Source organism: Streptomyces sp. NPDC091272 (assembly GCF_044757485.1).
Lineage (GTDB): Bacteria > Actinomycetota > Actinomycetes > Streptomycetales > Streptomycetaceae > Streptomyces.
The window spans coordinates 397,512-455,182 of record NZ_JBIVVC010000005.1; the positions used below are offsets into that span (position 1 = coordinate 397,512).

A 57,671-nucleotide genomic window follows, 5' to 3' on the forward strand; every position below is an offset into this window, starting at 1 on the left:
CGCCCCGGGCGCGGCCCCCGCCACCCCCGGGCTCGGCGGGGCGGGACGCACGATGCAGACTTTGTGCTCACTTGTCCACCAGCAAAGGGATCGCACATGATCACGCTCAGCAAGGAAGACGGACCGGCGGACCTGGCCGGCGTGACCCACCTGTCCATCGGGGTGTCCTGGGACCCGACATCGGGCGCCAGCGGCGGTGTCCTGGGCAAGCTGCGCCGGACGGTCGGCACCGACCTCGACCTGATCGCCATCGCCATGGCCGGCCCCGACCCGGTGCGCCTCGCCGGGCTGGACTCGCTGGACCCGCTGGGCAACGGCGCGCTGGTGCACAGCGGCGACAACCAGACCGGCAAGGGCGAGGGTGACGACGAGACGGTGACCGTGGAGTTCGGCCGGGTGCCGGGCAACGTCACGTCCATCGTGTTCGTGTCCGCCGCGTACAAGAAGGGCAGCGCCTTCTCGAAGGCGCGCAACATCAGCTTCAAGGTGTACGACGCCTCCGGCGGCAGCGCCCAGCAGGTCGCTGACATCTGGCCCTCGCTGCTCACCAGCGACAACGCGTGCGCCGTCGCCAAGGCGGTCCGCGACGGCGCCAACTGGAAGCTTGAGGTCATCAACACGACCGGCAAGGTCAAGCAGGGCGACGAGCAGGCCCTGATGCGCTTCGCCGCGAACAAGTAACCGGCCCGCCGGGCCGGTTGCCGCCCCTTCCCGGGACCCACGGATGTCGTGCCGGGGAGGGGCGGCGCACCCCGGAGACTGCCGCCGCCGACCGCCGTCCCGCGTCCGCCGACCGCCCTGTACGGGTCCGGAGCCCTCGGGTAGGGTCGGCTCCTGCAGCCCGCCGCACGTGCGGGCCACGACCAGGGAGGTGAGACCCATTACCGCTGTCGCAGGTGGGGTGTTCTCGCCTCCTGGCCGCCGCACGGCACTGTCGTAGCCGTCCCGGAACCGGCCGGAGAACGCCCTCGGTAATCATTCCGGAAGGCTCTCCCATGACGATCTCGGTTTCTTCCCCCGGGTCCGTGTCCGCCACCTCCACCGGCTCCGTGCCGGCCTCCTCGCCCGGGTCCGTGTCCGCCACTCCTCCCGGGTCCGGGTCCGCCTCCACGGCGCTCGCCGCCCTCTTCTCCTCCGTCGTGGCCCGGCTGCGGGCCGCGGGCTGTGTGTTCGCCGAGGACGAGGCCCGGTTGCTGCTCGCCACCGGGCGCACCGGTGACGCCCTCGCCGCCCTCGTCGAGCGGCGGGCGAACGGCCTGCCGCTGGAGCACGTGCTCGGGTGGGCCGAGTTCTGCGGCCACCGGATCTCCGTCGACCTCGGCGTGTTCGTCCCCCGTCCCCGCACCGAACTCCTGGTGCGCCACGCCCGCTTGCTGGCCTCCCGCAGGGCCGGGGCCGTCGTCCTGGACCTGTGCTGCGGGTCGGGCGCCGCGGCGGCCGTGCTGGGGGCGGAACTGCCCGGGATCGAGCTGTACGCGGCCGATGTCGAGCCCGCCGCCGTGCGGTGCGCGCGGCGGAACGTGGCGCCGGTGGGCGGGCGGGTGTACGGGGGCGACCTGTACGCCGCGCTGCCGGACCGGCTCCGGGGCCGGGTGGACGTACTGGTGGCCAACGCCCCGTACGTACCGACCGACGACATCGGTCTGCTGCCGTCCGAGGCGCGGGACCACGAGCCGCTGGTGGCGCTGGACGGCGGCGCGGACGGCCTCGACGTGCAGCGGCGGGTGACGGCGGGGGCGGCGCGCTGGCTGGCGCCCGGCGGGAGCCTGCTGATCGAGACGAGCGAGCGGCAGGCGGACCGTACGGTCGACGCGATGGTACGGGGCGGGCTCAGGGCCCGCGCCGAGGAGGACGAGGAGCTGGGGGCGACGGTCGTCATCGGGACCCTGCCGCGCGAATGACGTACCGCGCCCGGACTCGGCCGGACGGCGCACCGACCGGGTGACGTGCGGCGGGCGTGGCGTTTGCGGGGTGGCCCGCCGCTGGTACCGGTGTGCGGTGACAAAACGCCGTCGTTGCCTGATCTGCGCCCTGGCACTGGTCGCCGCCGCCCTGCTGGCGGGTTTCGCCGGCGGCCGGGCCGACGCCCCCGTCGACTGCCGCACCGCCAGGTGTGTGGCGCTCACGTTCGACGGCGGGCCGGGACGGTACACCGGTGAACTGCTCGACGTTCTGGCGCGCAAGGACGTGCCGGCGGCGTTCTTCCTGCTCGGCAAGGGCCCGGTCTTCAAGTACCCGGCGCTGGTACGGCGGATGGCGGACGAGGGCCACGAGGTGGGCAACCACTCGTGGACCCACCCCAGGCTCACCGAGGTGCCGCCCCAGGAGGCCCGGCGGCAACTGGTGCTCACGCAGCGGGCCCTCACCCAGGTGACGGGGCGTGCGCCGACGCTGATGCGACCGCCGCAGGGGCGTACGAACCAGCAGGTGGCGGCTGTCTGCAAGGAGCTGGGGCTCGCCCAGGTGCTGTGGAACTCACGGGCGCTGGACTGGCGGGACCACGACCCGAAGGTGATCGAGGAGCGGATCCTGAGGTCGGCGGGGCGCGGCTCGATCGTGCTGCTGCACGACATCTATCCGGGCACGGTGCCGGCGGTCCCCGCGATCGTGGACGGGCTACGGGAGCGGGGGTTCACGCTGGTGTCGCTGGAGCGGCTGTTCGCGCCGCGGAAGCTGGAGCCGGGGAAGGTGTACCGGCACGCCTGAACGGCGCCACCGGGTGCACGGGCAGGTGCGGGGCCGGCGCGGCCCCGCCGGAGGTGAGGTTCCGGGGGGCCGCGCCGTGGGAGGCGGGTCCGGCCGGGGGCAGGCCCGGGTCCCGCGGGCGCGGTGGCTCAGTGGTTGCGGGGGAAGCCGAGGTCGACGCCGGAGGGGGCGTCGGCCGGGTCCGGCCAGCGGGTCGTGGTGACCTTGCCGCGGGTGTAGAAGTGGATGCCGTCGGTGCCGTAGATGTGGTGGTCGCCGAAGAGGCTGTCCTTCCAGCCGCCGAAGGAGTGGTAGCCGACGGGGACCGGGATCGGCACGTTGACGCCGACCATGCCCGCCTCGATCTCCAGCTGGAAGCGCCTGGCGGCCCCTCCGTCACGGGTGAAGATCGCCGTGCCGTTGCCGAACGGCGAGGCGTTCATGAGGGCGACGCCCTCTTCGTAGGTGTCGACGCGCAGGACGCACAGCACCGGGCCGAAGATCTCGTCGCGGTAGGCGTCCGAGTCGGTGGGGACGTGGTCCAGGAGGGAGAGGCCGATCCAGTGGCCGTTCTCGAAGCCCTCGACCGTGTGCCCGGTGCCGTCCAGGACGACCTTCGAGCCCTGGGCGGCGGCCCCCGTGACGTAGGAGGCGACCTTGTCGCGGTGGGCGGCGGTGATCAGCGGGCCCATCTCGGACGCCGGGTCGTTGCCGGGGCCGATCTTGATCTTCTCGGCGCGCTCGACGATCTTCGCGACCAGCTCGTCGCCGACGGCGCCGACGGCCACGACGGCCGAGATGGCCATGCAGCGCTCACCGGCCGAGCCGTAGGCCGCGGAGACGGCCGCGTCGGCGGCGGCGTCGAGGTCCGCGTCGGGGAGGACCAGCATGTGGTTCTTGGCGCCGCCGAGTGCCTGTACGCGCTTGCCGTTGGCGGAGGCGGTGGCGTGGATGTGACGGGCGATCGGGGTCGAGCCGACGAAGGAGACCGCGGCGACGTCCGGGTGCTCCAGGAGCCGGTCGACGGCGACCTTGTCACCGTGCAGGACGTTCAGGACGCCGTCCGGGAGGCCGGCCTCGGTGGCGAGCTGGGCCAGGCGCAGGGAGGCGGAGGGGTCCTTCTCGGAGGGCTTCAGCACGAAGGTGTTGCCGCAGGCGATCGCGAGCGGGAACATCCACATCGGCACCATGGCCGGGAAGTTGAACGGCGTGATGCCCGCCACCACGCCGAGCGACTGGCGGATCGAGGAGACGTCGACGCGGGTGGCGACCTCGGTGGAGAGCTCGCCCTTGAGCTGGGTGGTGATGCCGCAGGCCAGTTCGACGATCTCCAGGCCGCGGGCGACCTCGCCCAGCGCGTCCGAGTGCACCTTGCCGTGCTCGGCGGTGATCAGGGCGGCGATCTCGTCCCGGTGCGCGTCGAGCAGGGCGCGGTAGCGGAAGAGGATCCCGGTGCGGGCGGAGAGCGAGGAGGTCCCCCACTTCGCGTAGGCGGCCTTCGCGGACGCGACGGCCGCGTCCACCTCCGCCACGGAGGCGAGGGCGACACGGGTGCCTGCGTCGCCGGTGGCCGGGTCGGTGACCGGGCCCCAGTTGCCCGACGCGCCCTCGACGGTCCTGCCACCGATCCAGTGGTTGACGGTCTTCATGAACTGCACTCCTTCAGAGGTGGTGGCGTCGGGCTGCGACCTGCCGGTCGTACTCCTCGCGGGCCCGAGCCGCCGACGGGCGGGTCGCGGTCTGAGCCACAGGAACATCCCACCACGCGCCGGCCGACGGCGGGCCCGACACTGTGTCGCCCGTTTCGGTCTCGACGTAGACACATGTGGGAACGGTGCTCGCCCGTGCTTCCGCGAGGGCTTCGCGCAGGTCACCGACGGTGCGGGCGCGCAGGGTGCGCATCCCGAGCGAGGCGGCGTTGGCGGCCAGGTCCAGGGGCAGGGGCTCTCCCGAGTACGTACCGTCGGCGGCGCGGAAACGGTATTCGGTGGCGAACCGCTCGGCGCCGACGGCGTGCGAGAGACCGCCGATGGAGGCGTACCCGTGATTGTCCAGGATCACCACCTTGATCGGCAGGCGCTCCTGCACGGCGGTGACGAGCTCGGTCGGGTTCATCAGGTACGTCCCGTCGCCGACGAGGGCCCAGACCGGCCGGTGCGGGGCGGCGAGCTGGACCCCGATGGCCGCGGGAATCTCGTAACCCATGCAGGAGTAGCCGTACTCGACGTGGTACTGGTCGCCCGAGCGCGTCCGCCAGAGCCTGTGGAGGTCGCCGGGGAGCGAGCCCGCGGCGTTGATCAGGATGTCCTCGTGGCCGACCAGCGCGTCGAGCACACCGAGGACCTGGGCCTGGGTGGGGACGGCCTTGTCGTCGGGTGCGGCGTAGCGGGCGCTGACGTGCGCCTCCCAACGGGCCTTGCAGGTGCGGTACTCGTCCTCGTAGGCCGCGTCGACGCGGTGGCCGGGGGCGCTCCCGCCGGCTCCCTCCCGGCCCGCGGCCAGGTGGCCGAGCTCCCGGGTCAGGTGTGCCAGCCCGGCGGCTGCGTCGCCGGTCAGGGCGACGCCGCCCATCTTGTGGGCGTCGAAGCCGGTGAGGTTGAGGTTGACGAAGCGGACCGCCGGGTTCTCGAAGAGGGTGTGGGAGGCGGTGGTGAAGTCCGTCCAGCGGGTGCCGACGCCGATCACCAGGTCGGCGGTGCGGGCGAGGTGGTTGGCGGCGGCGGTGCCGGTGTGACCGATGCCCCCCATGTCGGCGGGGTGGTCGTACGGAAGTGAGCCCTTGCCCGCCTGGGTGGAGGCGACGGGGATGCCGGTGCGTTCGGCCAGTACCGACAGCTCGGTCCCGGCCAGGGAGTGGCGGACGCCGCCGCCCGCGACGAGCAGCGGGCGCCGGGAGCGCCGTACCGCGCGCACCGCGTCGGCCAGGTCGTGCGGGTCGGGCTGCTGTGCCGGTACGCGCCAGACGCGGTCCGCGAAGAACTCCTCCGGCCAGTCGTACGCCTCCACCTGCACGTCCTGCGGCAGGCAGAGCGTGACCGCGCCCGTCTCCGCCGGGTCGGCCAGCACGCGCATCGCGGCGAGGGCGGCGGGGATCAGCGCCTCGGGGCGGCTCACACGGTCGAAGTACCTGGACACCGGCCGCAGACAGTCGTTGACCGAGATGTCCCCCGCGTACGGGAGTTCGAGCTGTTGCAGCACCGGGTCCGCGGGGCGGGCGGCGAAGGTGTCGCCGGGGAGGAGGAGCACGGGCAGGTGGTTGACGGTGGCGAGGGCGGCGCCGGTGACGAGGTTGGTGGCACCCGGGCCGATGGACGTGGTGACGGCGTGGGCGGAAAGGCGGCCCCGCTGGCGGGCGTAGGCGGTGGCGGCGTGCACCATGGCCTGCTCGTTGCGGCCCTGGAGGAAGGGCATGGCGTCCGGCCCCTCGCCGTGCCGCGTCTCGACGAGGGCCTGACCGAGCCCGGCGACGTTGCCGTGGCCGAAGATCCCCCAGGTGGCGGCGATCAGGCGGTGGCGGACACCGGCGCGCTCGGTGTACTGGCGGGCGAGGAAGGCGAGGAGGGCCTGGGCGGTGGTGAGGTGGCGGGTGGGCACGGTATCCCTTCCGGCGGGGCGCGGGGTCGCGCCCGGGGCAGCGGGTCAGGCGGGGCGGTGGCGGAAGGTGATCTGCCATTCGCGTACGGCGCCCGGCCCCGCCATGACGTTCAGGTAGTACATGGCGTGTTCCGGCGGGGCGATCGACGGTCCGTGCCAGCCGTCCGGGACCAGGACGGTGTCGCCGGTGCGGACCTCGGTCAGCAGGTCCGCACCGCCCGGCCGGGACGGCGTGATCCGCTGGTGGCCGACGGCGGAGGGGCCCTCGCCCTCGAACTCGAAGTGGTAGATCTCCTCCAGCACCGACTCCCGGCCCGCCACCTCCTCGTCGTGCTTGTGCGGCGGGTACGACGACCAGTGCCCGCCCGGGGTGAGCACCTCGACGGCGATCAGCCGGTCGCACTCGAAGACGTCCGCCGCCGCGAAGTTCCGCACCTCGCGCGCCGTGATCCCGCTCCCCCGCCGCTCCACCGGCACCTCGGCCGCCGGACCGTGCCGCGCGGGCAGCCGTCGCTCGCACCTCGCCCCCGCCAGCGCGAAGCGGCCCCCCGCGCCGGAGGCGATCTGGGCGTGCGCGTCCCGCGGCAGGTACGCGAAGTCGGACACGCCGCCGAACACCCCCTCCCGTCCCCGGAGTTCGATGACCTGCCCGTCGACGAGGACGCTGCAGGACCCGGCCAGCGGCAGCACGATCCACTCGCTGTCGCCGGTGGGCAGGTGGTGCGAGCCGCCGGGCCGCAGCGCGAGCACGCGGAGCGCCGCGTACCGCCACCCGGCCCGCTCCGGACCGATGTCGAGCGCGTACGGTCCGTGGGACTCGCTGCCCGCCGCGGCGAAGAGCCGCCTGTCGGGGCCGTCGTGGTCCTTCATCGCGTACCTCCCGTCGCCTGCAGGAGAAGCCTGTCGATCTCCGCCGCGTAGGGCATCGCGGACGAACACTCCAGGCGGGAGGCGACCAGCGCGCCCGCCGCGTTCGCCCAGCGGATCGTCGCTTCGAGGGGCCAGCCGCAGAGCAGGCCGTGGCAGAGCGCCCCGCCGAACGCGTCGCCCGCGCCCAGCCCGTTGAGCACGTCCACCTCAAGTGGGGCCGCGGTCACGGTCGTTCCGTCGCGGTGGACGGCGAGGACACCCTCGGGGCCCTGTTTGACGACGGCGAGCTGCACACCGGACGCGAGCAACTCGGCCGCCGCCGCGCGCGGTTCACGCGTACCGGTCGCGATCTCGCACTCCTCGATGTTCCCGACGGCCACCGTCGCGTGCCGCAACGCCCGCGCGTAGTACGGGCGCGGGTCCTGGCCCGCCCAGAACACCGGCCGCCAGTCCAGGTCGAGAACGGTGTGCGTGGCGCGCCCGCGGGCCTCCAGCGCCTCCAGCGTCGCGTCCCTGCTCGGCTGCGCGCACAGTCCCGTACCGGTGGCCCAGAAGACCCGTGCGGCGCGCACCGCGCCGAGGTCCAGCTCGCCGGGGTGGATCTCCAGGTCGGGGGCCTTGGGCCGGCGGTAGAAGTACAGCGGGAAGTCGTCCGGCGGGAAGACCTCGCAGAAGGTGACGGGCGTGGGGTAGGCGGCGACCTCGGCCACCCAGCGCACGTCCACGCCGAAGCCGTCCAGTTCCCGCCGCAGGTACGTCCCGAAGGGGTCGGCCCCGGTCCGTGACACCAGGGCGGTCCGCCGCCCCAGCCGGGCGGCGGCGACCGCCACGTTCGCCGCCGAACCGCCCAGGAACCTGCCGAAGGTCTCGACCCGGTCCAGCGGCACCCCTGCCCGCAGCGGGTAGAGGTCCACCCCCAGCCGGCCCATCGCGATCAGGTCGTACGGGGCGTCGTCGTGCGGGTCGCTCATGAATCCCCCTCGTCGGCGGACTGCGGTTTTCAGGTCTATCCGCGTGTTCGGAAAACTGTCAAGGTTCCCCCATGACCGCCGAAGGAGAGCTGACACGCATCAGGATCGGTTCCGCCCCGGACTCGTGGGGGGTGTGGTTCGCGGACGATCCCGCCCAGGTGCCCTGGCGGCGGTTCCTGGACGAGGTGGCAGCGGCCGGTTACGAGTGGATCGAGCTGGGACCGTACGGCTACCTGCCCGTCGAACCCGGTCTGCTGCGCGCCGAGTTGCAGGCACGCGGGCTGCGGGTGTCCGCCGGCACGGTCTTCACCGCGCTGCACCGCGACGGCGCACAGGAGTGGTCCCGCACCTGGGCGCACGTCGGTGACGTGGCCCGGCAGGCGCGGGCGGCGGGCGCGGGCCACCTGGTGATGATCCCGGCGTTCTGGCGGGACGACAGGACGGGGAGGGTGCTGGAGGACTCCGTGCTCTCCGCCGCGCAGTGGCGCACGCTCGCCGCGCGGACGGAGCGGCTGTCGCGGCAGGTGCACGAGGAGTTCGGCCTGCGGGTGGTCGTCCATCCGCACGCGGACACCCACATCGACGGCGAGGAGAACGTGGTCCGCCTCCTCGACGCGACCGACCCCGGCCTCGTCTCGCTGTGCCTGGACACCGGGCACTACGCGTACTGCGGCGGCGACAGCGTCGCGCTCCTGGAGAAGTACGGGGAGCGGATCGGCTATCTGCACCTGAAGCAGGTGGCCCCGGCGGTACTTGACCGGGTCCGCGACCGGCGGCTGCCGTTCGGCGCCGCCGTGGGGCAGGGCGTGATGTGCGAGCCGCCGGGCGGGGTGCCGGCGCTGGAGCCCGTGCTCCAGGCGGCCCAGGCGCTCGGTGCGCGGCGCGGGACGGAGCTGTTCGCGATCGTGGAGCAGGACATGTACCCCTGCCCGCCGGATAAGCCGCTGCCGATCGCACGGCGGACCCGGGCCTTCCTGCGCTCCTGCGGGGCGTAGCGACCGCACCCGGCGCCGTCGCTCCTGCGGGGCTTAGCGACCGCACCCGGCGCCGTCGCTCCTGCGGGGCGTAGCGACCACACCTGGCGCCGTCGCTCCTCCTGGACGTAGCAACCGCGCCCGATGCCGCTCCCGCGCCCTCAACCCCTTTGCGCGGCACCGCATTACACCCGTGAGCGGGCCGGACCGAGCACATCGGTCCGGCCCGCCCCGTGTGTCCTGCCGTTTCCCTGCACCACTTACGTCACAGAGATGCCCTTTCAGTCACACATATCACCATTACGCGGGCCTTCCGTCACAGGGGCACCACAGCCGTAGGCAACCGGTCACGGAGTGTCGTTCACGGGGCAGAGGCTGAGTGATCACCAACGAAACGCCGCAGTGCCCCCGACGGCTCCTCCGCCGTGGCTGCGGCCTTCGCAGGGAGGTGCACAGATGACGGACCGCAAGCTCTGGTCGTACAAAGAGATCGCCGCACACATCCAGGTCCAGACGGACACCGTGCGCTCGTACCGCAAGCACGGTCTGCTGCCCCCGCCCGACCACGTGGAGGGCAACAAGCCCTACTGGTACGCGGACACCATCCGCACCTGGGTGGCCCGCCGCCCCGGCAGCAGAGGCCGCCGGAACTGACCTTTCCGCCCCTCGCGGGCCCCGCACCGGCGCGTTTTCGGCCCCGGTGCGGGGCCCGCGCCGTGTCCGCTGGATTTGATACCCCCTAGGGGTATAGTGTGGAGTATCGGGGAGTCACGGCAGCCCCGCGGACTCCCCCGCGCCCCACATGTGCGCACCCACCGTCGCGCATGTGTCACCAGTCTTCGAAGAGGAGCACCGACATGACCGCCGAGACCCAGCCCTCCACCGCCGGGACCGCCCAGGACTCCGGCTCCTGCTGCTCGCCCTCCGGCTCCTGCGGTCCGGCCGGGGCGGCCGACGACCAGGCCGGCGCCGTGACCACCGTCTACCGGGTGACCGGCATGACCTGCGGCCACTGCGAGGGCGCGGTCTCCGCCGAGATCTCCGAGATCGAGGGCGTCGGTTCCGTGACGGCTGTCGCCTCGACCGGGCAGGTCACGGTCGTGTCGGCCGGGCCGCTCGACGAGGCGGCGGTACGCGCCGCCGTCGACGAGGCCGGTTACGAGCTGGCCGGCACGGTCTGAGAAGCCTTCCGGCCCCTCGTCCGAGGGGCACACCTGGCCGGACAGCTGACCGGCACAGTTGGTCGGCACACTTGGTCGGCACACTTGGCTGGCACACCTGACCGGCACAGTTGGCCGGCACATTTCCTGGAGCTCCCCGAATGAACACCGCCGCCCCCGCCTCCTCGCCCCCGGAGCCTGCTCCGGCCCTCGGCGGACACGTCGAGCTGACCATCGGCGGGATGACCTGCGCCTCGTGCGCGGCCCGCATCGAGAAGAAGCTCAACCGGATGGACGGCGTGGCCGCCACCGTCAACTACGCGACGGAGAAGGCACGGATCGCGTACGCCGAGGGGGCGGTGGCCGTCCCGGACCTGATCACGACCGTGGAGCGGACCGGATACACGGCCCAGGAGCCCGTGGCGGCCCCCAGGGCGGCCGACGGGGACCAGGGACCGGGCGGGGAGCCCGTCGACCTCGAACTGGCCGCCCTGCGGCAGCGGTTGCTCGTCTCCGCCGTGCTCGCCTTCCCGGTGATCCTGCTGTCGATGATCCCCGCCCTCCAGTTCGACAACTGGCAGTGGCTGTCGCTGACGCTGGCCGCGCCGGTCGTCGTCTGGGGCGCGCTGCCCTTCCACCGGGCCGCCTGGACCAATCTGCGGCACGGCGCCGCGACCATGGACACCCTGGTCTCGGTCGGCACGCTGGCCGCCTTCGGATGGTCGCTGTGGGCGCTGTTCCTCGGCGACGCGGGCATGCCGGGGATGCGGCACGGCTTCGACCTGACGGCGGGCCGGGCCGACGGCGCCTCCACCGTCTACCTCGAAGTCGCCGCGGGCGTCACCGTCTTCATCCTGCTCGGCCGCTGGCTGGAGGCCCGCTCCAAGCGGAAGGCGGGCGCCGCGCTGCGGGCGCTGATGGAGCTGGGCGCCACCGAGGTCGCCGTGCTGCGCGGCGGGCGGGAGGTGTTGCTCCCGGTACGGCAGCTGGCCGCGGGGGACCGTTTCGTCGTGCGTCCCGGGGAGAAGGTCGCCACCGACGGCACGGTCGTCGAGGGCAGTTCGGCGCTCGACGCGTCGATGCTGACCGGCGAGTCGGTGCCGGTGGACGTCGGCCCCGGCGACCGGGTCACCGGGGCGACCGTGAACGCGGGCGGGCGGATCGTGGTCGAGGCCACCCGGGTCGGCGCCGACACCCAACTGGCCCGGATGGCACGGCTGGTGGAGGACGCCCAGAACGGCAAGGCCCAGGTGCAGCGACTGGCCGACCGGATCTCCGCCGTCTTCGTTCCCGTGGTCCTGCTGATCGCGCTGGGCACCCTGGTCGGCTGGCTGCTGGCGACGGACGACCCGACCGCCGCGTTCACCGCCGCCGTCGCGGTCCTGATCATCGCCTGCCCGTGCGCGCTGGGCCTGGCCACGCCGACCGCCCTGATGGTCGGCACCGGCCGGGGCGCACAGCTGGGCATCCTGATCAAGGGCCCCGAGGTGCTGGAGTCCACGCGCCGGGTGGACACCGTCGTGCTCGACAAGACCGGGACGGTGACCACGGGCCGGATGGAGCTGAAGGACGTGATCCCGGCCGCCGGGGTGGACGGGGACGAACTGCTGCGGCTCGCCGGAGCCCTGGAGCACGCCTCGGAGCATCCGATCGCGCGGGCGGTCGCGGCCGGGGCCGGCAGCGACCTGCCACCCGTCACCGGCTTCGCCGCCCTGCCCGGCCTGGGCGTCGAGGGCGTCACCGAGGGCCATGAGGTGCTGGTGGGCCGGGAGAAGCTGTTCAGCAGCAGGGGTTACGAGCTGCCGCCCGCGCTCGCCGACGCGCGGGCCGCCGCCGAGGCGTCGGGCCGTACCGCCGTCACGGTCGGCTGGGACGGCGCGGCACGGGGCGTGCTGACGGTCGCGGACACGGTCAAGGACACCAGCGCGGAGGCGGTCGCACGGTTGCGCGCACTGGGACTCGTTCCGGTACTCCTGACCGGTGACAACCGCCCCGTCGCGGACGCGGTGGCCGCCGAGGTGGGCATCGACGCGAGCGAGGTCCACGCGGAGGTGCTTCCCGAGGAGAAGGCCGACGTGGTCCGCCGGCTCCAGGCGCAGGGCCGTACCGTCGCGATGGTCGGCGACGGCGTGAACGACGCGGCGGCGCTCGCCACCGCGGATCTGGGCCTTGCGATGGGCACCGGCACGGACGCGGCGATCGAGGCGGGTGACCTGACGCTGGTCCGCGGGGATCTCCGGGTGGCGGCGGACGCGATCCGACTGTCCCGCCGGACCCTCGCGACCATCAAGGGAAACCTCTTCTGGGCCTTCGGTTACAACGTCGCGGCGCTGCCACTGGCCGCCGCCGGGCTGCTCAACCCGATGATCGCCGGATTTGCAATGGCTTTCTCATCCGTCTTCGTAGTGACAAACAGCCTCCGGCTACGTACCTTCACATGACGTACACGAACGCATGACATACGCGAAGTGGCGTAGATCACTGTGTTCGAGGGGTAACCATTGGCCGGGGTCGCGAGTCTAGGAAGCGATGCCAAGAACGTCTTGGGGGACGTTCGACGCGGGATGTCCTGGGGGACGTCCTCGGCAAGCGTTGGCCGGGACACGTATACCGGGGAGCTTTGAGCGGCCCTCCCGTCGTTACGTGTCCTGGCGGACACGCGGGACCCGGGTTTTCAGGCCCCGGAAGCAGTACCGCAGGACCGGGGTTTCAGGCCCCCGGGCAGTACGTACGACCAGCACCACCGCAGGACCGGCACGACCGCACGACCGCACGACCGCACGACCGCACGACCGCACGACCAGCAGTACCGCCGCACGGACACACAGTTCGTGCGGCACACAGACCTCTGGCGGCGCGAGCCGACAGACGCCCGGTTGGGATCCCGTGGGGGGAATCCGATCCGGGGAACAGGAAAGCGCCCCGTATCGTCGACCCGTGGGGGGATCGGCGGCGGGGCGCTTTTCTGTGCTCGGCGCGTGTGCGGAGCGCGTGGTGCGGTGGTGCGGTGGTGCGACCTTACGGTCAGCGCTCCTCGACCGGTACGAAGTCGCGGAGGACCTCGCCCGTGTAGATCTGGCGCGGACGGCCGATGCGCGACCCCGGCTCCTTGATCATCTCGTGCCACTGGGCGATCCAGCCGGGCAGCCGGCCGATCGCGAAGAGCACGGTGAACATGTCGGTGGGGAAGCCCATCGCGCGGTAGATCAGACCCGTGTAGAAGTCCACGTTCGGGTAGAGGTTGCGCGAGACGAAGTAGTCGTCGGAGAGCGCGTGCTCCTCCAGCTTGAGCGCGATGTCCAGCAGCTCGTCGGACTTGCCGAGGGCCGAGAGGACGTCGTGCGCGGCAGCCTTGATGATCTTGGCGCGCGGGTCGAAGGACTTGTACACCCGGTGGCCGAAGCCCATCAGGCGGACGCCGTCCTCCTTGTTCTTCACCTTCTGGATGAAGGCGTCGACGTCGCCGCCGTCGGCCTGGATCGACTCCAGCATCTCCAGGACGGACGCGTTGGCGCCGCCGTGCAGCGGGCCCCACAGGGCGCTGATGCCGGCCGAGATCGAGGCGAACATGTTCGCCTGCGAGGAGCCGACCAGACGCACGGTGGAGGTCGAGCAGTTCTGCTCGTGGTCCGCGTGCAGGATCAGCAGCTTCTCCAGCGCGGAGACGACGACCGGGTCCGGCACGTACTCCTGGGCGGGGACCGAGAAGGTCATGCGCAGGAAGTTCTCGACGTAACCCAGGTCGTTGCGCGGGTAGACGAAGGGGTGGCCGATCGACTTCTTGTACGCGTACGCGGCGATCGTCGGCAGCTTGGCGAGCAGCCGGATCGTCGAGAGGTGGCGCTGCTGCTCGTCGAACGGGTTGTGGCTGTCCTGGTAGAACGTGGACAGCGCCGAGACGACCGAGGACAGCATGGCCATCGGGTGGGCGTCGCGCGGGAAGCCGTCGAAGAACCGCTTGACGTCCTCGTGCAGCAGCGTGTGCTGGGTGATCTCGTTCTTGAAGGTCGACAGTTCGTCGTCCTTCGGCAGTTCGCCGTTGATCAGCAGGTAGGCCGTCTCCAGGAAACTGCTCTGCTCGGCCAGCTGCTCGATGGGGTACCCGCGGTAGCGCAGGATGCCCTGCTCGCCGTCGAGGTAGGTAATGGCGGATTTGTAGGCGGCGGTGTTGCCGTATCCGCTATCGAGGGTGACCAGACCGGTCTGGGACCGGAGCTTCCCGATGTCGAAGCCCGTGTCGCCGACGGTGCTGTCGATCACCGGGTAGGTGTACTCGCCATCGCCGTACCGCAGTACTACAGAGTTGTCGCTCTCGCTCACGTCATCCCTCACCGACGTAGTGCCTCTTCTTCGAGGTGCCCTGACTGTCTCTACCATCCCCCACTTGGCTCAGCAGAGTGCACTCGGGGTCGGCCAACAGGCCAGTTCGCGGCACTGAGTGCCGCCAACCTGCTCATCCTGCCCCCTTCGCCCCGGTTCCGGAAGCCCCGGGTGATGTTTCCCACCGATGGCCCCCGCCGGATCCCCTGGGGGACGGTACGAAGCCGGGGCCGGCGAGCCGGTGGTCGAGCGCGGTGCACCGCCGGCCTGCCGAAACGGTGCGCACCGCCTGTCCGATCGCCTTGCGGGAGCCGACCAGGACGACGAGCTTCTTGGCGCGTGTGACGGCGGTGTAGAGCAGGTTCCGCTGGAGCATCATCCAGGCGCCGGTGGTGACCGGGATCACCACCGCCGGGTACTCGCTCCCCTGCGAGCGGTGGATGGTGACGGCGTAGGCGTGGGCCAGCTCGTCGAGCTCGTCGAAGTCGTAACCGATGTCCTCGTCCTCGTCGGTGCGCACGGTCAGCGTCTGCTCGTCGGCGTCCAGGGCGGTGACGACCCCCACGGTCCCGTTGAACACGCCGTTCTCACCCTTGTCGTAGTTGTTACGGATCTGGGTGACCTTGTCGCCGACCCGGAAGGTACGGCCGCCGAACCGTTTCTCGGGGAGGTCGGGGCGAGCCGGTGTGATGGCCGCCTGGAGCAGCCCGTTCAGGTTTCCCGCGCCGGCCGGGCCCCGGTGCATGGGCGCGAGCACCTGCACGTCCCGCCGGGGGTCGAGACCGAACTTCCGCGGGATCCGGCGGGCGGCCACGTCCACCGTGAGCCGGCCAGCCTCCTCGGTGTCGTCCTCGACGAAGAGGAAGAAGTCGCTGAGCCCCTGCGTGAGCGGGTGGGAGCCCGCGTTGATGCGGTGGGCGTTGGTCACCACCCCGGACTGCTGGGCCTGCCGGAAGATCTGCGTGAGCCGTACGTGCGGCACGGGCCCGCCGTCGGCGAGCAGGTCCCGCAGCACCTCCCCGGCGCCGACGGACGGCAGCTGGTCCACGTCCCCGACCAGGAGCAGGTGGGCACCTGGTGCCACCGCCTTCACCAGCTTGTTGGCGAGCAGCAGGTCCAGCATCGAGGCCTCGTCGACCACGACGAGGTCGGCGTCGAGCGGCCGGTCCCTGTCGTACGCCGCGTCCCCGCCGGGCTTCAGCTCCAGCAGGCGGTGCACGGTGGAGGCGTCGGCGCCGGTCAGCTCGGACAGCCGCTTGGCGGCCCGCCCGGTCGGCGCCGCGAGCACCACCTTGGCCTTCTTCGCCCGCGCGAGCTCGACGACCGAGCGGACGGTGAACGACTTGCCGCACCCCGGCCCTCCCGTCAGCACCGCCACCTTCTGCGTCAGGGCGAGCTTGACGGCTGCCTCCTGCCCGGGGGCGAGCGAGGCCCCGGTGCGCCCCGCCAGCCACGCCAGCGCCTTCTCCCACTCGATGCCCCGGAAGGCGGGCATCCGGTCCTCGTCCGTGCGCAGCAGCCGCAACACCTGTGCGGCGAGGGAGAGTTCGGCCCGGTGGAAGGGCACCAGATAGACGGCGGTGACCGGCTCACCACCCGGCCCCTCGGGCCCCGGCACCCTCTCCCGTACGACACCCTCCGGATCCTCCGCCAGCTCGGCGAGGCACTCGATGACGAGCCCGGTGTCCACCTGGAGCAGCTTCACCGCGTCACTGATCAGCTGCTCCTCGGGGAGGAAGCAGTGGCCCTGGTCGGTGGACTGCGACAGCGCGTACTGCAGCCCCGCCTTGACCCGCTCGGGGCTGTCGTGCGGAATGCCCACCGCCTGGGCGATGCGGTCGGCGGTGAGGAAGCCGATGCCCCAGACGTCGGCGGCGAGGCGGTACGGCTCGTTCTTCACCACGGAGATCGAGGCGTCCCCGTACTTCTTGTAGATCCGCACGGCGATGGACGTGGACACCCCGACGCCCTGCAGGAACACCATCACTTCCTTGATGGCCTTCTGTTCCTCCCAGGCGGCGGCGATCATCTTGGTCCGCTTGGGCCCGAGCCCCGGCACCTCGACGAGCCGCTTGGGCTCCTGCTCGATGATGTCGAGGGTGTCGACGCCGAAGTGCGTGGTGATCCGGTCGGCCATCACCGGCCCGATCCCCTTGATCAGCCCCGACCCCAGGTAGCGGCGGATGCCCTGGATGGTGGCGGGCAGCACCGTCGTGTAGTTGTCCACGGTGAACTGCTTGCCGTACTGCGGGTGGGACCCCCAGCGGCCCTCCATCCGCAGCGACTCCCCCGGCTGCGCGCCGAGCAGCGCGCCGACGACGGTGAGCAGGTCACCGATCCCGGACCCGCGCCCGGTGTCGACCCGCCCGACCGTGTACCCGGTGTCCTCGTTGGCGTACGTGATCCGCTCCAGGACCCCTTCGACCACGGCCTGACCCCCGCCGGGCCCCGCACCCGGCCCCGCACCCGGCCCCACCCCTGAGCTGCTCATGATCCGACGGTACCGGTGGGGTCGGACAGCGCGGGCGGGCTGTGGACAACCCGGGAGACCGGACGGTGCGGGCGGGCTGTGGACAACACCGGCGCGGGAAAAACAAGGGGGACCCGGTCCGTCGACCGGGTCCCCTTGTATCCCCCTCCGTGTCAGGCCTCCCCGAATCCCCCCAGATCCCTCCCCGGAAGCCCTGATGCCATGTATGACCCACGAAGGTGGCGAAGGGTTGCACGGGGATTCCAGGTTTCTTCGAGGTTTTTCGACGGCTCCCGCGGTCCCCCTCGGAACGGTCACAAGGTGCCGACATATCACCACAGAAGTAGCGTTTCCCTCATGACAGACGACTCCTTTCAGCAGGATGTGCTCAACGAGCTGGGCGACGACAAGCTCGCCGAGATCGCCGGTCTGCTCGGCACGGACGCGGCGGGCGCGCAAGACGTCGTCGCCTCGACGGCCGACGCCTTCGCGGGCGGCCTCACCGAGAAGGCTCAGGCCGCCACCCCGGAAGAGGCGGACGAGGTACGCGCCGCCTTCGCCGAGGCCTCCGAACCACCCCTGCAGGGCGTGGCCACGCTCGGCGGTATGGGCGGCATGCTCGGCGGCGGCATGATGGCCGGCGTGCTCGGCAAACTGGCCAAGCCGGTCGCCAACGCGGTGGCGAGGAAGACGGGCCTCCCGGCGGCGAGCGTGAGCAGGGCGATCGAGATCGCCCTGCCGGTGGTCGTGGCGGTGGTGACCAAGCGCGCCACGGAACGCAGGAATCCGGGCGGCCCGACGGCGAGCGCGGCCCCCGGCACGGCAGGCGGTACGGGTGGCGCGGCCGGCGCCGGTGGGGCCGGTGGGGCCGGTGGTGGTCTGGGTGACTTGCTCGGCCAGGTGCTGGGCGGGGGCAAGAGGTAGCGCCCCGTAGCGCTCCACCTCGCTCCCGGTCCGAGCACTTCCCCGCGCCCGTGGGGGCGCCCCCGCACCTCCGCGCGCCCCCGCGGGCGGTCCGTTGCTCTCGCCCCCGCGGGCGGTCCGGTGCGCGCGGCCCCACTTCCCCCTCCCCCCTCAGAGCACGTGCCCGCGGAGTCTCTGCCTCAGAGCACATGCTCCCGGAATCTCTGCACCACCTCCGCCAGCGCCTCCGCCCCGTCCCGTGCCCACAGTCCCTCGTTGAAGATCTCGACCTCGATCGGGCCGGTGAACCCGGTCGCGTCGACCTGCTCGCGGAAGCCGCGCAGGTCGACGCTTCCGTCGCCCAGCTGGCCGCGCCCCAGCAGCACTCCGGCGGGCAGCGGGGTGATCCAGTCCGCCACCTGGAAGGAGTGGACGCGGCCAGCGGCGCCCGCCCGTGCGATCTGTGCGGGCGCGAGGTCGTCCCACCAGACGTGGTACGTGTCGACTACGACGCCGACCTGCGCGGCGGGAAAGCGCTCGGCGATGTCCAGCGCCTGGCCCAGGGTCGACACCACGCACCGGTCGGACGCGAACATCGGGTGCAGCGGCTCGATGGCGAGCCGGACGCCCCGCTCCTGCGCGTAGGGGCCCAGGACCGCCAGCGCGTCGGCGACGCGTTCACGGGCGCCCGGCAGGTCGCGGCTGCCGGGCGGCAGTCCGCCCGACACCAGGACCAGGGTGTCGGTGCCGAGGACGGCCGCCTCGTCGATCGCCAGCCGGTTGTCGTCGAGCGCCCGGGAGCGCTCCGCCGCGTCGAGCGGGGTGAGGAAGCCGCCCCGGCACAGGCTCGTCACGGCCAGTCCGCTCTCGCGCATCAGTTTCGCCGCGCGCCGGACCCCGTACTCCTGGACGGGTGCGCGCCACAGTCCGACCGAGCCGATACCGGCGGTGGCGCAGCCGTCGGCCAGCTGCTCCAAGGACCACTGCTTGAGGGTTTCCTGATTGATGCTCAGCCGGTGCAGGTCGACGCTCACCGGGCGACTCCGTACACATCCAGCAGGGTCCGCATCCGGGAGGCGGCGCGTGCCGGGTCGGGGAACAGGCCGACCTGGTCCGCCAGTTGGTAGGCCCTCGCCAGGTGCGGCAGCGAACGGGCCGACTGGAGACCGCCGACCATGGTGAAGTGCGACTGGTGCCCGGCGAGCCAGGCGAGCAGCACAACTCCCGTCTTGTAGAAGCGGGTCGGCGGTTCGAAGAGGTGCCTGGACAGCTCGACCGTCGGGTCGAGGAGCCCCCGGAAGCCGGCCGTGTCCCCCTTGTCGAGCACCCGGACCGCTTCGGCCGCCAGCGGACCCAGCGGGTCGAAGATCCCCAACAGGGCGTGCGAGAAGCCGTGTTCGTCGCCCGCGATCAGCTCCGGGTAGTGGAAGTCGTCCCCGGTGTAGCAGCGGACACCGTCGGGCAGTCTGCGCCGCAGGGCCTTCTCGCGCCCCGCGTCGAGCAGTGACACCTTGATGCCGTCGACCTTGTCCGGACGGGCGGCGATGACCTCCAGGAAGGTCTCGGTTGCTGTGTCCAGGTCGTCGGAGCCCCAGTAGCCCTCCAGCGCCGGGTCGAACATCGGGCCGAGCCAGTGCAGGATCACGGGCTCGCTCGCCTGCCGGAGCAGGTGGTCGTACGTGGCGAGGTAGTCCTCGGGGCCCTCGGCCGCGGCGGCGAGCGCACGCGAGGCCATCAGGACGGCCTGCGCCCCGGACGCCTCGACGAGTGCGAGCTGTTCCTCGTAGGCGGCCGTGACGGCGGCCAGGTCGTGCTCGCCCGGGGGAAGTTGGTCCGTACCCACCCCGCAGGCGATCGCACCGCCCTGCGACCTGGCCTCGGCCGCCGAGCGGCGGATCAGTTCGGCCGCACCCGCCCAGTCCAGGCCCATGCCGCGCTGGGCCGTGTCCATGGCCTCGGCCACCCCGAGGCCGTGTGACCACAGGTGGCGGCGGAAGGCGAGGGTGGCGTCCCAGTCGACGGCGGCGGCCGAGTCGGGGGAAATGTCGGCGTACGGGTCGGCAACGACGTGGGCTGCCGAGAAGACCGTACGGGAGACGAGCGGCGAGCCGGCCCCGGTCGCGGGTACGGAGGGCTCCGCGCGCGGGGTGTACTCGAAGGTGCCGCCGCCGGGGGCGGGGAGGATCAGCGCGCTCACAGGGACAGCTCCGGCACGTCGTAACGGCGGCCCTCGGCGGACGACTTGAGACCCAGCTCGGCGAGCTGCACCCCGCGTGCGCCCGCCAGCAGGTCCCAGGTGTACGGCTCGTCGAGGACGACATGGCGCAGGAAGAGTTCCCACTGGGCCTTGAAGCCGTTGTCGAAGACGGCGTTGTCGGGGACCTCCTGCCACTGCTCGCGGAACGACTCGGTGGCCGGCAGGTCCGGGTTCCAGACCGGCTTGGGGGTGGCCGAGCGGTGCTGGACACGGCAGTTGCGCAGTCCTGCGACGGCGGAGCCGTGCGTGCCGTCGACCTGGAACTCGACCAGTTCGTCGCGGTGGACGCGGACCGCCCAGGAGGAGTTGATCTGGGCGACGGCGCCGCCCTCCAGCTGGAAGACGCCGTACGCGGAGTCGTCGGCGGTGGCCGGGTAGGGCTTGCCGTGCTCGTCCCAGCGGCGCGGGACGTGCGTGGCGACGTGCGCGCTCACCGTGGTGACGCGGCCGAACAGCTCGTGCAGGACGTACTCCCAGTGCGGGAACATGTCGACGACGATGCCGCCGCCGTCCTCGGCCCGGTAGTTCCAGGACGGGCGCTGTGCCTCCTGCCAGTCGCCCTCGAAGACCCAGTAGCCGAACTCACCTCGCACGGACAGGATTTCGCCGAAGAAGCCGCCGTCGACGAGGCGCTTCAGCTTGCGCAGACCGGGGAGGAAGATCTTGTCCTGGACGACGCCGTGCCGGACGCCTGCGGCGCGGGCGAGCCGGGCCAGCTCCAGGGCGCCCTCGACCCCGGTCGCGGTCGGCTTCTCGGTGTAGAGGTGCTTGCCTGCCGCGATGGCCCGCTTGAGGGCGTCCTCACGGGCGGAGGTGACCTGGGCGTCGAAGTAGATGTCGACGCTCTCGTCGGCCAGGACCGCCGCCAGGTCGGTGGACCACTCCTCGATGCCGTGCCGGCCCGCGATCTCGCGCAGCGCGTGCTCGCGCCGGCCGACGAGGACCGGTTCGGGCCACAGCACGTCGCCGTTGCCGAGGTCGAGGCCGCCCTGTTCGCGGATCGCGAGTATCGACCGTACGAGGTGCTGGCGGTACCCCATCCGTCCGGTGACGCCGTTCATGGCGATCCGGACCGTCTTGCGTGTCACGTCGGTTCCTCCGTACGGCCCTGCCGGGCTGCCCTGCGCGCGGTCTGCGCGCGGTATCCATGCGGCTTCCGTGCGCCGCGCCTGCCGAGACGGCCGGCCACACATCCAGAAAGCGCTTTCTATACGCTACGAGCCAAGAAGCTAACCTGTGCACGGCGGTGCGACAAGCCCCCGAGGTTCAGCAAGTGAGGGCAGACGAATGACAGTTACGTTGGCGGACGTGGCGCACCGCGCCCAGGTCTCCCCGGCCACGGTCTCCCGTGTCCTGAACGGCAACTACCCGGTGGCGACGGCCACCCGCGAACGGGTGCTGCGGGCAGTGACCGAGCTGGACTACGTGGTCAACGGCCCGGCGAGCTCCTTGGCCGCCGCCACGTCCGACCTGGTCGGCATCCTGGTCAACGACATCGCGGACCCCTTCTTCGGGATCCTGGCCGGGGCCGCCCAGTCACGGATCGGCGCTCCCGCCGGCGCGGGCCGTGCCGGCGGCGAGAAACTGGCGGTCGTCTGCAACACGGGCGGCTCCCCCGAGCGTGAACTCACCTACCTCACCCTCCTGCAACGCCAGCGCGCCGCGGCGGTGATCCTGACCGGCGGCGCGATCGAGGACGCGGGCCACTCGGCGGCGGTCGCCTCGAAGCTCGCCAAGCTGGCGGCGGCGGGCACCCGGATCGTGCTGTGCGGCAGACCGGCACTGCCCGAGGACGGCACCGTGCCCCCCTCCGAGGGCGGCACGGTCACCGCCACCCTCACCTTCGACAACCGCGGCGGCGCCCGCCGCCTCACCGAGCACCTGCTGAACCTCGGCCACACCCGCATCGGTTACGTGGCGGGCCCGGCCGAACGCACCACCACCCGCCACCGGCTGGAGGGCCACCGCGACGCCCTGCGCGAGGCGGGCCTCCCCTACGACCCGTCCCTCACCCTGCACGGCCCGTACGACCGCGCGTCGGGACAGGACGCGCTGCCCCGGCTCCTGTCCACCGCCCCGGACCTGACCGCCGTGGTCGCCGCCAACGACACCATCGCCCTGGGCGTCTGCGCGAGCGCGCGCACCCGTGGCCTGCGCATACCCGACGACCTCTCGGTCGCGGGCTTCGACGACCTCCCGTCGGCGACGGACACGGTCCCCGCACTCACGACCGTACGACTCCCCCTGCACGAAGCAGGCGCCCGAGCCGGCCTGCTCGCCACGACGGCAACCCCACCGACCGGCCCCGGCGGCGTGGAACCGGTCCCGGCGGAGCTGGTGGTACGGGAGTCGACGGGGGTGGTGCGAGGGGGCTGATCGGAAGGGCGGTCGATCGACGCCGCTCACGCGGTGGCGCGAGGGTCGACCGCCGGGCCCGCCAGGCCCGCCGGGGCGGGTGGGGCGCCCCGAAGTCCGCTCAGGAGAGGCACATTTGGGGAATCCTGCTGTTCGGCTTGAGAGTGACCTCCCTTCCGCCTCATTCTTCTCCTCATGGTCTTCACCTCTTCCTCACCTCTTGATGCGCGCCGCTTGCCGGATCTGCCCGATTACGCCCATGACTGGGCCCTGGTGGACGTCGAGACGTCGGGACTGACAGCCCGCCGCGACCGGGTGCTGTCGGTCGCGGTGATCACGCTCGGCCCGAACGGGGAGCAGACCGACGAGTTCTCCACCCTGCTCGACCCCGGCTGCGACCCGGGGCGGGTGGACATTCACGGGCTGACGCGTGAACGGCTGCGCGGGGCACCGACGTTCGACCTGGTGGCGGGGCGGATCGGCGCGATGCTGCAGGGCCGGGTGATGGTCGCGCACAACGCACAGTTCGACTACGGCTTCCTGGCCCACGAGTTCGCCAGGGCCCGGTTGGCACTGCCCGTGGACCGACGGCTGTGCACCCTCTCACTCAACCGGCAGCTCGACCCGCCCACTGCCGACCTCAAGCTGGCCACCTTGGCCGCCCACTACGGCGTACCGCAGCTGCACGCGCACGACGCCTTGGACGACACCCGCACCCTGGCCGGCATCCTGCGCGCGTCCCTCGCGGGGGCCGCACGGCTGGACGTACCTCTGCCGATGGTGTTGTGTCCGCTCCGGCAGGACGCCCGGTTCACCCCGCAGCCGCCCAAGGCGTCATGCGCCTATCGCAATCCGGGCCGAGCCACGCCGGACGGCCCGCTGGTGCAGGGCATGAAGGTGGCGATCACCGGCGAGACCGGCACCGGGCGTACGGAGCTGGTGGTACGGGCGGTGGCCGCCGGGCTGAACGTGGTGGGCTCGGTCAGCAGACACACCAGTGCCCTCGTCACCAACGACAGCACCACCGGATCGGCGAAGGCGCGCCGGGCGTTGGCCGAAGGCGTCCCGGTGATCGACGAACGCACCTTCCTGCGGCTGTTGGAAGAAGTGCGGCCCGGCACACGGCACGACGCTCCCACGCGGCCGTCGGGGGCGCCGGGGTGCACGTCCCCCACCGCTCCTGCACCGGGCCCGGCGCCCGTGCCGACCCCGGCACCCGCGCCCACACCCGTACCGGAATCGGCACCCGCACCCGCACCCGAACCGGAATCGGCGCCCGCGTCCGTGCCGCATACCGGGGCGACGCCCGTACCTGTCCCGGCATCCGCCCCGGAGCGCGGCCCCAGGCAGCCCGGCGTGGTCCCGGCCCCCGTCGCACGGCCCGCGGTGCCCGCCCCCCGCTCCCCCCGGCCGACCGGCCCCCTCTCCGGCCGCCGGGTCCTCGTCCTCGGCGGTACGCACCCGGAGGCCGCGGCGTACCGGACCCGAGTGGTGGAGCTGGGCGGTTCGGCGGCGGTGAATCTCTCCGCGAGCGTCACCGACGCCCTGGTGCTCGACGGCGGTGAGCAGGATCGGCGGATGCGGCGGCTCACCCAACTCGCCGTCCCCGCCCACAGGCCGGACTGGCTGGACGGGCCGATCGCCGCGTACGACCCGTCCGGCGCCTTCCGCCCGCACACCCCGCAGATCGTGCCGCGTGGCGGTGTGGTGGACCTGCCCGCACTCCGGCCGGGCAACCCGCTTTCGGTCACCGCCACGTGGGGGTCCCGTACGGTCTGCGCGATCGATGTCGTCGGCTTCGTCCTGGACGACGACGAACAGGTCGCCTTCGACGAGGACTTCGTCTTCTTCGGCGCTCCGGAGAACCCTTCCGGGTCGGTCCGGCTGCTCACCGACGGCCCTGCCGAGCAGACCGTCACCGTCGACCTGGCAGCCCTGCCGCCGGCCGCCCGCCGGGTGGTCGTGGCGGCGGCCGTCGACGGCGCGGCGACCTTCGGCGACGTGGGTCCGCTGCAAATCGCGGCGTCCCTGGGCGACGGGGAGGCGACGCTCGCGCGGGCCACGCTGGATGCCGCGACCACCGAACGGACCATGCTGCTCGCCGAGTTCTACCGCCGCGCGGGGCAGTGGCGTTTCCGGGCCGTCGGCCAGGGCTACGACCACGGCCTCGAAACGCTGGCCCGCGACTACGGCGTCGACGTCGCCCACTGATCAGAACCCACGCCCACCCTCAGCGCCCGCCGGCCACCCGCAGCACGGTCCCGGTGGTGTACGAGGCGTCGGGGGAGAGCAGCCAGGCGACGGCGGCCGCGATCTCGGAGGGGGCGCAGGCGCGGCGCAGCGGGATCTCGGGGGCCATGCGTGCCGGGCGGTCGGGGTCGCCCATGGTGGCGTGCATGTCGGTGTCGGTGAGGCCGGGGGCGACGCCGTTGACGCGGATGCCGTCGGGGCCGAGCTCCTTGGAGAGGCCGAGGGTGAGGGTGTCGACGGCGGCCTTGGACGCGGCGTAGTGAACGTACTCGCCTGGGCTGCCGAGGGTGGCGGCGCCGGAGGAGATGTTGACGACGGCGCCGCCGCCGTTCGCCGTCATGTCGCGGGCGGCGCGGCGGCAGCAGAGCAGGGTGCCGAAGAGGTTGACGTCGACGACCCGGCGCAGGTCCTCGGTGGTGGCGTCCGCGAGGCGGGAGAGCTTGCCGGTGACGCCGGCGTTGTTGACGAGGCCGGTGAGCGGGCCGAGTTCGGCACTCACGGTGTCGAAGAGGCGCTCCACGTCGGCCTCCACCGAGGTGTCGGCCCGCACGACGAGACACCGCGCCCCGACCGCACGGACAGCCGCCGCGGCCCTCTCGGCCGCGGCCTTGTCCTGCACGTACGCGAGCGCGATGTCATGCCCGTCCCCCGCCAGCCGCAGGCACGTCGCCGCACCGATTCCCCGGCTGCCGCCGGTGACGAGAGTGATCGGACGTGACATGGGTGCCTCCTGCGGTGCGTGCGTCATGCGGTGTGCTTGGTGCGTCGCACGCCTTGTGGGGTGCGACGCACTCTCCGCATGATCCACCAGGGCGCGGGGGCGTGCGTGGGAGGGTCAGCCGGTGGACGGGGGGCCGGGTGGGAGCCTGGGAGCACTGCCGCAGTGAACGACTCTCGGGGTCACGTTGCGCGCGATGTCCGCCGTCAGCGCCCCGGCCTTCGTCAGCCGGGGTCGGTCCTCGGTCAGGGGGTTGCCCGACACGCCCACCTGTACGGCGAGGAGGATCTCCTTGGCCCTGGGTGCGGTGCACCTGACGTAGAGCGTCACGCTGTGCCCCTCGGCAAAACCCCGGGCAGGCCCCAGCGACACCGGGACATTCCCGGGCTTCCTCACATCGCGCAGAACGTCGTCCCAGCCTCGGACTTCGGGACGCAGAAGCAGGGAGTAGCGCAGCCGCAGCGACTCGCCTGCGGCCGTGAGTTCACACAGGCCCGGCGCACGGGTGGCTCCCGCCGTCGAGAATCCGTACCCGTACTCCTCCCTGAATTCCTCGCCACGTCGCGGAAACAGCGGCTCCACCGAGTCACCGGGCAGGGAGGCCCTGCACACCCGGTCCGGGACGTGCACGAGCGGATCCTGGGTGAACTTCCAGACAGCCACCCCGGCCACGCAGGCCACTGCCAGCGATAGCGGTACGGCAATAGCCTTGCGCATAAAACCTGTCTTGTTCGTCACTGCTGCATTCCCTGACCGAAGCTGTCCTTCGACTGACGGGCCGTGGCTCCCGCCATCGCCTTGGCCTGTGTCTCGCTGATTGCTGCTCCTTCGGCCGCCGTGTACGTCGCGGCATAGACGGCCTGAGTGCGCAAGTCGAGCGCGATGTCATGCCCGTCCACCGCCAGCCGCAGGCACGTCGCAGCAGCGATTCGCCGGCTGCCGCCGGTGACGAGAGTGATCGAACGTGACATGGGTGCCTCCTGCGGTGCGTGCGGCGTCGCGCGGGCCTGCCTCGCGCTCTCCCCGTGATCCATCAGTGGCCGGGGCGCCGCGCGGCAGGGTCAGCCGGTGGACGGGGGGCCGGAGGGTAGGGCGTTCTTGACCTTGCAGTCCTTGGCCCGGGGCGCGAGGTTCCGGGCCAGGTCGGCGGTGAGGGCCGCAGTACGCGGGACCAGGCCGCGCTGTCGCAAGGTGCCGTCGCCGGAGACACCGACCGTGAAGGCGAGCAGGTTCTCCTTGCCGTCGCCGGTCAGGCAGGGCACGTAGAGCGACACGCTGTTGGCGTGGGAGTCCCCGAGGGCGTCGCCCAGCCGAACGGGTGCGTGTCCGGGCAACTCGGCCTTGCGCGCTGCGGCGGCCCGGTCGAAGTCGTCGGTGAACAGAATCGTCTGCACGCCGAGGCGGACCTGTTCCCCCGCCGCCGACAGCACACAACTCTGCGGCACGGAGCCGAGCCGGTCCGGGTGAAAGGTGAAGTCCGACTGCTCGAAGGCGTCCCCCCGCTCGGGCAGCAGCGGTTCCACCGCACTGCCCGGCAGGTCCAGCCCACACACGGAATCCGGCACGTCGACAGGCGGGTCCACACTTCCCCGCCACACGCCGATCCCGACCAGCACAGCCCCCACCAGGCCGACGGAGAGGAGCGCCCCCTTGTACCGGCGACCCGTGCCGGAACTCGCTTCGCTCGGTGCCATGTCCCGCCCGCCGGGATTCACTGCTTCCTCAGTCCTTGGTCGTAGCTGGTCTTGGACTGTTCGGACGCATTGACCGCTGTCGCTTCCGCCTGAACATGACTGAGTCCGGCCTCCCTGGCGGCGGTGTAGGTCGCGTCGTGCACCGCACTTGCCGAGCCCGCGCCTTGCACCGACAGGAACCGTCCTCGTTCCGTCTGCGCCTCTGCGCTTGAATCCCGCGTGTAGTTCTCCAGGACCGCGGCCCTGATGTCCTCGATCACCCAGCCCGCCGCATCCCCGGCGACAGGGAAGCGTGACAGGCCGGTCTCGATCGCACGCCCCACCCACGCGTCCGCCGTCTCGATCCCCTTGTTGAATTCGGCGTCCGAAGCGATCTTTTCGTCGTAGACAGCCTGGGTCCGGGAATCAGCCATGATGCCGGTGATCAGCGATCCCGGCGCCACGCTGTTGTTCACCTCTGCCTGGAGAGATGCACCGAGTTGCGCGCGCTGGTGCGTCGCGTCGTTGACGAGTTCCGTCGTGACGGCCTGCTGGGAGGTGACGATCGCACCGTACGCATCCGGGTCCTTGCCAACCGCGCCCAGGAAGTTCCGCAGGGAGTTGTCTTCGGCCAGGGACTCCAGGTCGGCGTTGCTGCCGTACGTACGTATGGACTTCTCGGAGAGCCCGTCCTGAACATCCCGCATGTATTCCGCCGTGATGTTCCCCAAGCTCGCGTTCAGCGGTGAGCCGTCCAGCCGGTCCGGGTTCTTGCCGTATTCGCCGACCAGTCGGTTGACCAGGTCCGCGCTCTGGACCGAGTGCTTGGGAGGGGTTGTGTCCGAGTCGTACGGGACGCCGATGGCGGCCGATTCGAGGGCGTGGCCCATGGCCGCGTGGCCGAGGGGTTTGCCGTCATCGCCCTCGGGCCACTTACGGGCTTCGTCGCCCTTGGCCACCAGGTAGTCCCAGTTGTCGATCTCCTTGCCGTCAACCTTCGTGGAGTCGTTGAAGAACTCCACGGAGGCTTCGGGGTTGTGGCCCAGAGCCTCCAGGTAGCCGGCGACCGGGTCGTTGGGCTGGTCCTTGGGCGGATAGGAGAGGCTGGTGGAATCGCGCCAGGCGGACTTCGGCTCGCCGGGGAAGTCGCGTTCGTACTCCAGCACGGCCTTGCCGTAGTCGTGCAGGAAGCCCTCGTCGAACTTGCCCTTGCCCAGCAGGCTGCCCATCACCTGGAAGCCGTTGGGGCCCATGGGCAGGCCGTGGATCGGGAAGGGCTTGTCGCCGGCCGCGATCATTTCGCGCTTCCAGGTGTCCATCGCCGGGCTGTCACTCTGGGTGGCGTTGGCGAGGGACATGCTCAGGTTGCCCTGGACGCCTTCGAGCAGCTTGGCCCGGTCGCCCTCGACCGCCCCGCCCGGCGGGGCGGCCAGGTCGCGCCAGAACTGGAGGGTGCCTTCCGCACCGAGCGTGGTCGTGAAGCGTTCGGTGAATCCCGGGTTGTCACGCTGCTGCTTGAGGGTCTCGTTGTAGGCGGCGAGCTCGTCAAGGCTCCAGTCCTTGACGTTGCCCTCTTTGATCTTCTGGGCCCAGCGGTCCGCGTCTGCCTTGCCCTGCCGGTCGTCGGCCTCCTTCAGGCCGCCAGGGCCGTCGCCGGTGAAGTCGTACTTGTCCTTCGCGAGCGCGCGCAGCGCCCGTGCGGCGATCCGGTCCGTCTCCGCGGCCTCGGCGACGATCTTGCCGATCCGGCGGGCCGCCTCGTCGAGTTCCGCCTGGGTGACGCCGGGAAGCTCGTTCGGCTTTCCGTCCTTGCCGACCCCCGCTGCCCCTGGGGACGGGGTCGGGGCGAGAGCGTCGCCCTTGCCGTTGATGTAGATGCCCTGCTTCCCCAGCTCGGCGATGGCCGTGGCCAAATCGGCCTTGTGCCGGGTGAACGACGTGTGCGCGTCCTTCATGATGCCCAGGACGCTCTTCGCCTCGCCCGCGACGTCGCGGAACTCCGCTGCCGTCTTCGTGACGAAATCACGCGAGACGGTGGCGTTGAGCCCCTTCCAGTCGGCCGCGTTCGCCTTCGTGCGCAGTGCCTCGGCGCTCGTTCCAGCCGGGTCTCCTGCCCCGCCGCCGGTGCCCCCTGTGGCGAGGGTTTCGAGCTTCCTGTGCATGGTGGTCCAGTCCGACACCGCCGCCTGGAGTGTGCCCAGTCGCAGATCGGTCAGCACCTGCACCGTCATCGTCCTGCCCGTCATGCCGGAACCGGCCCCCGTGTGTCGTCGTCGTTCTGTCGGTTCAGGTACGGGCTCACTTCAGGTACGAATCGATCCTGGGGACCGTCATCGGCTCGCCCGCCGCGTTCGTCATACCGGTGACCACCTTCGCCTCGTCCTGGGAGTGCAGGGCGCGTGTGAAGTCGAGGTGGTTGGAGATGTGCGCGCATGCTTCCTTCAGCGTCGAGGTCTGGTCGTTCCACGCCTCGACCAGCTCGGTGAGCGCCGATCCCATGTCGAGGCCGTCGTTGAAGAGGTCGACCGAAGCCGTGAACGTGCTCGGGCGGGCGAAGTCGGCCTCCACCCGCAGGCGTTCACGCAGCGCGTGCGCCATGTTGCCGAGCTCGCCCAGCTCGTCGTCGCGTACGACGAGGTCCGCGGCGCCGCCGCCCCCGCCACTCTCCGCCGGAACCTGGTTCAGCTGCGTCCGCTGTTCTGCGGCTTCCGTCTTCAGCTGTTCCCACTCGTCCCACGCCACGGTTCCCGCCCCACCCCTGTCGCCTCGGACCCCTCACGCAATTGCGCCAAGTTCGCACCCTTCCACGGAAACCACACATCGTCGGTGGATGTCCTCCGACTACTTGCGGCAGATTCCGCCCTCGATGTGTGCGCCGGGTGAAGAGGTGGGCGGGCACATCTTCGCTGGTCAGCCCTGTAGTGCTGCCGCGATGTCGTCGAAGAGGCCGGTGTGGGCGGTGCTGCTCGCGGGGAGTTCCGGGTTCCACGGGAGTACGCGGACACCGGTACCGGGAGCGGCCGGGTCCACCCCCGCGGGGTTGAGGCGGGCCGGGTCCAGGGGGGCCGCGTTGGCCCGTACGTCGGTGAGGACGATACGTGGGGCCAGCGCGGCGGCCGCCTCCCACCCCACCGTCGCCCAGTTCACGCCGCCCTCCGGGGGCGGTGAGAGGAGGGGGACGCCCAGCGCGGTCAGGGCCCGCAGGTCGGGCCAGGCCTGGGGGCGGGCCAGGTGGACCTCGGAGGCGCTCGCGGGCGACAGCGCGAGGATCGCGGGCGTCTCCGGACTGATCAGGGATTTCAGCTTGGCCTGCGCGTCGGCGAGCCGCTGGTCCACGTCGGGCGTCTCGGCGCCGCCCAGGCTCGCGGCCAGCTCCGTGAAGTTCTCCCGTACCTCGGAGAGCGAACGGCCCTGACCCACGTCGATCACGACCACCGGAATCTGCTGCTCCAGGTGCTTGGCCGCGTCAGGTTCCAGCCCGTAGACCGCCCCGCCGCCGTAGCTGACGGCGACCAGCAGGTCCGCGCCCGAAGCGAGGATCTCGTCCGGGTCGATGCTCGCGCCCGCGCCGTAGTAGGCCAGGTCGGCGAGGGGCAACCGGCCGGACTTCGCGGGGTCCGGGGTCGGCCCGTCGTGGTGCGAGCCGAAGATTCCGAGGGGCCGCAGGCCATGGTCCCAGAGGGTCGCGCCTGCCTGGATGTACGCGGCGATACGGGTCGGGGGCGCGTCGGCGGACACCAACTGGCCCCTGGAGTCGGTGAATTGCCAGCCCGATACGGAGGTCTGAGTCATGGCCGACTCCTGCCCCGTACGACTGTTCCCTACGCCGCCCGTCCCCCCGGCGCGCCCCCGTGGTGGATTTCGCGCGGTGCGGGGTAGCGGGAAGGGATGCTGTGGACCCGATGGACCCACGTGCGGACGGGTGGGCGGTAGACCGCGGGCCCGTTTCCGCGCGTGCCGCACAAGAGCACGAGAGCACGAGAGCAAGACAGCACGCGCACCGCACCGCACCGCACCGCACGAACAGCAACCGCAGGAACAGAAGGAGTTGTCGCACCGTGAAGCTGGCCTTTTCCACCCTCGGCGTGCCCGGAATGCCGATGTCCGACGTCGCCGCACTCGCCGTCGCCACCGGATTTCAGGGCGTCGAGCTGCGTGCCCACCCCGAGGAGCCGGTGCACCCGGGGATCGGGGCGAAGGAGCGGGCCGAGGTGGTGGCGACGTTCGCCGCCGCGGGCGTCGAGATCCTGACGGTGGCCGGATACACGAAGGTCGCGGCGCCCGGCGACGACGCACCCGTGCTGGAAGAGATCCGCGGCCTGCTGGAACTCGCGCGCGACCTCGGCGCCCCGTTCGTACGGGTCTTCCCCGGCGCGGACGCCCCGGCTGCAGAGGCGACGGCCGCGGAGGCGACGGCCGCTGAGACGACGGCCTCGGAGGGAACGAGCTCGGAGGCGGCGACGACGGAGGGCATGAGGGGCGAGGGCGAGCGGCCCGGGGGCGCGGCGGGCGCATCGACCACCGCTGCCGCGACCACCGCTGCCGCGACCACCGCTGCTGCGACGACCGCCGGTGGGCCGACCGCGCACACACCGTTCGCGGGCGGTCTCGCTGCCACTCACCCCGCCCCGGGAGCACCCGCCGACGGCCAGGACGCCGGGAGCGCCCCCTCGGCGGACCTCCCCGCCGCCGACCCCCAGGACGGCGACGCTCGGGCCGCCCGGCGGCTGGGCGCGGTCGCGGAGATCGCCGCCGACCACGGCGTGCGCATCCTGCTGGAGACCCACGACTCGCACCGCACCGGGCTCGACGCCGCCCGGGTGGTCGGCGCCGTCGGCCACCGAAGCGTCGGCGCCCTGTGGGACGTCATGCACACCTGGCTGGGCGGCGAGTCCCCCATCACCTCCTACGGTCTCCTCGCCCCGTACCTCGGCTACGTTCAGTTCAAGGACATCGCCTCCGCCAACGACACCACCCCGCTCGCGCTCGGCGCGGGAGCGCTGCCGCTCGGCGAGTGCCTCTCGCTGCTCGGCCCGAACGACTGGGTGTGCTGGGAGTACGAGAAGCGCTGGTACCCGCAGGCCGCGGAGCTGCCGGGGCTCCTCGCGGCAGGACGGGAGCACCTGGACCGGCTCGCGTCCGCCTGAGCCCGGGGGCCGGCGGGGCTGGCCTGCCGAGGCCCGAGGGCCCCGGGGGGGCGGCCTGCCGCACCGGTCCCCCGGTCCCCCGGGCCCCCGACGTCCGCCCGCAGACCCCCCACCCCCCTCTAGTACCGCAACCCGTACCCCACCGGATACAGCTCCTTCGCCGGGTCGTCGGCCCTCTGCACCGGCACCGGCAGCCGGCCCTGCGGGCGGATCTTGCCGGCCACTGCCCGTGCCGCGGCCTGCATCTCCACGTCCGTCCACGAGTACGCCGCCAGGTGCGCCCCGGCGCCCAGGCCGGTCAGCTGGGCCACGTCGTACGGGTTGTGGATCGCGAGCGTCACGACCGGGACCCCGGTCCTCGCCAGTTCCGCCACCAGCGTCCGCTGCGGGCTCGACGCCGTGACGTTGCGTGTGGCCACGAGCACCGCGTCCGCGCCGGCGCGCGCCGCGGCCACCGCCTCCGCGATCTTCGCCGCCGTGGGGGCCGAGCCGGTGGGCAGGGCCGTGGCGGTGAGGCCGAGGCTCGTCAGGGCCGTGGCCAGGACCGTGGTCGGCGGGCCCGTCGTGCCTGACGGGGAGGCCGGGTCGACGCCGACCACCAGGACCCGCTTGTGCCGCCGCCGCGACAACGGCAGCAGCCCGCCCTCGTTGCCCAGCAGGGTCGTCGTCCCGTCGGCGATCCGGTCTGCCGCCGCCAGGTGGGCACGGGTGCCCACCGTCCGGTCCACCTCGCGGTGCGTCACGTACGGGCGGTCGAACAGCCCGCGCCGCGCCTTGAGCTGGAGGATGCGCAGGATCGACTCGTCGAGCCGCGCCTCGGTCAGCTCGCCGCCCCTCACCGCCGCCAGCACCGCCCGCCACGCCAGGTCCAGGTTCGGCGGGTTGAGGAGCTGGTCGCAGCCGGCCTTGAGGGCGAGCACCGGCACCCGGTCGTCGCCGTACTTCGTGCGTACGCCCTCCATGCCGAGCGAGTCCGTGACGACGACGCCCCGGTAGCCCAGCTCCTCGCGCAGGATGCCGGTGAGGATGGGGCGGGAGAGGGTGGCCGGGTCCTCCGCGGGATCGAGCGCCGGGACCACGATGTGCGCGGTCATGATCGAGTCGATTCCGGCGGCGATCGCGGCCCGGAACGGCGGGGCGTCCAGGGCCTGCCACTCCTCACGGGTGTGGTCGATGTACGGCAGCTGGTTGTGGCTGTCGTCCTTGGTGTCGCCGTGGCCGGGGAAGTGCTTGGCCGCCGTGGCGATACCGGCGCCCTGGTAGCCGCCCACCTGCGCCGCGACCAGAGCGGCCACCGACTTCGGCACGGAGCCGAAGGAGCGCACGCCGATGACCGGGTTGGCCGGGTCGACGTTGACGTCCGCGTCGGGGGCGTAGTTCTGCCGGATGCCCATGGCGAGGAGTTCGGCCCCCGCGATCCGGGCGGCCTCGCGGGCGTCCGCGGTCCCGCGCCGGAAGGCGCCCGCGCCCAGCGCCATCGCCCCGGGCAGCAGGGTGGCCGGCTTGCCGACCCGGGCCACGATGCCGTGCTCCTGGTCGACGGAGATCAGCAGGGGTATCCGGGGGCCCCGGCGCAGGCCCTCGCGCTGGATGCCGTTGGAGAGGTCGGCGATCTGGTGCGGGTCACGGGTGTTGTGCGCCCAGGCGAAGTAGATGATGCCGCCGACGTGGTACTTCTCGATCAGCTCCGCCGCGTCCCTGACCCCGATCTCCTTCATGTTCGCGTCGACGTCCGCCTGGTCGGGGTCGGTCGCGGTGTGCCCGTACACCCGCATCACGAACAGCTGCCCGACCTTCTCCTCCAGGGTCATGGCGGCGATCAACCGTCTCAGCCGGTCGGTGGAAGGCCGGTCGGCCACCTCGGCCGCCATGGCCGGTGCGGCCCCGGTGACCGCCACCGCCACCGCGGCGGCGCTCGCGGCGAGCAGGGAGCGACGGGAGGGACTGGTGAGGTGTTCCGGCACGGTGACCCCATTCTTGAAGCCCTTGAAGGAAACTTCCAGCGGGGCCACACTTGTCCGAAAGTAAGTGCCCGTCAAGATTCGCGCAGGGGTACGGAGTTGTGGCGTACGGAGCCGACGGGGAGGGTGCCCGCCACCGGCGCATTCGGAGGGGGCGCGCCGGTGGCGGGGCTCACTGCTGGCCGCAGGCGGCTGGAGAGGGGAGTCAGCGAACGCAGCCAGCAGCGAGGGCCGACACCGCTCTGCGGAAACTCACCAGCAGTACGGCTGTTGGACGGAGCGCGGTACGACCGGGTTCCCCGGATTCCACGGTTCCGGCGAACTTTTCCCGACATTGGTACGGGAGTGGCCGGGAGGGAGCAGAGGGGGTGGAGTGGCGGGTGAGGCGCGGCTGTCCCGATGCGTTTCCCGTACACCTTCGTACGGCCCTCGTACGCCCTGGTACGGCCCCCGTACGCCCTCGTACGGCCCTGGTACGGCCCCCGTACGCCCCGCGCACGGTCCCGCGCGGCCCCCGTTCGACGTAAACCTCCCCGTGAGCCTGGCGCGCGCCCGCCTCACCGGGCCACCCTTGGCAGCACCGCACACCCGCCGGGGCCGCCCCCGGCGGACACAGCTGGAGAAGTGCAGAGGTATCGGGGGATGCTGCATGCGCAGGACACGGACACTGCGGGCCGTTGCCACGTCGGCGGGGGCCGCACTGATCATCACCGGGCTGTTGGGCTGCCAGAGTTTCGGCGGCGAGGACGGCGACAACGGCGAGAACGGCGAGAAGCTGGGGACGGGGCAGGCGCAGGGGCAAGAGGACGGGCAGGGGCAGTCCGCCGGCCGCCCACTGCCTGCCACCCCCTCCGGCTACGGCACGGTCTTCCTCGACGTCCGTGAGTGCAGTTCGTACGGGAAGACCCCGCGCGAGGTCTCCTGCGCCAGCGAACGCGCCGCCGCCCGCGTCAGCGCCCGCCACAACGGGCGGGCCGGGAGCGGTCCCTCCTGCCCCGCCACCACCGACTTCGTGCTGCACATCTCGCAGTCCCGGCCCGGGTCCGACGAGAACGGCGACGGCGTCGTCCCGCTCGGCTACGCCTGCATGCGCAACCTCACCGCCCCGCACCCCGGCGACCCGGGCGGTGGCGGCGGCCCGCACACGGTCGTCGGGGACTGTGTGTACGAGTCGGGCGGCGGCCAGGTGCGGGAGACCGCATGTGACGGGACGGGCGCGAGGGACCCGGAGTTCCAGGTGGTGCGGGCGGTCACCGACCGGCTGCGGTGCCCGCTCGCCACCCGGCTGTACGTACACCTGGAGGGCGGCCGGCCGGTGGGGTGCGCCCGCCCGGTGTAGGACGCAAGCGCCACGGGGGCACGGACGCCCCCGCCCACACACCCCGGCCAACACGCCCCGCCCCCCCCCCGGTGCGCAATTCGCAATTACGGCCGCAGCCCCTGCTCCCTGTTCACCGCGGTCGCGTCCAGCCTGGCGTCGTACGCCGTCAGTCGCTTCGCCTTCGCCGGGTCCGACTGGACCGTCGGGGAAGCCACTCCGGCCCACTTCAGGACCTGCGCCACGGCCGCCGCCTGCCGGTCGGCGGGCAGGCCCGAGATCTTCGCGCCGTGGTTGGCGCCCGGCACCGTGTACACGTGGTTGTCGTTGCGGGCACCGCGCGCGGGGGCGAAGCGCTCGGAGCCCCACGGGTCGTTCTGCCCGTACACGAACATCATCTGGTGTGCGTCGCGCCGCACCCAGCGGTCGACGTCGCGCATCGCGCTGCCGCCGTCCCACTTCATCGGGATGTCACGGGGCACGTAGACCCGCGACTGGAAGTACTCGGGGCCCCACTTCATCAGGCCCTTGAGGTGCGGGTACTCGTACTGGGGCGCGCCGAGCTGGGTGCCCGCCTGGTAGTAGTACGGGGTGTAGCCGGACAGTCCCTGGTCGCTGGAGGAGCTGAAGCCGGACTTCTCGTCGAGATAGTTGAAGATCTCGTCGTCGGTGGCGGTCCTCGCCACGGGCACACCTGCGCAGTCCTTCTCGGAGCTGTACTGCCAGAAGCCCCAGACGAAGTCGAGGACGGTGTTCTCGAAGCCCTTCTCCACGCTGCCTATGGTGTGGAAGGTGGAGCCGTTCTGCGCGGCGAGTGCCTTCGCCTTGGCGAGCAGCGGCCCCCTGCGGACCAGCGCCTCGCGCTGGAGGTTGTTGAGGCGGTCGCGGCACTCCTTGGTGGAGACCGTGCGGAAGAAGCGGTCGTACGCCGAGTCCTCGTGCTGGCGGACGTCGTTCGGGGCCACGTACGCGACGACGCCGTCCATGTCGCGCGGGTGGAAGCGCTCGTAGTAGGTGGCGGTCATACCGCCCTTGGAGCCGCCGGTGGACAACCACTTCTTCGAGTAGATCTTCTTCAGTTCGCCGAAGAGGCGGTGCTGGTCGTCGGCGGCCTGCTGGATGTTCAGCTTCGACCAGTCGGCCGGCGCGGGGCGCGAGGGGGTGAAGTAGCGGTATTCGAGCGAGACCTGGTTGCCGTCGACGAGCGCGGTCGGCTCGGAGCGGCTGGGGGTGGTGGAGACGTTGTAGCCGCCGGTGAAGAAGACAGTGGGCCGGTCCACGTCCTTGTGCAGCAGGCTCAGCCGCTGCTGGAAGGTGCCGCGTTCGGGGTGCCGGTGGTCGATCGGCTGGGTGTAGTTGAGGAGGAAGTAGCGGTAGCCGGCGTACGGCTTCTCCTCGATCAGGGACATGCCCTTGATGGCGAGGATGCGGTCCTTGATGTCCTCCGCGGCGGGCGCGCTCGCCGCGGCCGAGTTCACCGCCGTGGCCGTGGCCGGGGCCTGAGCCGCGGCCGGGGTCTGTGCGGATCCCGGTTCGGCGGCCGTGGCCGTACCGATCGTCCCGCCGGTCGCCCCGGCGGTGCCCATGAGCACCGCTCCCGCGAGAACTCCTCTGAAGGTCTTGCGCATTCGCCACTCCCCTGTCGGCACACGGACAACAGGAGAGAACCTAATGTTGCGCAATCCCCTTTGTCAGCAGAGGATTTGCGCGAATTCACGGGAGACCGACAACCTCTAGCAGAGAATCCAGCCCGAAGCGGTGCTTTTTCCCGCCACCGAGCCCTCCACCCGCACACACCTGTGCAGCGCGTAGACCGTCACCGGTCCCGCGTGCCGGGTGTACGTCCCCGAGTCGACGGCCGCCCGGCTGCCGCGCGCCTGGACGCTGACCCGCATCTTCTGCCGCGGGCCCGAGCGTTTGGCGACCGTCTGGGCGCACACGTACTGGCGGCTCTTGTAGACGCGGACCTCGCCGGTCGCGAAGCCGTACGTCTTGACCCGGGTCCCCGCGCAGGCGGTGGCCGCCGCGTCGGCGTGGCCGACGGCCGGGCCGCCGAGGGTCAGCAGACCGGCGGTCGCCGCGACCGCGAGCGCACCCGCCGTCCTTCTCTTCATCCGTCTCATCACTTCCACGCCTGCCCCACCCACCCCATCGAACACACTGGCCCCGCAGCCCACGGAGTCGTATGCGCGTACGACGCGTATTGACCATGGAACGGTTGCACGGGGCCTCGGCCGATGACCGTACGGGAGCCCCTCCGCCGGGCCGCGAGGGGCCGCGTCACACGGCCGCCGGCTCGTCCTCCCCGACGAAGGTCCGCCACAGCCGCGCGTACGTCCCGTCCAGGGCGAGCAGCTCGTCGTGGGTGCCGTCCTCGGCGACCCTGCCGTGGGCCATGACCACGACCCGGTCGGCGCGGGCCGCGGTGGTCAGCCGGTGGGCGACGACCAGGGTGGTGCGGCGGCCGGTGAGCCGGTCGGTGGCCTGGTTGACCTGGGCCTCGGTCGCCAGGTCCAGGGCGGCGGTCGCCTCGTCGAGCAGCAGGACGTCCGGGTCCACCAGCTCGGCGCGGGCCAGTGCGATCAGCTGGCGCTGGCCCGCGGAGAGGTTGCGGCCGCGCTCGGCGACGGCGTGCAGATAGCCGCCGTCCAGGGTGGCGATCATCTCGTGTGCGCCGACCGCACGGGCCGCCGCCTCGACGGCCGCGTCGGTGGCGTCGGGGCGTCCGTAGGCGATCGCGTCCCGGACCGTGCCCGCGAAGAGGTAGGCCTCCTGCGGCACGACGCCGAGGCGGTGCCGGTAGGCGGTGATGTCGAGGTCGCGCAGGTCGGACCCGTCGGCGGTGACCCGCCCGTGCGTCGGGTCGTAGAAGCGGGCGACCAGCTTGACCAGGGTCGACTTGCCCGCGCCGGTCTCGCCGACGAACGCGACCGTCTGGCCTGCGGGGATGTGCAGGTTGATGTCGGAGAGGGCCTCTTCGGGCTCGTCGGCCGAACCGTACTGGAAGGAGACGTCCTCGAAGGCGATCTCGCCGCGCAGCGACAGGACGTCCTTCGGCCGGTCGGCGCCGGCGGTGGAGGTCGGCTCGCGCAGCAGTTCCTGGATCCGCCGGAGCGAGACGGTCGCCTGCTGGTACCCGTCGAAGACCTGGGAGAGCTGCTGCACCGGGGCGAAGAAGAGGTCGATGTAGAGCAGGTAGGCGACCAGCGCGCCCGCCGTGAGCGTCCCGGCCTCGATCCGCCCGGCGCCGACGATCATCACGGCGGCGGCGGCCACCGACGAGAGCAACTGCACGAACGGGAAGTAGACCGAGATCAGCCACTGACCGCGCACCCGGGCCTGCCGGTAGCTCCTGCTGTTCGCGGTGAACCGCTCGCGGCCCGCCTTCTCCCGTCCGAAGGCCTGCACGACGCGCAGTCCGGCGACGGACTCCTGTAGGTCGGCGTTGACGGCGCCGACCCGGTCACGGGCCAGCTCGTACGCCTGGACGCTCCGCTTGCGGAAGAAGTACGTGCCGATGACCAGCAGCGGCAGCGTCGCGAAGACGACCAGCGCCAGCTGCACGTCGATGACGACCAGGGCGACCATGACGCCGAAGAAGGTGACGACGGAGACGAAGGCGGTGACCAGGCCGGTCTGGAGGAAGGTGGACAGCGCGTCCACGTCCGTCGTCATCCGGGTCATGATGCGCCCGGTCAGCTCGCGCTCGTAGTAGTCGAGGCCGAGCCGCTGGAGCTGCGCGAAGATCTTCAGGCGCAGCGAGTACAGCACCCGCTCGCCGGTGCGCCCCGTCATCCTGGTTTCGCTGATCTGGGCGCCCCACTGCACGAGCACGGCCAGCAGGGCGAGTCCCGCGGCCGTCCACACCGCGCCGAGCGCGAGCTGGGTGACGCCTTCGTCGATGCCGTGCCGGATGAGGACCGGCAGCAGCAGCCCCATCCCCGCGTCCACGGCGACCAGCCCCAGGCTGACCAGCAGCGGCAGCCCGAAGCCGCGGAGCAGCCTGCGCAGGCCGTACGAGTCCTCGGGGGCGACGGCCCGCGCCTCGTCGATGTCCGGCACGCCGTCGGCCGGTGGCAGGGCGTCGACCTGGGCGAGCAGTTCGGGGGTGGCGGGCATCCCGGACGCGTGGTCGGTCGCCGCGTTGGCCGGGTCGCTCTCGTCCCGGATCCACAGCTCGGGGGTGATGCCGCGTTCGGCGTCGAACTCGGCGTCCAGCTCGGCCTGCACGGACCTGTCGTCGTCGGCGGGGGCCTGCGGGAGGGTGTGTCCCGGCGAGACGCCGCCCAGTTCGTCGGGGTCGGTGAGCAGCCGGCGGTACAGCGGTGAGCGCCGCTCCAGCTCCGCGTGCGTACCGATGTCGGCGAGGCGTCCGCCGTCCAGGACGGCGATGCGGTCGGCGAGGTTCAGGGTGGAGCGGCGGTGCGCGATGAGCAGGGTGGTGCGCCCCGCCATGACGCTCCGCAGCGCTTCGTGGATCTCGTGCTCGACACGGGCGTCCACGGCCGAGGTGGCGTCGTCGAGGAGGAGCAGCCGGGGGTCGGTGAGGATCGCGCGGGCCAGCGAGAGGCGCTGGCGCTGTCCGCCGGACAGGGTGAGGCCCTGCTCGCCGACCTTGGTGTCGTAGCCCTTGGGGAGTTCCTCGATGAAGCGGTCGGCCTGGGCGGCGCGGGCGGCGGCGCGTATCTGCTCGTCCGTCGCGTCGGGGTGGCCGTACGACAGGTTGGCGCGCACCGTGTCGGAGAACAGGAAGCTGTCCTCCGGTACGAGACCGATGGCGGCCCGCAGCGAGGCGAGCGTCAGCTCCCTGACGTCGTGCCCGCCGACCAGCACCGCGCCGTGCGACACGTCGTAGAAACGCGGCAGCAGCAGCGAGACGGTCGACTTGCCGCTCCCGGACGACCCGACGACGGCGACGGTCTCGCCCTCGCGTATCTCCAGCGAGAACCCGTCGAGGACCGGGCGGCCCTCCTCGTACGCGAAGCCGACCGACTCGAACTCGACGGTCGCCGGGGCGTCGGCGGGGAGTTCCTTCCCGCCGTCCTCGATCGAGGGCTCGGTGTCGATCAGCTCCAGGACGCGCTCGACACCGGCGCGGGCCTGCTGCCCCACCGTCAGCACCATCGCGAGCATCCGGACCGGCCCGACCAGCTGGGCGAGGTACGTGGAGAAGGCGACGAAGGTACCGAGGGTGATCTGCCCCCGGGTGGCCAGCCAGCCGCCGAGCGCCAGCATGGCGACCTGCCCCAGCGCGGGGACGGCCTGGAGGGCGGGCGTGTAACGCGAGTTCAGCTTCACGGTCCGCAGCCGCCCCGCGAACAGCCGCCGCGAGACCTCCCTGAGCTTTCCGGTCTCCTGTTCCTCCTGCCCGAAGCCCTTCACGACCCGGACGCCGGACACGGCGCCGTCGACGACCCCGGCGACCGCGGCGGCCTGCCCCTGGGCGTACCAGGTGGCGGGGAACAGGCGCTTCTTGCTGAGCCTGGCGATGAACCACAGGGCGGGGGCGACGGCGAGCGCGACCAGCGTGAGGACCGGGGACAGCCAGGCCATGATCCCGAGGGAGATGACGAAGAGGAGCACGTTCCCGATGGTCATCGGGAGCATGAAGAGCAGGCCCTGGATCAGCTGGAGGTCGCTGGTGGCGCGGCCGACCACCTGCCCGGTGGACAGCTCGTCCTGGCGGCGCCCGTCGAGCCTGGTGATCGTCCCGTACATCTCGGTGCGCAGGTCGTGCTGGACGTCGAGCGCGAGCTTGCCGCCGTAGTAGCGCCGGATGTAGGTGAGGACGTAGACGACGACGGCCGCGGCGATCAGCAGCCCCGTCCACACGGCCAGCGACCGCGTCCCCTTCCCGATCACGTCGTCGATGACGATCTTCGTGATCAGCGGTACGAGGGCCATGACGGCCATGCCGCCGAGGGAGGAGCCGAGGGCGAGCAGGACGTGGGTGCGGTAGCGCCAGGCATAGCCGCTCAGCCGGCGGGCCCAGCCCTGTTTCTGCTCGGTCCGCTGTTCTTGCCCTGCTGTCCCTGGCACGCGCTGCCTCCCGGTCGATCCATGTCCCACCGGAAGGCACCAACGTCGCCAGCTGCGGATTTCATCCCGCCGCAATGTTCACCGTCTCGTGCACGGTGGTGGAAGTCTCGTGCACGGTGGTGGAAGGGGGGTGGAAGGGGTGGATGCAGGGGGGCGTGAACGGGGCACGCCCCCCTGCGCCGCTCAGCGCGGCACCGGCGGAATCACTTCCTGCGGGACGGCCGGCGGGACGACGGCCGGCACGGGCGCCTCGAAGGTGCGCGCCTTGCTGCTCCCCGCCGGGTTGAGGTCGCGGTGCACGGCCCGGGAGACGGCCTGGATGGTGTCCACGCCCTGCTGCATCGTCTTGTTGCCGTGGCTCAGCACGGTGATGGTGTAGTCGTGCCCGAGGCCGGTGAAGGCCCCCAGCGAGTGCACCCGCCAGCCCTGCGTGGCACGCGGCAGCCATCCGTTCTTGACCTGCACACGGGCCTTGCCGGGGGCGCCGGCCGGGGTCCCCCAGCGCTGGCCGGCCACGACATGCGCCATCCGGTCGAGGATGTACGCACGGGAGGCGTCCTTCAGGACGTTGTTGCGCAGGGTGATCAGTCCGAGGAGCTTGCTCTGCTCGGAGGCGTTGACCTGGGTGAGCCCCCAGTAGCCGCCGGAGCCCGGCTTGGTGGCGGGCATGCCGGCGGCCTTCAGGAACGCGTTGACCTTCGCCACCCCGAGCTGCTTCCACAGGGCGGTCGTCGCGTTGTTGTCCGACTTGGTGATCATGGCGTCGACGTTCCTGCGCTCGCCCGCGGTCAGCGCGCGGTTCTTCTTCTGCGCGTCCCACATCAGGGCCGCGAGGACGGTGACCTTGACGATGCTGGCGGAGTCGAAGCGGTCCCAGGAGCGCAGCGCGCAGTAGGTGCGGCTGGAGTGCTCGTACACGGTGACCGCGACGGATCCGGGCCGGCCGCGCAGGGCGGCGGTGATGTCGGCGGTGAGCTTCTTGGCCAGCCCCGCCTTGTTCGAGCTGCACGCCACCGTGGGCGCGGCGGCGGTGGCGGGCCCGGCGGCGGCCACCGGGAGCAGTACCCCGGTGGCGAGCGCGGCGGCCGTGAGGCCTCTGCCTATTCGGTTCGTGCGTGAGGTGCGTACAGCGCGTGAGATGCGTACAGCGCGTGTGGTCATGCCCCGTGTCCCGTCCCCTGAAATCAGTGATGCGGAAGCGCGCTCGTGGCGCTTCCGCATCAGATGACTAGGGGGAAAGGGAAAAGTTGTACGACCGGGGTGTACGCGTTCGGTAACAGCCCCTCACCCGTTGGGCGGCCCGCCCTGGAGCGCGGCCCGGGGGTCAGGCACCGAGGTGGGTGGGGGCGAACATCCTCAGCACGGCCGGGAGCACGACGACCGAAGGGCCCGGTGCCTTGAGGGCCGCCGCGAGGTCGGCGGACAGGGTCTCCGGGGTGGTACGGGTCGCCGGTACGCCGAAGGACTCGGCGAGGGCGACGAAGTCGGGGCGGGCCAGCTCGGTGCCGGTCGGTTCCTCGTACTCCTCGCTCATGTACTCGCGCAGGATGCCGTAGCCGCCGTCGTCGACGATCAGCCAGGTGACGGGGAGGTCGTGCTGACGGGCGGTGGCCAGCTCGGCGATCGAATACATGGCGCCGCCGTCGCCTGAGACGGCGAGCACGGGGCTGTCCGGGTCGGCGACGGCCGCGCCGAGGGCGGCCGGGAAGGCGTAGCCGAGCCCCCCAGCGCCCTGTGCCGAATGCATGGTGTTGGGGCGGGCCGGGTCGAAGGCGGACCAGGCCCAGTAGGTCAGGATCGTCATGTCCCAGAAGCTGGGGGCGGTGGCGGGCAGGGCCTCGCGGATCGCGGCGAGTAGCTGCTGTTCCTGGTCCAGGTCCTGGGCGGCGATACGTTCCCGCACCCGGCAGAGCACGTCGCGTACGGCGTCCGCGGCGCCGTCGTCGGGGCGGACGTCCTCGATCGTCTCCAGGAGGGCGGTGAGGGCCAGACGGGCGTCGGCGTGGATGCCGAGCGCGGGGTGGTTGGCCTCCAGCTTGCCGAGGTCGGCGTCGATCTGGACGATACGGCCGCGCGGGGCGAAGGTTCCGTAGTTGCTGCTGAGCTCGCCGAGCCCGGAGCCGACGACGAGCAGCACGTCGGCGTCCTCCAGGAACTCCGTCGTGTGCCGGTCCTCCAGCCACGACTGGAGGGAGAGGGGGTGGCGCCAGGGGAAGGCGCCCTTGCCGCCGAAGGTGGTGACGACGGGGGCGTTCAGCCGTTCGGCGAGCTGCCTGAGCTTGCCGGAGGCGTCGGAGCGTACGACTCCGCCGCCCGCGACGATCGCCGGGCGGGCGGCGCCCGACAGGAGGTGGGCCGCGACGGCGGTCAGCTCGGGGCGGGGCGGGAGTTCGTGCGGGGTGGCGTCCGGGGCGTTGACGGCGGGAATCGCGGTCTCCGCCGCGAGCACGTCCTGCGGGATCTCGACCCACACGGGCCCGTGCGGGGCGCTGAGCGCGGACTCCCAGGCCTCGGCGATCGCGGAGGGGATCTGCGACTGGGTGCGCGCCACGTGCACGGACTTCACGACGTCCCGGAAGGAGGCCTGCTGGTCGCGCAGCTCGTGCAGGTGCCCGTGCCGCCCGCCGCCGAGCCCGGCAGCCGGAACCTGGCTGGAGATCGCCAGGACGGGGGCGGAGGCGGCGGCGGCCTCCTGGAGGGCGGGGAGGGAGGTCAGCGCGCCGGGCCCGGTGGAGAGGAACAGCGGGGCGGCCTCACCCGTGACGCGCCCGTACCCGTCGGCGGCGAACCCGGCGTTGTTCTCGACCCGCAGGCCGACATAGGCGAGCTTCGAGCGCCGCAGCGCGTCGAACAGCGCGAGGGCGTGCTGGCCGGGCAGCCCGAAGACGGTGGTCGCACCGAGCCCTCTGAGCGTCTCGACGACCAGATCCCCACCGGTACGCCCGACGGGCGGCGCGAGGGCGGCGACGGTCTGGGCGGGGGTGGGGCGCAGGACGAGGTCGTGATCGTGACTCATACGATCAGCTTGGCGCATGCCGGGTGATGCGGGTGGCGGACCCCCCACCCCACGCGCGAGACGCGCGCGCTCTCCGGGGCCGCAGCCTTCAGGGGCGCGGGGAACTGCGCGACCAGCCCCCACCCACCCGCACGGTGTGAGACGGCCCCTCCAGGGGCGCGGGGAACTGCGCGCCCAGCCACGACGCACCCGCGCGAAGGAAACGCCCCACGCAAGGCCGGCCCGGCGCGAAGGGGTGCGCTCCGCGCGAGGGGCCGCCCCCTTGCCCACCCGTCCCGCCCCCGGGGGGCGGCCCCGCTGCCCAAGGAGGCTGGGGTGGGGAGGGGAGGGGAGAGGGAAGGGGCGGCCCCGCTGCCCAAGAGGGCTGGGGGCGCGGGGAAAGGGGCGGCCCCGGTGCCCAGGAAGCTGGGGTAGCGGGAAAGGGGCGGGCGGCCCCGCCGCTCAAGGCGGCTGGGGGTGGGGTAGCGGGCCGCCCCGCTGCCCAAGGAGGCTGAGGGTGGGCAAGCGGAAGGTGCGGTCCCCCTCCCCCAGAGGGCTGGAAGGCGCTCGGCCTCCCCCCGTCAGCCCCGCGCAGCGGAAATCTGGCGGGACATGATCGTCGTCAGCTCGTACGCCGTGTGCGACGCCGCCACCGACGTGATCTCCGCGTGGTCGTACGCCGGCGCGACCTCGACGACGTCGGCCGAGACCAGGTTGCAGGAGGACAGCCCGCGGATGATCTCCAGCAGCTCGCGCGAGGTGAGGCCACCGGCCTCCGGCGTGCCCGTGCCCGGCGCGTGTGCCGGGTCCAGCACGTCGATGTCGATCGAGATGTAGAGGGGGCGGTCCCCGATGCGCGCGCGCAGCTGGTCCGCGACCTCGTCCACGCCCCGCCGCATGACGTCCGCCGACGTCACGATGCCGAAGCCCATCTTCTCGTCGTCGCGCAGGTCCTGCTTGCCGTACAGCGGGCCGCGCGTGCCGACGTGCGAGAGGGCCTCGGTGTCGAGGATGCCCTCCTCCACCGCCCGGCGGAACGGCGTGCCGTGCGTGTACTCCGCGCCGAAGTACGTGTCCCACGTGTCCAGGTGCGCGTCGAAGTGCAGCAGCGCCACCGGCCCGTGCTTCTTCGCCACCGACCGCAGCAGCGGCAGCGCGATGGTGTGGTCGCCGCCGAGCGTCATCATCCGCGCGCCCGACCCCAGCAGGTCGTCGGCGGCGGCCTCGATCGTCTCGACGGCCTCGTTGATGTTGAACGGGTTCGCCGCAATGTCACCGGCGTCCGCGACCTGCGCGAGGGCGAACGGGGAGGCGTCCTGGGCCGGGTTGTACGGCCGCAGCAGCCGCGACGCCTCGCGGATCGCGTTGCCGCCGAAACGCGCGCCCGGCCGGTAGGAGACACCCGTGTCGAAGGGCACGCCCACGACCGCGACGTCCGTACGCCCGCCGACCTCGTCCAGGCGGGGCAGCCTGGCGAACGTCGCCGGTCCGGCGTACCGGGGGATGCGGGACGAGTCGACGGGGCCGCGGGGCTCGGCGGAGGGAGTGTTCATGAGGTCGAGGGTAGGCAGCACGACGGATTCCGCACATGTACGGATGCGATGACGCGGGGCAGGGACTTGGACACGGCGGACAGGTCGAAGCCGTGGTCGTCCGGTCCACCCCGCCGCCTCCGCCACATCCCGCCCCCCGATGTGGTCCCTCCAACACCCCGCTGCTCTGGACACCCCCATAACCGGCCGGTAACTTTTGCCGGGTATCTGAGCAAGCGCTTAGCCCACCTCGGCCGAGCGTGCCGCCGACCCACTCTCCGCCGAAGGAGGCGTTCCCGTGCGCCGTACCGTATTCAACGAGGACCACGAGGCGTTCCGGGACACCCTCCGGTCCTTCATCGAGGCCGAGGTCGTACCCGTCTACGACGAGTGGTTCGCCGCAGGCCAGGCACCCCGCGACTTCTACTACAAGCTCGGCGAGCTGGGCGTGTTCGGCATCAACGTGCCGGAGGAGTTCGGCGGCGCGGGCCTGGACTCGCACAAGTTCGAGGCAGTCCTCTACGAGGAGACCTCCCGGGCCGGGGTGAACCTCGGCGGCTCCGGCGTGCACGTGCTGCTCGGCCTGCCGTACATCAAGATGCTCGCCACCGACGAGCAGAAGAAGCGGTACCTGGAGAAGTTCGTCACCGGTGAGGAGATGTGGGCGCTCGCCATGACCGAGCCGGGCACCGGCTCCGACGTCGCGGGCATGAAGACCACCGCCAAGCTCTCCGAGGACGGCTCGCACTACGTACTCAACGGCGCCAAGACCTTCATCACGGGCGGTGTGCACGCCGACCGGGTGATCGTCTGCGCCCGTACCGCCGCGCCCCGCGAGGACGACCGCCGCTTCGGCATCTCCCTGTTCGCCGTGGACACCAAGCTGGCCGGGTACTCCGTCGGCCGCAAGCTCGACAAGCTGGGGCTGCGTACCTCCGACACCGCCGAGCTGGCGTTCGTCGACGTGCGGGTGCCGGTCGAGGACCTCCTCGGCGAGGAGAACAAGGGCTTCGGCTACCTCGGCCACAACCTGGCCTCCGAGCGCTGGGGCATCGCCTTCGGCGCCTACGCCCAGGCCAAGGCCGCGATCCGCTTCACCAAGCAGTACGTGCAGGACCGTACGGTCTTCGGCAAGCCGGTGGCCACGTTCCAGAACACCAAGTTCGAACTGGCCGCCTGCCAGGCCGAGGTGGACGCCGCCGAGGCGGTCGTCGACCGCGCCACGGAGGCGCTGGACGCCGGCGAGCTGACCGCGGCCGAGGCCGCGTCGGCGAAGCTCTTCTGCACCGAGGTCGCGCACCGCGTGATCGACAAGTGCCTCCAGCTGCACGGCGGTTACGGCTTCATGAACGAGTACCCGATCGCCCGTCTGTACGCCGACAACCGGGTGAACCGCATCTACGGCGGCACCAGCGAGGTCATGAAGATGATCATCGCCAAGAACATGGGGCTGTAGGACCGGGAACAGTACCGGCCCGGTACAACTACTCCCATGAACAAGGCACTTGAGTCCCTGCTCGATCTGCTCGATTTGGAGCGGATCGAGCGGGACATCTTCCGGGGCGTGAGCCGTTCGGCGATCGTCCCCCGCGTGTTCGGCGGCCAGGTCGCCGCGCAGGCCCTGGTCGCCGCCGGCCGCACGGTCCCCGAGGACCGCCTCACCCACTCCCTGCACGCGTACTTCCTGCGGGCGGGCGATCCGGGTGCCCCGATCGTCTACACGGTGGACCGGATCCGGGACGGGCGCTCCTTCACCACGCGCCGGGTCGTCGCCGTGCAGCACGGGCAGCCGATCTTCCACCTCTCGGCGTCCTTCCAGACGTACGAGGAGGGCATGGAGCACCAGTCCCCGATGCCCGCCTCGCCCGATCCCGCCACGCTGGCTACCGCCGCCGAGACGCTGCCGCGCTACGCGGACCGCTTCGTCGACCCCGCCACCGTGGACCGGCTGCTCGCGGCCCGCGCGGCGATCGACCTGCGCTACGTCGACCAGCCCCCGTACGCCACGGTCGGCGAGCCGCGTGAGCCGCGCTCACAGGTCTGGTTCCGTACCAACGGCAAGCTCGCCGACGACCATTTGCTGCACGTCTGCCTCGCCACCTACGTCTCCGACATGACGCTCCTCGACTCGGTCCTGCTCGCGCACGGCCGGGGCGGCTGGGCGACGGGGGACGTGGTCGGCGCGTCGCTGGACCACGCGATGTGGTTCCACCGGCCCTTCCGGGCCGACGAGTGGCTGCTGTACGACCAGGAGTCCCCCTCCGCGTCCGGCGGCCGGGGGCTGGGCCAGGCGCGCATCTACACGCAGGACGGACGGCTCGCGATCTCGGTCATCCAGGAGGGCGTGGTGCGCGTACCGCGGTGACCGTGGGGCGGGGTGGTTCGCGTGCCGCGATGGCCGCGGGGCGGGGCCGCTCGCGTACCCCACGCGTACCCACCCGTACCCCCACCGGACGCCGTCGGGCTGCGCCAACGGCCTGCGTCGACGGACCACTACTCGCCGGGAGCGGCCGGGCTGCGTCCGCGGTCTCCTCGCCCCCGGCGCGGGGTCGGGTCCAGATAGACGCGGGCGATCGCCGGGTAGCGCGTCCGCAGCCGCTGCTCGGCCTCCTCGCAGGCCCACTCCACCTCGGCCGCCGACGAGATGTCCCTGAAGTCGATCTTCGCAGCGATGAGCAGCTCGTCCGGGCCCTGGATGAGGGTGGTCAGTTCGATGACCTCCACGATGTGCGGGACGGACAGCAGTTCCTCGCGGACCCCGTCGCGCATCTCCGGGGGCAGCGCCCGGCCGATCAGCAGCTGGGCGTTGCTACGGCCCAGGACCCACGCCACGTACACCAGCAGCAGTCCGATCAGGACGGACGCGATGCCGTCCCAGACGCCGGAGCCGGTGAGCTGGCCGAGGCCGAGTCCCGCCGCCGCCAGCAGCAGTCCGGCCAGGGCCGCCGAGTCCTCCATGACGACGGCCTTGACCGCCGTGTCCGGGGTGAGCCTGAAGTAGCGGCCGACGGGGGAGCCCAGCCGGGCGGCCTCCGCCCTGACCTGCTTGACGCCGGTGCGCAGCGAGTAGCCCTCCAGGAGGAAGGCGACGGCCAGCACGACGTAGGAGACCAGCGGGTTTCCGAGCTCCTCGCCGTGGGTGAGGGTGTGGATCCCGTCGTAGACGGAGAAGACGGCGCCCCCGACGAAGGTGGCGACCGAGGCGAGCATGGCCCAGATGTAGCGCTCCGGGCCGTGGCCCAGCGGGTGCTTGGCGTCGGCGGGCTTGCCGCTGCGCTTGAGGGCGGTCAGCAGCAGGAGTTCGGTGACCGTGTCGGCCACCGAGTGCGCCGCCTCGGACAGCATCGCGCTGGAACCGCTGATCGCGCCGGCCACCGCCTTCGCGACGGCGATGCCGAGGTTGGCGACCGCCGCGACGATGACCGTGAAGGTGCTCTCGCCGCCCTTCTCGCCACCCTTCTCACTGCCGCTCCGGACCGCCGCTGCGGAGGGGTGCTCGCCCGAATCACTCATGTACGGACGGTACGGGGCATTCGGCGCGTTACGCGAACCGCCCCGCCCCGCGCGACCTCTCAGCGCAGCCCCGCCGCGTCCAGCAGGTAGTCCGTCATCGGCTCGTAGAAGAACGGGTCGACGACGTGGTCGTCCAGCGGGACGGTGACGGCCATGGTCCCCTCCGCCTCCCCGAGGAACAGCGCCGGGTCGTTGCAGTCCGCGTAGCCGATCGAGTCCAGGCCGCGCTGCCCGGCGCACCCCGCCCACCCGTGGTCGGCGAACACGAGGTCGGGAAGCGCCTCCCCGCCCCGCTCCAGGCCGTCCAGGATCGCCGTCATCGGCGCGGGCGAGTGCGTGTGCCACAGGCTCGCCCCCCGCTCGAAGACCGCCACGTCGGCGAACTGCACGACGAACCCCTCGTCGGCGGTCAGCCCGGCGGGGATCCGTACGACGTCGCACCCGGCGTCGCGCAGCGCCCGCGCGGTCGCCCCGTGCACGTTGAGCAGCGCCCCGGGGTGCCCGGTCGCGAACAACACCCGCTGCCTGTCGGCTGCGGCCTTGCGCAGCCGCGCCGCCGCCCGGTCCAGCGCGTCGACGGTCAGCTCCGGGTCGATGGTGTCCTGGCCGTGCCGGTGCTCGGGGTCGTCGCTCACCCCGCACCGCTCGGCCATCACGGCGAGCACGTCCTGCTCGTCGGTCCACCGGTCCCCCAGCTCGATGCCGAGCCAGTAGTGCCGGTCGCCGTTGGCGAGCTTGCGGTAGTGGGAGAGGTTGTTGTCGCGCGGGGTGGCGACGTCTCCCGCGATGCGGGTGCGGACGAGGTGGTCGACGAGGGCGCCACGGCTGAGTATCGGCATGAGGTCCATTCTGCCGGGCCTGCGCGGGGACGCACGGGGAGTTCCGCGGGGTGGACGGGGCTACCTCGCGCCGGGCCCCGCCCCCAGCGCGCCGAACGCCCCGTGTGCCAGCCGGCGCAGCAACGCCTCCGTCGCGTCCCGGCCCGGCAGGCCCGAGCCCAGGTGCGGGGTCGAGTTCAGCAGCCCGAACACCGCGTGGACCGCCGCGCGGGCCTCGGACTCAGGGGTGGCGGGGTGCAGCTGCCGTACTGCCGCCACCCACAGCTCCGCGTACTGCCGCTGGAGCCGGCGCACCCGGCGGCGGTCCGCGTCGCGCAGCCGGTCCAGCTCACGGTCGTGCAGGGTGATCAGCGGGCGGTCGTCGAGCGCGAAGTCGATGTGGCCGTCGACGAGGGCGGCGAGCAGGGCCGCCGGGTCGTCCGGGGCCTCCGCGACCCGGGCCGTGCCGCCTGCCAGGAGCCGTTCGCTGATTCCCACCAGCAGTTCCGCGAGCATCGCGTCCTTGCCCGCGAAGTGCCGGTAGAGGCCGGGGCCGCTGATGCCGACCGCCGCGCCTATCTCGTCGACGCCGACCCCGTGGAACCCGCGCTCGGCGAAGAGTCGCGCGGCTTCCTTGAGGATCTGCTCGCGGCGGGTGGGGGCCGCGACCCGGGGCGTACCGCTGGGCGCGGCTTGGGTGCTCATGGGGCCATTCTAGACCGCCGGGTTAGCGGTCGTTAACCTGTGCGCCACGACGTCCGCACCGAAGGTCGTCGGCCCGCACCGCCACCACCCGTCCGCGCCGTGCGGAGAACCCTGGACAGAGTCGTTAGCGCTCGTTAACCTCGGGAATGCGTTAACGGTCACTAACCTCGCGCGGCCCCCGCGCGGCACGCACCTCCGGCGGGCAAGGGAGCTCGACAGAATGCAGCAGTCGCACCAAGCACCGGTGCTGACCAGTACCGCGGACCCCTCGTCGGCGTCCTGGCAGGCCAACGAGGCCGGGCACCGCAAGCTCGCGGACGACCTCCGCGCGCGCCTCGCCGCCGTCCGGCTCGGCGGCGGTGAGAAGTCCCGCGCCCGGCACGTCGCACGCGGCAAGCTGCTGCCCCGGGACCGGGTGGACACCCTCCTGGACCCCGGCTCGCCCTTCCTTGAGCTCGCCCCGCTCGCCGCGAACGGGATGTACGACGACCAGGCCCCGGCGGCAGGCGTCATCGCCGGGATCGGACGGGTCTCGGGACGCGAGTGCGTGATCGTCGCCAACGACGCGACCGTCAAGGGCGGCACGTACTACCCGATGACGGTGAAGAAGCACCTCAGGGCCCAGGAGGTGGCCCTGGAGAACCGTCTCCCCTGCCTCTACCTCGTCGACTCCGGCGGCGCCTTCCTGCCGATGCAGGACGAGGTGTTCCCGGACCGCGAGCACTTCGGGCGGATCTTCTACAACCAGGCCCGGATGTCCGGCGCCGGCATCCCGCAGATCGCCGCCGTCCTCGGCTCCTGCACGGCCGGCGGGGCGTACGTACCGGCGATGAGCGACGAGGCTGTCATCGTCCGCAACCAGGGCACGATCTTCCTCGGCGGGCCGCCGCTGGTGAAGGCCGCCACCGGCGAGGTCGTCACCGCCGAGGAGCTGGGCGGCGGCGAGGTCCACTCCCGTACGTCGGGCGTCACCGACCACCTCGCCGAGGACGACGCGCACGCGCTGCGGATCGTACGGAACATCGTCGCGACGCTCCCGGACCGGGGGCAGCTCCCCTGGTCGGTCGCGCCGGTGGAGGAGCCGACGGTGGACCCGGCGGGGCTGTACGGGGCCGTGCCCGTCGACTCCCGCACGCCCTACGACGTACGGGAGGTCATCGCGCGCGTCGTGGACGGCTCCCGTTTCAATGAGTTCAAGTCGGAGTACGGGCAGACGCTGGTCACCGGCTTCGCCCGGGTGCACGGCCACCCGGTCGGCATCGTCGCCAACAACGGCATCCTCTTCTCGGAGTCCGCGCAGAAGGGCGCGCACTTCATCGAGCTGTGCGACCAGCGCGGGATCCCGCTGGTCTTCCTCCAGAACATCTCCGGCTTCATGGTGGGACGCGACTACGAGGCGGGCGGCATCGCCAAGCACGGCGCGAAGATGGTCACGGCGGTAGCCTGCGCCCGGGTGCCGAAGCTGACCGTGGTCGTCGGCGGCTCCTACGGGGCGGGCAACTACTCGATGTGCGGCCGGGCCTACTCCCCCCGCTTCCTGTGGATGTGGCCCAACGCGAAGATCTCCGTGATGGGCGGCGAGCAGGCCGCCTCCGTACTGGCCACGGTCAAGCGCGACCAGTTGGAGGGCCGGGGCGAGGAGTGGCCCGCGCAGGCCGAGGAGGCCTTCAAGGAGCCCGTCCGCGCCCAGTACGAGCAGCAGGGCAACGCCTACTACGCCAGCGCCCGCCTCTGGGACGACGGCGTCATCGACCCGACGGAGACCCGTCAGGTCCTCGGCCTCGCCCTCACCGCCTGTGCCAACGCCCCGCTCGCCGACCCCGCCTTCGGCGTCTTCCGGATGTGAGACGACACATGACGACTTCCCCCATCGACCCCGCACTGTTCGACACGGTGCTGGTCGCCAACCGCGGCGAGATCGCCGTCCGCGTCATCCGTACGCTCCGCGAGCTGGGCATCCGCTCGGTGGCCGTCTTCAGCGACGCCGACGCCGACGCCCGGCACGTCCGTGAGGCGGACACGGCGGTGCGGATCGGACCGCCCGCCGCGGCCGAGAGCTATCTGCGCGCCGACCGGCTGGTCGAGGCGGCGGTGCGCTCGGGAGCGCAGGCGATCCACCCGGGGTACGGATTTCTCGCGGAGAACGCGGACTTCGCCTCCGTCTGTGCGTCCGCCGGACTCGTCTTCATCGGGCCTCCCCCGTCCGCGATCTCGCTGATGGGCGACAAGATCCGGGCGAAGGAGACGGTGCAGGCGGCGGGTGTGCCGGTGGTGCCCGGGTCGTCGGGCTCGGGCCTGACGGACGCGCAACTCGCCGACGCGGCGCGGGACATCGGCATGCCGGTACTGCTCAAGCCCTCCGCGGGCGGCGGCGGCAAGGGCATGCGGCTGGTCCGTGACGAGTCCCTCCTGGCCGACGAGATCGCGGACGCCCGCCGCGAGGCCCGTTCCTCCTTCGGCGACGACACGCTGCTGGTGGAGCGGTGGATCGACCGCCCCCGGCACATCGAGATCCAGGTCCTGGCGGACGGCCACGGCAACGTCGTCCACCTCGGCGAGCGCGAGTGCTCCCTCCAGCGCCGCCACCAGAAGATCATCGAGGAGGCACCCTCGGTCCTGCTGGACGGGCGGACCCGGGCGGCGATGGGCGAGGCCGCGGTGCAGGCGGCCCGCTCCTGCGGTTACTCGGGGGCGGGCACGGTCGAGTTCATCGTGCCGGGCGACGACCCGTCCTCGTACTACTTCATGGAGATGAACACCCGCCTCCAGGTCGAGCACCCGGTGACGGAACTGGTCACGGGCGTCGACCTGGTGGAGTGGCAGCTGCGGGTCGCCTCGGGGGCCGAGCTGCCCTTCGGCCAGGCCGACATCACGCTCACCGGCCACGCGGTCGAGGCCCGTGTCTGCGCGGAGGACCCGGCGCGTGGCTTCCTGCCGTCCGGCGGCACGATCCTCGCCCTGGACGAACCGCAGGGCAACGGCGTCCGGACGGACTCCGGGCTGAGCGTCGGCACGGAGGTCGGCAGCCTGTACGACCCGATGCTGTCGAAGGTCATCGCGTACGGTCCCGACCGCCCCACCGCCCTGCGCAAGCTGCGCGCGGCCCTCGCGGACACCGTGACCCTGGGCGTACAGACGAACGCGGGCTTCCTGCGCAGGCTGCTCGCCCACCCGGACGTGGTGGCGGGTGACCTGGACACGGGCCTGGTCGAGCGCGACGCGGACTCCCTGGCCGACGCGGCGGTACCGCCGGAGGTGTACGCGGCGGCGGGGCTGTGGGCGCAGTCGCGGCCCGAGGCACCGGCCGGCGCGTGGCAGGACCCGTTCGACGCCCCGAGCGGCTGGCGGCTCGGCGGCGCCCCCGCGTGGACGGTGCACCACTTCCGCGCGCCGGGCCAGGAGCCGGTGGCGGTGCGGGTCCGCGAGGGCTCCGTACGCATCGACGGTGCGCCCGCACCCGGAGCCGCGCCGGGGGCCACACCCGGAGCCGCGCCCGAGGCCTCGCCCGAGGCCGAGGCCCTGCCGGCGCGCCTCGTGCGGGCCCCGCACGGGCAACGCACCCTCTGCGTCGAGGTCGCCGGACTCATGCACACCTTCCACACCGCCGCCTCGCCGGACGGCGTGTGGCTCGGCAGGGACGCGGACGCCTGGCACCTCCAGGCGTACGACCCCGTCGCCGCCACCCTCACCGGCGCCGCCCACGCCGGCGCGGACGCGCTGACCGCCCCCATGCCGGGCACGGTGACCGTCGTCAAGGTCGCCGTCGGCGACCAGGTGAGCGCAGGTCAGAGCCTGTTGGTCGTGGAGGCCATGAAGATGGAGCACGTCGTCGCCGCCCCGCACGCCGGCACCGTCGTCGAGCTCGACGTCAAGGCCGGGGCCACCGTCGCCATGGACCAGGTCCTGGCCGTGGTCGCCCCCGACGAGGAGGACACCGCATGACACTCCCCATGGTCGTCCGCGACCCCGGGCTCCCCGCCCGGGTGCGGATCCACGAGGTGGGGGCCAGGGACGGCCTCCAGAACGAGAAGGGCACGGTCCCCACCGAGGTCAAGGCGGAGTTCATCCACCGCCTCGCCGCGGCGGGCCTGGCCACGATCGAGGCCACCAGCTTCGTCCACCCCAAATGGGTCCCCCAACTCGCCGACGCGGAAGCCCTGTTCCCGCAGCTCCAGGACCTCGCGGGCACGGTCGACCTCCCCGTACTCGTCCCCAACGAGAAGGGCCTCGACCGCGCCCTCGCCCTCGGCGCCCGCCAGGTGGCCGTCTTCGCGAGCGTCACCGAGTCCTTCGCCAAGGCCAACCTGAACCGCACGGTCGACGAGGCCCTGGCCATGTTCGAGCCGGTCGTGGCCCGCGCGAAGGCGGCGGGCGCGCAGGTCCGCGGTTACCTCTCGATGTGCTTCGGCGACCCCTGGGAGGGGGCCGTCCCCGAGGCCCAGGTGGTGCGGGTCTGCCGCGCCCTGCTCGACATGGGCTGCGACGAACTCAGCCTGGGCGACACCATCGGCGTCGCCACCCCTGGACAGGTCACCGCACTGCTCACCGCCCTGAACACCGCCGCCGTCCCCACCGGCACGCTCGGCGTGCACTTCCACGACACCTACGGGCAGGCCCTCTCCAACACCCTCGCCGCACTGCGGCACGGCGTCACCACCGTCGACGCGTCGGCCGGCGGCCTCGGCGGCTGCCCGTTCGCCAAGTCGGCCATCGGGAACCTCGCCACCGAGGACCTGGTGTGGATGCTCGACGGCCTCGGCATCGAGACCGGGGTCGACCTCGGCCGTCTCACCGCCACAAGCATGTGGATGGCCGGCCGGCTGGGCCGCCCCAGCCCCTCGCGCACCGTGCGCGCCCTCACCCACGAGGACTGACCGTGCGCACCCTCGCCCACAAGGACTGAAGGACACCTGACGATGGACCACCGCCTCACCTCCGAGCACGAAGAACTCCGCCGCACCGTCGAGGAGTTCGCGCACGACGTCGTCGCCCCGAAGATCGGCGACCTGTACGAGCGCCACGAGTTCCCGTACGAGATCATCCGCGAGATGGGCCGCATGGGCCTCTTCGGCCTGCCGATCCCCGAGGAGTACGGCGGCATGGGCGGCGACTACCTCGCGCTGGGCATCGCCCTGGAGGAGCTGGCCCGCGTCGACTCCTCGGTCGCCATCACCCTGGAGGCGGGGGTCTCGCTCGGCGCGATGCCGATCTTCCGGTTCGGCACGCAGGAGCAGAAGACGCAGTGGCTGCCCAGGCTGTGCGCGGGCGAGGCGCTCGGCGCGTTCGGCCTGACCGAGCCGGACGGCGGCTCGGACGCGGGCGGCACCCGTACGACGGCCGTCCGGGAGGGTGACGAGTGGGTCATCAACGGCTCCAAGTGCTTCATCACCAACTCGGGCACCGACATCACCGCCCTGGTCACCGTCACCGCCGTCACCGGCCGCCACCCGGAGACGGGAAAGCCGCTGATCTCCTCGATCATCGTGCCGTCCGGCACCCCGGGCTTCACGGTCGCCGCCCCGTACTCCAAGGTCGGCTGGAACTCCTCCGACACCCGCGAACTGTCCTTCTCCGACGTCCGGGTGCCCGCCGCGAACCTGCTCGGCGAGGAGGGGCGAGGATACGCCCAGTTCCTGCGCATCCTCGACGAGGGCCGGGTGGCGATCTCTGCGCTCGCGACCGGACTCGCGCAGGGCTGCGTCGACGAGTCCCTGAAGTACGCCCGCGAGCGGCACGCCTTCGGAAAGCCGATCGGCGCCAACCAGGCCATCCAGTTCAAGATCGCGGACATGGAGACGCGGGCCCACATGTCCCGCGTCGGCTGGTACGACGCGGCCTCGCGCCTGGTCAACGGCGAGCCCTTCAAGAAGCAGGCGGCCATCGCCAAGCTCTACTCCTCCACCGTCGCCGTCGACAACGCCCGCGACGCCACCCAGATCCACGGCGGCTACGGCTTCATGAACGAGTACCCGGTGGCCCGCATGTGGCGCGACTCCAAGATCCTGGAGATCGGCGAGGGCACCAGCGAGGTGCAGCGGATGCTGATCGCCCGCGAACTCGGCATGCAGGCCTGACGGGGCGTCGGCCCACCGCCAACCCCCAAGAACCGCACATCACTTCCGTACGGGCGGAAACCGGACACCCCTTTCCGGCCAACGCAAGGTTAGGCTAACCTTCCTTCGAAGCCCTGGGCCGGTCGCGGAACCCCGCCTCCACCAGGGCCGAGTCAGGTCCGTCCGCTCCGCCCGTACGAAAGCAGAACCGCCATGGCCTCCCCGTCCCGCCTGTCCCGTCCCACCCGCCGCGGCATACTCGCCGCCGGCGGTGCGCTCGGCATCGGCGCCGCACTGGCCGCCTGCGGCGGCGAGAAGGCCTCCGGCAGCAAGACGGACAAGGGCGCCGAGAAGTCCGGCCCCTGGTCCTTCACCGACGACCGCGGCAAG

The 57,671-nt window shown here is 72.1% G+C and carries 45 protein-coding genes (1 of these 45 only partly in view); 19 read left to right on the top strand and 26 right to left on the bottom strand.

The window, feature by feature from the left end:
• The first annotated feature begins 96 nt into the window (after window positions 1-96).
• The 3 genes from ACIQM4_RS17360 to ACIQM4_RS17370 all read left to right on the top strand — a co-directional run bounded on the left by ACIQM4_RS17360 (window position 97) and on the right by ACIQM4_RS17370 (window position 2,706).
• Window positions 97-681, top strand: a complete 585-nt coding sequence (locus tag ACIQM4_RS17360) for a TerD family protein (RefSeq protein WP_401592068.1) — start codon at window positions 97-99, stop codon at window positions 679-681.
• 314 nt (window positions 682-995) lie between these two features.
• On the top strand, window positions 996-1,901 hold the full coding sequence (locus ACIQM4_RS17365; protein WP_401592070.1) for a putative protein N(5)-glutamine methyltransferase: 906 nt from the start codon (window positions 996-998) through the stop codon (window positions 1,899-1,901).
• 97 nt (window positions 1,902-1,998) lie between these two features.
• Window positions 1,999-2,706 carry a polysaccharide deacetylase family protein gene (locus ACIQM4_RS17370; RefSeq protein WP_401592072.1) on the top strand — a complete coding sequence of 236 codons (708 nt, stop codon included), beginning with the start codon at window positions 1,999-2,001 and terminating at the stop codon, window positions 2,704-2,706.
• A gap of 128 nt (window positions 2,707-2,834) precedes the next feature.
• Here the strand turns inward: ACIQM4_RS17370 and ACIQM4_RS17375 are convergent, their stop codons facing one another.
• Genes ACIQM4_RS17375 through iolC form a run of 4 tightly spaced genes read right to left on the bottom strand, consistent with a single transcriptional unit; the run spans window position 2,835 to window position 8,120 of the window.
• Window positions 2,835-4,334 carry a CoA-acylating methylmalonate-semialdehyde dehydrogenase gene (locus tag ACIQM4_RS17375; protein WP_401592074.1) on the bottom strand — a complete coding sequence of 500 codons (1,500 nt, stop codon included), beginning with the start codon at window positions 4,332-4,334 and terminating at the stop codon, window positions 2,835-2,837.
• 13 nt (window positions 4,335-4,347) lie between these two features.
• Window positions 4,348-6,279 carry a 3D-(3,5/4)-trihydroxycyclohexane-1,2-dione acylhydrolase (decyclizing) gene (iolD, locus tag ACIQM4_RS17380; RefSeq protein ID WP_401592076.1) on the bottom strand — a complete coding sequence of 644 codons (1,932 nt, stop codon included), beginning with the start codon at window positions 6,277-6,279 and terminating at the stop codon, window positions 4,348-4,350.
• Between the two features lie 45 nt (window positions 6,280-6,324).
• Window positions 6,325-7,149: a 5-deoxy-glucuronate isomerase gene (gene iolB, locus ACIQM4_RS17385; RefSeq protein WP_401592078.1), complete on the bottom strand. Its 825-nt coding sequence runs from the start codon at window positions 7,147-7,149 to the stop codon at window positions 6,325-6,327.
• The gene (gene iolC, locus ACIQM4_RS17390; protein ID WP_401592080.1) at window positions 7,146-8,120 is read right to left on the bottom strand and encodes a 5-dehydro-2-deoxygluconokinase; all 975 of its coding nucleotides are present in this window, start codon (window positions 8,118-8,120) and stop codon (window positions 7,146-7,148) included. The genes iolB and iolC overlap by 4 nt, the downstream gene beginning before the upstream one ends.
• A 71-nt stretch (window positions 8,121-8,191) precedes the next feature.
• On the opposite strand from iolC, the gene ACIQM4_RS17395 reads away from it, so the two are divergent.
• The 4 genes from ACIQM4_RS17395 (at window position 8,192) to ACIQM4_RS17410 (ending at window position 12,695) form a co-directional block, all read left to right on the top strand.
• Window positions 8,192-9,115 (top strand): sugar phosphate isomerase/epimerase family protein, encoded by a 924-nt coding sequence (locus ACIQM4_RS17395; protein ID WP_401592082.1) that lies wholly within the window; start codon window positions 8,192-8,194, stop codon window positions 9,113-9,115.
• Between the two features lie 435 nt (window positions 9,116-9,550).
• Window positions 9,551-9,748 (top strand): helix-turn-helix transcriptional regulator, encoded by a 198-nt coding sequence (locus ACIQM4_RS17400; RefSeq protein WP_401592084.1) that lies wholly within the window; start codon window positions 9,551-9,553, stop codon window positions 9,746-9,748.
• A gap of 203 nt (window positions 9,749-9,951) precedes the next feature.
• A complete protein-coding gene (locus ACIQM4_RS17405) occupies window positions 9,952-10,275 on the top strand; it encodes a heavy-metal-associated domain-containing protein (RefSeq protein WP_401592086.1) in 324 nt (107 codons plus the stop codon).
• Window positions 10,276-10,415: 140 nt separating this feature from the next.
• Entirely contained in the window at window positions 10,416-12,695 is a 2,280-nt protein-coding gene (locus ACIQM4_RS17410) for a heavy metal translocating P-type ATPase (RefSeq protein WP_401592088.1), read from the top strand.
• A gap of 583 nt (window positions 12,696-13,278) precedes the next feature.
• On the opposite strand, the gene ACIQM4_RS17415 is transcribed toward ACIQM4_RS17410, so the two are convergent.
• The gene (locus ACIQM4_RS17415) at window positions 13,279-14,574 is read right to left on the bottom strand and encodes a citrate synthase (RefSeq protein WP_401592090.1); all 1,296 of its coding nucleotides are present in this window, start codon (window positions 14,572-14,574) and stop codon (window positions 13,279-13,281) included.
• A 133-nt stretch (window positions 14,575-14,707) separates the two neighbouring features.
• On the bottom strand, window positions 14,708-17,065 hold the full coding sequence (locus tag ACIQM4_RS17420; RefSeq protein WP_401592092.1) for an ATP-dependent RecD-like DNA helicase: 2,358 nt from the start codon (window positions 17,063-17,065) through the stop codon (window positions 14,708-14,710).
• A gap of 336 nt (window positions 17,066-17,401) precedes the next feature.
• Between ACIQM4_RS17420 and ACIQM4_RS17425 the strand changes: the two genes are divergently transcribed.
• A complete protein-coding gene (locus tag ACIQM4_RS17425) occupies window positions 17,402-17,968 on the top strand; it encodes a DUF937 domain-containing protein (RefSeq protein WP_401592094.1) in 567 nt (188 codons plus the stop codon).
• A gap of 179 nt (window positions 17,969-18,147) precedes the next feature.
• Here ACIQM4_RS17425 and ACIQM4_RS17430 read toward each other — a convergent pair whose 3' ends face one another.
• From ACIQM4_RS17430 to ACIQM4_RS17440, 3 genes are read right to left on the bottom strand one after another with little or no spacing between them, the layout of a single operon-like run.
• A complete protein-coding gene (locus tag ACIQM4_RS17430) occupies window positions 18,148-18,981 on the bottom strand; it encodes a sugar phosphate isomerase/epimerase family protein (RefSeq protein ID WP_401592096.1) in 834 nt (277 codons plus the stop codon).
• Window positions 18,978-20,144 (bottom strand): dihydrodipicolinate synthase family protein, encoded by a 1,167-nt coding sequence (locus tag ACIQM4_RS17435; protein ID WP_401592098.1) that lies wholly within the window; start codon window positions 20,142-20,144, stop codon window positions 18,978-18,980. Before ACIQM4_RS17435 ends, ACIQM4_RS17430 begins: the two co-directional genes overlap by 4 nt.
• Complete coding sequence (locus ACIQM4_RS17440) at window positions 20,141-21,292, bottom strand: Gfo/Idh/MocA family protein (RefSeq protein ID WP_401592100.1); 1,152 nt, start codon at window positions 21,290-21,292, stop codon at window positions 20,141-20,143. The genes ACIQM4_RS17435 and ACIQM4_RS17440 overlap by 4 nt, the downstream gene beginning before the upstream one ends.
• 199 nt (window positions 21,293-21,491) lie before the next feature.
• Between ACIQM4_RS17440 and ACIQM4_RS17445 the strand changes: the two genes are divergently transcribed.
• Window positions 21,492-22,580, top strand: coding sequence for a LacI family DNA-binding transcriptional regulator (locus ACIQM4_RS17445; RefSeq protein WP_401592102.1), 1,089 nt, complete (start codon window positions 21,492-21,494; stop codon window positions 22,578-22,580).
• Between the two features lie 174 nt (window positions 22,581-22,754).
• Window positions 22,755-24,770, top strand: coding sequence for a TerD family protein (locus ACIQM4_RS17450; protein WP_401592104.1), 2,016 nt, complete (start codon window positions 22,755-22,757; stop codon window positions 24,768-24,770).
• A gap of 19 nt (window positions 24,771-24,789) precedes the next feature.
• On the opposite strand, the gene ACIQM4_RS17455 is transcribed toward ACIQM4_RS17450, so the two are convergent.
• The 7 genes from ACIQM4_RS17455 to ACIQM4_RS17485 all read right to left on the bottom strand — a co-directional run bounded on the left by ACIQM4_RS17455 (window position 24,790) and on the right by ACIQM4_RS17485 (window position 30,992).
• Window positions 24,790-25,530 carry an SDR family NAD(P)-dependent oxidoreductase gene (locus ACIQM4_RS17455; RefSeq protein ID WP_401592106.1) on the bottom strand — a complete coding sequence of 247 codons (741 nt, stop codon included), beginning with the start codon at window positions 25,528-25,530 and terminating at the stop codon, window positions 24,790-24,792.
• Window positions 25,531-25,644: 114 nt separating this feature from the next.
• The gene (locus ACIQM4_RS17460) at window positions 25,645-26,265 is read right to left on the bottom strand and encodes a hypothetical protein (RefSeq protein WP_401592107.1); all 621 of its coding nucleotides are present in this window, start codon (window positions 26,263-26,265) and stop codon (window positions 25,645-25,647) included.
• Window positions 26,262-26,498, bottom strand: coding sequence for a hypothetical protein (locus ACIQM4_RS17465; RefSeq protein ID WP_401592109.1), 237 nt, complete (start codon window positions 26,496-26,498; stop codon window positions 26,262-26,264). Before ACIQM4_RS17465 ends, ACIQM4_RS17460 begins: the two co-directional genes overlap by 4 nt.
• A 90-nt stretch (window positions 26,499-26,588) precedes the next feature.
• Window positions 26,589-27,221 carry a hypothetical protein gene (locus ACIQM4_RS17470; protein WP_401592111.1) on the bottom strand — a complete coding sequence of 211 codons (633 nt, stop codon included), beginning with the start codon at window positions 27,219-27,221 and terminating at the stop codon, window positions 26,589-26,591.
• Between the two features lie 17 nt (window positions 27,222-27,238).
• Window positions 27,239-29,446, bottom strand: coding sequence for a hypothetical protein (locus tag ACIQM4_RS17475; protein ID WP_401592113.1), 2,208 nt, complete (start codon window positions 29,444-29,446; stop codon window positions 27,239-27,241).
• A 52-nt stretch (window positions 29,447-29,498) separates the two neighbouring features.
• Window positions 29,499-29,942 carry a hypothetical protein gene (locus ACIQM4_RS17480; RefSeq protein WP_401592115.1) on the bottom strand — a complete coding sequence of 148 codons (444 nt, stop codon included), beginning with the start codon at window positions 29,940-29,942 and terminating at the stop codon, window positions 29,499-29,501.
• A gap of 168 nt (window positions 29,943-30,110) precedes the next feature.
• A complete protein-coding gene (locus ACIQM4_RS17485; protein ID WP_401592117.1) occupies window positions 30,111-30,992 on the bottom strand; it encodes an ABC transporter substrate-binding protein in 882 nt (293 codons plus the stop codon).
• A gap of 266 nt (window positions 30,993-31,258) precedes the next feature.
• Here ACIQM4_RS17485 and ACIQM4_RS17490 point away from each other — a divergent pair, with 266 nt between their 5' ends.
• Window positions 31,259-32,347 carry a sugar phosphate isomerase/epimerase family protein gene (locus tag ACIQM4_RS17490; protein ID WP_401592119.1) on the top strand — a complete coding sequence of 363 codons (1,089 nt, stop codon included), beginning with the start codon at window positions 31,259-31,261 and terminating at the stop codon, window positions 32,345-32,347.
• 119 nt (window positions 32,348-32,466) lie between these two features.
• Here ACIQM4_RS17490 and ACIQM4_RS17495 read toward each other — a convergent pair whose 3' ends face one another.
• Window positions 32,467-34,311: a glycoside hydrolase family 3 protein gene (locus ACIQM4_RS17495; protein WP_401592361.1), complete on the bottom strand. Its 1,845-nt coding sequence runs from the start codon at window positions 34,309-34,311 to the stop codon at window positions 32,467-32,469.
• A gap of 646 nt (window positions 34,312-34,957) precedes the next feature.
• Between ACIQM4_RS17495 and ACIQM4_RS17500 the strand changes: the two genes are divergently transcribed.
• The gene (locus ACIQM4_RS17500; RefSeq protein ID WP_401592123.1) at window positions 34,958-35,647 is read left to right on the top strand and encodes a hypothetical protein; all 690 of its coding nucleotides are present in this window, start codon (window positions 34,958-34,960) and stop codon (window positions 35,645-35,647) included.
• Between the two features lie 86 nt (window positions 35,648-35,733).
• On the opposite strand, the gene ACIQM4_RS17505 is transcribed toward ACIQM4_RS17500, so the two are convergent.
• The 6 genes from ACIQM4_RS17505 to speB form a co-directional block, all read right to left on the bottom strand.
• Window positions 35,734-37,254, bottom strand: a complete 1,521-nt coding sequence (locus tag ACIQM4_RS17505; RefSeq protein WP_401592125.1) for a S28 family serine protease — start codon at window positions 37,252-37,254, stop codon at window positions 35,734-35,736.
• A gap of 105 nt (window positions 37,255-37,359) precedes the next feature.
• Complete coding sequence (locus ACIQM4_RS17510; RefSeq protein ID WP_401592127.1) at window positions 37,360-37,740, bottom strand: hypothetical protein; 381 nt, start codon at window positions 37,738-37,740, stop codon at window positions 37,360-37,362.
• Window positions 37,741-37,906: 166 nt separating this feature from the next.
• Window positions 37,907-41,665, bottom strand: a complete 3,759-nt coding sequence (locus ACIQM4_RS17515; protein ID WP_401592129.1) for an ABC transporter ATP-binding protein — start codon at window positions 41,663-41,665, stop codon at window positions 37,907-37,909.
• 183 nt (window positions 41,666-41,848) lie between these two features.
• Window positions 41,849-42,826: a serine hydrolase gene (locus tag ACIQM4_RS17520; protein ID WP_401592131.1), complete on the bottom strand. Its 978-nt coding sequence runs from the start codon at window positions 42,824-42,826 to the stop codon at window positions 41,849-41,851.
• Between the two features lie 163 nt (window positions 42,827-42,989).
• Complete coding sequence (locus ACIQM4_RS17525; RefSeq protein ID WP_401592133.1) at window positions 42,990-44,681, bottom strand: thiamine pyrophosphate-binding protein; 1,692 nt, start codon at window positions 44,679-44,681, stop codon at window positions 42,990-42,992.
• 560 nt (window positions 44,682-45,241) lie between these two features.
• Window positions 45,242-46,213 (bottom strand): agmatinase, encoded by a 972-nt coding sequence (gene speB, locus ACIQM4_RS17530; RefSeq protein ID WP_401592135.1) that lies wholly within the window; start codon window positions 46,211-46,213, stop codon window positions 45,242-45,244.
• Window positions 46,214-46,490: 277 nt separating this feature from the next.
• Between speB and ACIQM4_RS17535 the strand changes: the two genes are divergently transcribed.
• Both ACIQM4_RS17535 and tesB read left to right on the top strand, forming a co-directional pair.
• A complete protein-coding gene (locus ACIQM4_RS17535; RefSeq protein WP_401592137.1) occupies window positions 46,491-47,648 on the top strand; it encodes an acyl-CoA dehydrogenase family protein in 1,158 nt (385 codons plus the stop codon).
• A 36-nt stretch (window positions 47,649-47,684) separates the two neighbouring features.
• Entirely contained in the window at window positions 47,685-48,557 is an 873-nt protein-coding gene (tesB, locus tag ACIQM4_RS17540) for an acyl-CoA thioesterase II (RefSeq protein WP_401592139.1), read from the top strand.
• 128 nt (window positions 48,558-48,685) lie between these two features.
• Here the strand turns inward: tesB and ACIQM4_RS17545 are convergent, their stop codons facing one another.
• From ACIQM4_RS17545 to ACIQM4_RS17555, 3 genes are read right to left on the bottom strand one after another with little or no spacing between them, the layout of a single operon-like run.
• Entirely contained in the window at window positions 48,686-49,705 is a 1,020-nt protein-coding gene (locus tag ACIQM4_RS17545; protein WP_401592141.1) for a cation diffusion facilitator family transporter, read from the bottom strand.
• A 59-nt stretch (window positions 49,706-49,764) separates the two neighbouring features.
• Complete coding sequence (locus ACIQM4_RS17550) at window positions 49,765-50,544, bottom strand: phosphatase (RefSeq protein WP_401592143.1); 780 nt, start codon at window positions 50,542-50,544, stop codon at window positions 49,765-49,767.
• 60 nt (window positions 50,545-50,604) lie between these two features.
• Window positions 50,605-51,228 carry a TetR/AcrR family transcriptional regulator gene (locus ACIQM4_RS17555; RefSeq protein WP_401592145.1) on the bottom strand — a complete coding sequence of 208 codons (624 nt, stop codon included), beginning with the start codon at window positions 51,226-51,228 and terminating at the stop codon, window positions 50,605-50,607.
• Window positions 51,229-51,448: 220 nt separating this feature from the next.
• Between ACIQM4_RS17555 and ACIQM4_RS17560 the strand changes: the two genes are divergently transcribed.
• The 5 genes from ACIQM4_RS17560 to ACIQM4_RS17580 all read left to right on the top strand — a co-directional run.
• On the top strand, window positions 51,449-53,074 hold the full coding sequence (locus ACIQM4_RS17560; protein ID WP_401592147.1) for a carboxyl transferase domain-containing protein: 1,626 nt from the start codon (window positions 51,449-51,451) through the stop codon (window positions 53,072-53,074).
• A 35-nt stretch (window positions 53,075-53,109) separates the two neighbouring features.
• The gene (locus ACIQM4_RS17565; protein WP_401592363.1) at window positions 53,110-55,170 is read left to right on the top strand and encodes a biotin carboxylase N-terminal domain-containing protein; all 2,061 of its coding nucleotides are present in this window, start codon (window positions 53,110-53,112) and stop codon (window positions 55,168-55,170) included.
• Entirely contained in the window at window positions 55,167-56,102 is a 936-nt protein-coding gene (locus tag ACIQM4_RS17570) for a hydroxymethylglutaryl-CoA lyase (protein WP_401592149.1), read from the top strand. Before ACIQM4_RS17565 ends, ACIQM4_RS17570 begins: the two co-directional genes overlap by 4 nt.
• 36 nt (window positions 56,103-56,138) lie before the next feature.
• Entirely contained in the window at window positions 56,139-57,302 is a 1,164-nt protein-coding gene (locus ACIQM4_RS17575) for an acyl-CoA dehydrogenase family protein (RefSeq protein ID WP_401592365.1), read from the top strand.
• Window positions 57,303-57,494: 192 nt separating this feature from the next.
• Window positions 57,495-57,671 carry the 5' portion of an ABC transporter substrate-binding protein gene (locus tag ACIQM4_RS17580; protein WP_401592151.1) on the top strand. Its footprint extends 855 nt past the window's final position, so the window shows 177 of its 1,032 coding nt (coding positions 1-177); it begins with the start codon at window positions 57,495-57,497; the stop codon falls past the right edge of the window.

Bases quoted from the DNA above. Each gene is read 5' to 3' on its own strand.
- ACIQM4_RS17360 (WP_401592068.1), top strand. From the start codon at position 97: ATGATCACGCTCAGCAAGGAAGACGGACCGGCGGACCTGGCCGGCGTG.
- ACIQM4_RS17365 (WP_401592070.1), top strand. From the start codon at position 996: ATGACGATCTCGGTTTCTTCCCCCGGGTCCGTGTCCGCCACCTCCACC.
- ACIQM4_RS17375 (WP_401592074.1), bottom strand. From the start codon at position 4,334: ATGAAGACCGTCAACCACTGGATCGGTGGCAGGACCGTCGAGGGCGCG.
- iolB (WP_401592078.1), bottom strand. From the start codon at position 7,149: ATGAAGGACCACGACGGCCCCGACAGGCGGCTCTTCGCCGCGGCGGGC.
- iolC (WP_401592080.1), bottom strand. From the start codon at position 8,120: ATGAGCGACCCGCACGACGACGCCCCGTACGACCTGATCGCGATGGGC.
- ACIQM4_RS17395 (WP_401592082.1), top strand. From the start codon at position 8,192: ATGACCGCCGAAGGAGAGCTGACACGCATCAGGATCGGTTCCGCCCCG.
- ACIQM4_RS17400 (WP_401592084.1), top strand. From the start codon at position 9,551: ATGACGGACCGCAAGCTCTGGTCGTACAAAGAGATCGCCGCACACATC.
- ACIQM4_RS17405 (WP_401592086.1), top strand. From the start codon at position 9,952: ATGACCGCCGAGACCCAGCCCTCCACCGCCGGGACCGCCCAGGACTCC.
- ACIQM4_RS17410 (WP_401592088.1), top strand. From the start codon at position 10,416: ATGAACACCGCCGCCCCCGCCTCCTCGCCCCCGGAGCCTGCTCCGGCC.
- ACIQM4_RS17420 (WP_401592092.1), bottom strand. From the start codon at position 17,065: ATGAGCAGCTCAGGGGTGGGGCCGGGTGCGGGGCCGGGTGCGGGGCCC.
- ACIQM4_RS17425 (WP_401592094.1), top strand. From the start codon at position 17,402: ATGACAGACGACTCCTTTCAGCAGGATGTGCTCAACGAGCTGGGCGAC.
- ACIQM4_RS17445 (WP_401592102.1), top strand. From the start codon at position 21,492: ATGACAGTTACGTTGGCGGACGTGGCGCACCGCGCCCAGGTCTCCCCG.
- ACIQM4_RS17450 (WP_401592104.1), top strand. From the start codon at position 22,755: ATGGTCTTCACCTCTTCCTCACCTCTTGATGCGCGCCGCTTGCCGGAT.
- ACIQM4_RS17455 (WP_401592106.1), bottom strand. From the start codon at position 25,530: ATGTCACGTCCGATCACTCTCGTCACCGGCGGCAGCCGGGGAATCGGT.
- ACIQM4_RS17465 (WP_401592109.1), bottom strand. From the start codon at position 26,498: ATGTCACGTTCGATCACTCTCGTCACCGGCGGCAGCCGGCGAATCGCT.
- ACIQM4_RS17470 (WP_401592111.1), bottom strand. From the start codon at position 27,221: ATGGCACCGAGCGAAGCGAGTTCCGGCACGGGTCGCCGGTACAAGGGG.
- ACIQM4_RS17475 (WP_401592113.1), bottom strand. From the start codon at position 29,446: ATGACGGGCAGGACGATGACGGTGCAGGTGCTGACCGATCTGCGACTG.
- ACIQM4_RS17485 (WP_401592117.1), bottom strand. From the start codon at position 30,992: ATGACTCAGACCTCCGTATCGGGCTGGCAATTCACCGACTCCAGGGGC.
- ACIQM4_RS17500 (WP_401592123.1), top strand. From the start codon at position 34,958: ATGCGCAGGACACGGACACTGCGGGCCGTTGCCACGTCGGCGGGGGCC.
- ACIQM4_RS17505 (WP_401592125.1), bottom strand. From the start codon at position 37,254: ATGCGCAAGACCTTCAGAGGAGTTCTCGCGGGAGCGGTGCTCATGGGC.
- ACIQM4_RS17510 (WP_401592127.1), bottom strand. From the start codon at position 37,740: ATGAAGAGAAGGACGGCGGGTGCGCTCGCGGTCGCGGCGACCGCCGGT.
- ACIQM4_RS17520 (WP_401592131.1), bottom strand. From the start codon at position 42,826: ATGACCACACGCGCTGTACGCATCTCACGCGCTGTACGCACCTCACGC.
- ACIQM4_RS17525 (WP_401592133.1), bottom strand. From the start codon at position 44,681: ATGAGTCACGATCACGACCTCGTCCTGCGCCCCACCCCCGCCCAGACC.
- speB (WP_401592135.1), bottom strand. From the start codon at position 46,213: ATGAACACTCCCTCCGCCGAGCCCCGCGGCCCCGTCGACTCGTCCCGC.
- tesB (WP_401592139.1), top strand. From the start codon at position 47,685: ATGAACAAGGCACTTGAGTCCCTGCTCGATCTGCTCGATTTGGAGCGG.
- ACIQM4_RS17545 (WP_401592141.1), bottom strand. From the start codon at position 49,705: ATGAGTGATTCGGGCGAGCACCCCTCCGCAGCGGCGGTCCGGAGCGGC.
- ACIQM4_RS17550 (WP_401592143.1), bottom strand. From the start codon at position 50,544: ATGCCGATACTCAGCCGTGGCGCCCTCGTCGACCACCTCGTCCGCACC.
- ACIQM4_RS17555 (WP_401592145.1), bottom strand. From the start codon at position 51,228: ATGAGCACCCAAGCCGCGCCCAGCGGTACGCCCCGGGTCGCGGCCCCC.
- ACIQM4_RS17560 (WP_401592147.1), top strand. From the start codon at position 51,449: ATGCAGCAGTCGCACCAAGCACCGGTGCTGACCAGTACCGCGGACCCC.
- ACIQM4_RS17570 (WP_401592149.1), top strand. From the start codon at position 55,167: ATGACACTCCCCATGGTCGTCCGCGACCCCGGGCTCCCCGCCCGGGTG.